At 75.6% G+C, this 48,545-nt stretch carries 35 protein-coding genes, 1 pseudogene and 1 riboswitch (1 of these 37 only partly in view); of the genes and pseudogenes, 14 read left to right on the top strand and 22 right to left on the bottom strand.

Annotated elements, in window-relative coordinates; all coding sequences use genetic code 11:
- The first annotated feature begins 137 nt into the window (after window positions 1-137).
- The 4 genes from ACFWXO_RS10405 to ACFWXO_RS10390 all read left to right on the top strand — a co-directional run bounded on the left by ACFWXO_RS10405 (window position 138) and on the right by ACFWXO_RS10390 (window position 2,421).
- Window positions 138-938, top strand: coding sequence for a hypothetical protein (locus ACFWXO_RS10405; RefSeq protein WP_380523163.1), 801 nt, complete (start codon window positions 138-140; stop codon window positions 936-938).
- Window positions 938-1,369 (top strand): roadblock/LC7 domain-containing protein, encoded by a 432-nt coding sequence (locus ACFWXO_RS10400; protein WP_375891987.1) that lies wholly within the window; start codon window positions 938-940, stop codon window positions 1,367-1,369. Before ACFWXO_RS10405 ends, ACFWXO_RS10400 begins: the two co-directional genes overlap by 1 nt.
- Window positions 1,366-1,749 (top strand): DUF742 domain-containing protein, encoded by a 384-nt coding sequence (locus tag ACFWXO_RS10395; protein WP_207813170.1) that lies wholly within the window; start codon window positions 1,366-1,368, stop codon window positions 1,747-1,749. Before ACFWXO_RS10400 ends, ACFWXO_RS10395 begins: the two co-directional genes overlap by 4 nt.
- A gap of 96 nt (window positions 1,750-1,845) precedes the next feature.
- Entirely contained in the window at window positions 1,846-2,421 is a 576-nt protein-coding gene (locus tag ACFWXO_RS10390) for an ATP/GTP-binding protein (RefSeq protein ID WP_375891989.1), read from the top strand.
- A gap of 83 nt (window positions 2,422-2,504) precedes the next feature.
- Here ACFWXO_RS10390 and ACFWXO_RS10385 read toward each other — a convergent pair whose 3' ends face one another.
- The 8 genes and pseudogenes from ACFWXO_RS10385 to ACFWXO_RS10350 form a co-directional block, all read right to left on the bottom strand.
- Window positions 2,505-2,957 (bottom strand): MarR family winged helix-turn-helix transcriptional regulator, encoded by a 453-nt coding sequence (locus ACFWXO_RS10385; RefSeq protein WP_375891991.1) that lies wholly within the window; start codon window positions 2,955-2,957, stop codon window positions 2,505-2,507.
- Between the two features lie 101 nt (window positions 2,958-3,058).
- Window positions 3,059-5,206 (bottom strand): hypothetical protein, encoded by a 2,148-nt coding sequence (locus ACFWXO_RS10380; protein WP_380523161.1) that lies wholly within the window; start codon window positions 5,204-5,206, stop codon window positions 3,059-3,061.
- Complete coding sequence (locus ACFWXO_RS10375) at window positions 5,203-8,997, bottom strand: DUF5682 family protein (RefSeq protein WP_380523160.1); 3,795 nt, start codon at window positions 8,995-8,997, stop codon at window positions 5,203-5,205. The genes ACFWXO_RS10380 and ACFWXO_RS10375 overlap by 4 nt, the downstream gene beginning before the upstream one ends.
- A 2-nt stretch (window positions 8,998-8,999) precedes the next feature.
- The gene (locus ACFWXO_RS10370) at window positions 9,000-10,181 is read right to left on the bottom strand and encodes an AAA family ATPase (RefSeq protein ID WP_380523159.1); all 1,182 of its coding nucleotides are present in this window, start codon (window positions 10,179-10,181) and stop codon (window positions 9,000-9,002) included.
- Window positions 10,178-15,394, bottom strand: a complete 5,217-nt coding sequence (locus ACFWXO_RS10365) for a hypothetical protein (protein WP_380523158.1) — start codon at window positions 15,392-15,394, stop codon at window positions 10,178-10,180. The genes ACFWXO_RS10370 and ACFWXO_RS10365 overlap by 4 nt, the downstream gene beginning before the upstream one ends.
- On the bottom strand, window positions 15,391-16,248 hold the full coding sequence (locus tag ACFWXO_RS10360) for a DUF4132 domain-containing protein (protein ID WP_375891999.1): 858 nt from the start codon (window positions 16,246-16,248) through the stop codon (window positions 15,391-15,393). Before ACFWXO_RS10360 ends, ACFWXO_RS10365 begins: the two co-directional genes overlap by 4 nt.
- A gap of 259 nt (window positions 16,249-16,507) precedes the next feature.
- A pseudogene (locus ACFWXO_RS10355) lies at window positions 16,508-17,278 on the bottom strand (ABC transporter ATP-binding protein); the annotation flags it as partial.
- A 24-nt stretch (window positions 17,279-17,302) separates the two neighbouring features.
- Window positions 17,303-18,331, bottom strand: a complete 1,029-nt coding sequence (locus tag ACFWXO_RS10350; RefSeq protein ID WP_380523157.1) for an ABC transporter substrate-binding protein — start codon at window positions 18,329-18,331, stop codon at window positions 17,303-17,305.
- 105 nt (window positions 18,332-18,436) lie between these two features.
- Here ACFWXO_RS10350 and fhuB point away from each other — a divergent pair, with 105 nt between their 5' ends.
- From fhuB to ACFWXO_RS10320, 6 genes are all read left to right on the top strand, one after another.
- Window positions 18,437-20,596 carry a Fe(3+)-hydroxamate ABC transporter permease FhuB gene (fhuB, locus tag ACFWXO_RS10345; RefSeq protein ID WP_380523156.1) on the top strand — a complete coding sequence of 720 codons (2,160 nt, stop codon included), beginning with the start codon at window positions 18,437-18,439 and terminating at the stop codon, window positions 20,594-20,596.
- Between the two features lie 17 nt (window positions 20,597-20,613).
- Entirely contained in the window at window positions 20,614-21,732 is a 1,119-nt protein-coding gene (fes, locus tag ACFWXO_RS10340; RefSeq protein ID WP_380523154.1) for an enterochelin esterase, read from the top strand.
- Window positions 21,733-21,807: 75 nt separating this feature from the next.
- Entirely contained in the window at window positions 21,808-22,623 is an 816-nt protein-coding gene (locus tag ACFWXO_RS10335; protein ID WP_380523153.1) for a helix-turn-helix domain-containing protein, read from the top strand.
- Entirely contained in the window at window positions 22,620-22,817 is a 198-nt protein-coding gene (locus ACFWXO_RS10330) for a DUF397 domain-containing protein (protein WP_380395837.1), read from the top strand. Before ACFWXO_RS10335 ends, ACFWXO_RS10330 begins: the two co-directional genes overlap by 4 nt.
- A 41-nt stretch (window positions 22,818-22,858) precedes the next feature.
- Window positions 22,859-22,918, top strand: a riboswitch (guanidine-III (ykkC-III) riboswitch).
- A gap of 12 nt (window positions 22,919-22,930) precedes the next feature.
- On the top strand, window positions 22,931-23,788 hold the full coding sequence (locus ACFWXO_RS10325; RefSeq protein ID WP_380523152.1) for an MBL fold metallo-hydrolase: 858 nt from the start codon (window positions 22,931-22,933) through the stop codon (window positions 23,786-23,788).
- A gap of 192 nt (window positions 23,789-23,980) precedes the next feature.
- The gene (locus ACFWXO_RS10320; RefSeq protein ID WP_380523151.1) at window positions 23,981-24,976 is read left to right on the top strand and encodes a hypothetical protein; all 996 of its coding nucleotides are present in this window, start codon (window positions 23,981-23,983) and stop codon (window positions 24,974-24,976) included.
- Between the two features lie 99 nt (window positions 24,977-25,075).
- On the opposite strand, the gene ACFWXO_RS10315 is transcribed toward ACFWXO_RS10320, so the two are convergent.
- The 6 genes from ACFWXO_RS10315 to ACFWXO_RS10290 form a co-directional block, all read right to left on the bottom strand.
- Window positions 25,076-25,627, bottom strand: coding sequence for a YceI family protein (locus ACFWXO_RS10315; protein ID WP_380523150.1), 552 nt, complete (start codon window positions 25,625-25,627; stop codon window positions 25,076-25,078).
- 124 nt (window positions 25,628-25,751) lie between these two features.
- Entirely contained in the window at window positions 25,752-26,141 is a 390-nt protein-coding gene (locus tag ACFWXO_RS10310) for a Uma2 family endonuclease (protein WP_380523170.1), read from the bottom strand.
- A 12-nt stretch (window positions 26,142-26,153) separates the two neighbouring features.
- On the bottom strand, window positions 26,154-26,738 hold the full coding sequence (locus ACFWXO_RS10305) for a hypothetical protein (RefSeq protein WP_375892013.1): 585 nt from the start codon (window positions 26,736-26,738) through the stop codon (window positions 26,154-26,156).
- A 52-nt stretch (window positions 26,739-26,790) separates the two neighbouring features.
- Complete coding sequence (locus tag ACFWXO_RS10300; protein WP_375892014.1) at window positions 26,791-28,185, bottom strand: DHA2 family efflux MFS transporter permease subunit; 1,395 nt, start codon at window positions 28,183-28,185, stop codon at window positions 26,791-26,793.
- Window positions 28,182-28,367, bottom strand: a complete 186-nt coding sequence (locus ACFWXO_RS10295) for an MbtH family protein (RefSeq protein WP_375892016.1) — start codon at window positions 28,365-28,367, stop codon at window positions 28,182-28,184. The genes ACFWXO_RS10300 and ACFWXO_RS10295 overlap by 4 nt, the downstream gene beginning before the upstream one ends.
- Window positions 28,360-35,784 carry an amino acid adenylation domain-containing protein gene (locus tag ACFWXO_RS10290; protein WP_380523147.1) on the bottom strand — a complete coding sequence of 2,475 codons (7,425 nt, stop codon included), beginning with the start codon at window positions 35,782-35,784 and terminating at the stop codon, window positions 28,360-28,362. The genes ACFWXO_RS10295 and ACFWXO_RS10290 overlap by 8 nt, the downstream gene beginning before the upstream one ends.
- A gap of 117 nt (window positions 35,785-35,901) precedes the next feature.
- Between ACFWXO_RS10290 and ACFWXO_RS10285 the strand changes: the two genes are divergently transcribed.
- Window positions 35,902-37,071 carry an amidohydrolase gene (locus tag ACFWXO_RS10285; RefSeq protein WP_380523146.1) on the top strand — a complete coding sequence of 390 codons (1,170 nt, stop codon included), beginning with the start codon at window positions 35,902-35,904 and terminating at the stop codon, window positions 37,069-37,071.
- 121 nt (window positions 37,072-37,192) lie between these two features.
- Here ACFWXO_RS10285 and ACFWXO_RS10280 read toward each other — a convergent pair whose 3' ends face one another.
- The 7 genes from ACFWXO_RS10280 to ACFWXO_RS10250 all read right to left on the bottom strand — a co-directional run bounded on the left by ACFWXO_RS10280 (window position 37,193) and on the right by ACFWXO_RS10250 (window position 44,198).
- Complete coding sequence (locus ACFWXO_RS10280) at window positions 37,193-37,888, bottom strand: AMP-binding protein (protein ID WP_380523145.1); 696 nt, start codon at window positions 37,886-37,888, stop codon at window positions 37,193-37,195.
- A 56-nt stretch (window positions 37,889-37,944) separates the two neighbouring features.
- Window positions 37,945-38,178, bottom strand: coding sequence for a phosphopantetheine-binding protein (locus ACFWXO_RS10275; protein ID WP_380523144.1), 234 nt, complete (start codon window positions 38,176-38,178; stop codon window positions 37,945-37,947).
- 5 nt (window positions 38,179-38,183) lie between these two features.
- Window positions 38,184-38,834: an isochorismatase family protein gene (locus ACFWXO_RS10270; protein ID WP_380523143.1), complete on the bottom strand. Its 651-nt coding sequence runs from the start codon at window positions 38,832-38,834 to the stop codon at window positions 38,184-38,186.
- 53 nt (window positions 38,835-38,887) lie between these two features.
- Window positions 38,888-40,558, bottom strand: coding sequence for a (2,3-dihydroxybenzoyl)adenylate synthase (locus ACFWXO_RS10265; RefSeq protein WP_380523142.1), 1,671 nt, complete (start codon window positions 40,556-40,558; stop codon window positions 38,888-38,890).
- Window positions 40,555-41,766 carry an isochorismate synthase DhbC gene (gene dhbC / locus ACFWXO_RS10260; protein WP_380523141.1) on the bottom strand — a complete coding sequence of 404 codons (1,212 nt, stop codon included), beginning with the start codon at window positions 41,764-41,766 and terminating at the stop codon, window positions 40,555-40,557. Before dhbC ends, ACFWXO_RS10265 begins: the two co-directional genes overlap by 4 nt.
- Window positions 41,767-41,827: 61 nt before the next feature.
- On the bottom strand, window positions 41,828-42,574 hold the full coding sequence (locus ACFWXO_RS10255; protein WP_380523168.1) for a 2,3-dihydro-2,3-dihydroxybenzoate dehydrogenase: 747 nt from the start codon (window positions 42,572-42,574) through the stop codon (window positions 41,828-41,830).
- 484 nt (window positions 42,575-43,058) lie between these two features.
- A complete protein-coding gene (locus ACFWXO_RS10250) occupies window positions 43,059-44,198 on the bottom strand; it encodes a CapA family protein (RefSeq protein WP_375892031.1) in 1,140 nt (379 codons plus the stop codon).
- A gap of 170 nt (window positions 44,199-44,368) precedes the next feature.
- Between ACFWXO_RS10250 and ACFWXO_RS10245 the strand changes: the two genes are divergently transcribed.
- From ACFWXO_RS10245 to ACFWXO_RS10235, 3 genes are all read left to right on the top strand, one after another.
- Window positions 44,369-45,664 (top strand): M48 family metalloprotease, encoded by a 1,296-nt coding sequence (locus ACFWXO_RS10245; protein WP_380523140.1) that lies wholly within the window; start codon window positions 44,369-44,371, stop codon window positions 45,662-45,664.
- Window positions 45,665-45,707: 43 nt separating this feature from the next.
- Complete coding sequence (locus ACFWXO_RS10240; protein WP_375892035.1) at window positions 45,708-46,130, top strand: MarR family winged helix-turn-helix transcriptional regulator; 423 nt, start codon at window positions 45,708-45,710, stop codon at window positions 46,128-46,130.
- A 217-nt stretch (window positions 46,131-46,347) separates the two neighbouring features.
- On the top strand, window positions 46,348-47,442 hold the full coding sequence (locus ACFWXO_RS10235; protein WP_380523139.1) for a PP2C family protein-serine/threonine phosphatase: 1,095 nt from the start codon (window positions 46,348-46,350) through the stop codon (window positions 47,440-47,442).
- A 72-nt stretch (window positions 47,443-47,514) separates the two neighbouring features.
- Here the strand turns inward: ACFWXO_RS10235 and ACFWXO_RS10230 are convergent, their stop codons facing one another.
- Window positions 47,515-48,545 carry the 3' portion of an ABC transporter substrate-binding protein gene (locus ACFWXO_RS10230; protein WP_380523138.1) on the bottom strand. 394 nt of this gene lie beyond the right edge of the window, so only the last 1,031 of its 1,425 coding nucleotides appear in the window; its start codon lies beyond the right edge, outside the window; it ends in the stop codon at window positions 47,515-47,517.

Below are 48,545 nucleotides of genomic sequence, written 5' to 3'. Positions count from 1 at the left end.
GGCCCGGCGGGCGCGGCGGTGCCCACACGCACCCCCCCCCCCCCACCGGGGGGGGGGCCCCGGGCTGGGGGGGGGCGGGCCCCCCGGGGGCCCCCCCGCCCCCCACGGAGCCGGCAGGCGGCGGGGCCGACGGCGGGGTGATCCTCGGCGAGCTGCTCGCGCGGCAGGAGTTCGGACCGCAGGAGTTCGGCCAACAGGGTTTCGGGCCGCAGGAGTTCGGGCGGCCGGACGGTGAGGACGGCGGGCCCGTCCTCGACAACGCCGGGCTGACGGTCGGTGCCGAGATCCCCGGGCTGCCCGGGGCCGTGGTGGTCCCCCGGCCCGTGCTGCCGCGCCCGTACGACCTGCCCACCGGGCCGTCGGCGGAACTCGCCGCACAGCTCGCCGCACCACTCGACCCGGGCGCCGGCGCGACCCCCGGGCCTGTGGACGGGGCTCAGGCGGACCCGGCCGTCGTCGATCCTGCGGTCGTCGATCCGGCCGTCGTGGACTCGGCGGGCGGTCTCGACGGGGTGCCCGCCGACCGGTCGACGCCCACCCACGAACGCCCGCAGGAGGACAGCGTGGAGCACGGCCCGGACGGCGAACTGCGCACCCCGCGCATCCTGCCGCAGCGGGTCCGCAACGCCAGCCTCGCCGAGCAGCTCCGCGAGGCCAACGCGCCCGGCACCATGATGCCGCCGTCCACCCCGACCACGCCGTCCTCGCCGTACGGGGCCCGCCCCGCCCCGGCCGGCCCCCGGTTCGGCGAGGCCGACGACCCCTCGCCGACGCGGTCCCGCGCCACCATGGCCGCCATCCAGCGCGGCACCCGCAGCGCCCGCGCGACCGGTACCGGACCGGACGCGCCCGCCATCGCCCCCCACCCGGCCGCACCTTCCGCCCCCGAGGGCACCGCGGAAGCCCCCGCCGTTCAGGAAGCCAAGGAACAGCAGTGATGACGCAGCACACCGAGACCCAGCGCGACCTCAACTGGCTGCTGGACCAGCTGGTGGCGCGGGTACCCGAGACCCGGCACGCCATCGTCCTCTCCGAGGACGGACTGCTGGTCGGCACGTCCCAGGGCCTCGACCGGGCCGACGCCGAGCACCTCTCCGCCGTCGCCTCCGGCCTGCAGAGCCTGGCCCGCGGCGCCGGACACCGCTTCAACGGCGGACGGGTCCGGCAGACCGTGGTCGAGATGGACCAGCTGTTCCTGTTCGTCACCACCGCCGGACAGGGCGCCCGGCTCGCCGTCCTCACCAGCGAGCAGGTGGACGCCGGACTGATGGCCTACGAGATCAACATGCTGGTCAAGCAGGTCGGCCAGTACCTCACCGCGGCGCCGCGCAGCGACGCGGGCCGACCCGGCGCGGGTGGCGGTGCGTGACCAGCGCCGACGCCGACGAGGGCTGGTTCTACGACAAGGACGCCGGCCACCTGGTCCGCCCCTACGCGATCACCAACGGGCGCACCGGCCCGGTCCGTGACGGCTTCGCGCTGATCACCCTGGTGGTCACCGCCGACCCGCGCACCGACACCAGCCGGCTGACCCCCGAACCGGCCGCGATCCTCGACCTGTGCCGCGAACGCCCGCTGGCCGTGGCCGAGATCGCGGCCACCATGGACCTGCCGGTGAGCGTGGTCAAGGTGCTGCTGGACGACCTGGCGGAGGCCCGGCTGATCCTCACCCGGGCCCCGGTCCAGCTCGCCGAGGCACCGGACATCTCCCTGATCCAGGCCGTGATCGAAGGCGTCCGCAGACTCTGACCGGCTGCCGCGTCCGTGACATCCGCCGCACCCGTCGCGTCCACCGCATCCATCGCACCCGCAGCATCCCCACAGTTCCTCCCCAGGAGACCCGAATTGACGACCCAGAGCCTGGTGCCGGGCGCGGTCAAGATCCTCGTCGCCGGCGGCTTCGGCGTCGGGAAGACCACCATGGTCGGCTCGGTCAGCGAGATCGAACCGCTGCAGACCGAGGAGCGGATGACCCGCGCCAGCATCGGGGTCGACAGCCTCGAAGGCGTCCAGGGCAAGTCCACCACCACGGTGGCGATGGACTTCGGGCGGATCACCGTCCGCGAGGACCTGGTGCTCTACCTCTTCGGCACGCCCGGGCAGTTCCGCTTCTGGTTCATGTGGGACGACCTCGCCCTCGGCGCCCTCGGCGCGATCATCCTCGCCGACACCCGGCGGCTCGAATCCAGCTTCGCCGCCGTGGACTTCTTCGAGCAGCGCGGAATCCCCTTCGCCATCGGGGTCAACTGCTTCCACGGCCGCCGCGACGCCACCCCGGAGGACGTCCGCCGGGCCCTCGACCTCGGGCCGGAGGTGCCGGTGGTGCTGTGCGACGTCCGGGAGCGGGCGTCCAGCAAGGAGTTGTTGCTCGCCCTGCTCGACCGGGTGCACCGGGACGCGCTGGCCGTCGGGCGGCGCTGAGGCGGCCAGGCGGTGGTGCGGCGACCAGGCGGCGCTGAGGCGGCCGGGCGGCGGTAGCCGCCCGGGTCACGCCTGGGCCGGGATCACGCCTTCGTCGGGCTGAGCTCGGCGAGCGCGTCGACCAGCGGGGCCAGCTCGGGGAGTTCCGCGGCCTGGGCCAGGGTCGCCTCCAGGGTGGCGTCGTGCACCGGGCGGGCGGCCTCCAGCAGGGCGCGGCCCTCGGAGGTCAGCTCGGTGTAGATGCCGCGCCGGTCGTCCGCGCAGAGGTAGCGGCTGAGCAGGCCCCGGTCCTCCAGGCGGCTCACCAGCCGGGTGGTGGCACTGCTGCTCAGCGCCGCCGCACGGGCCAGCTGCTGCATCCGCATGTGCCAGCCGTCCTGCCGGGAGAGCGCCTCCAGCACCGTGTACTCCACCACCGAGAGCTTGTGCTCCGCCTGGAGCGCCTTCTCCAGCGCGGCGTCGATCAGCCCGTGCAGGGCGGCGAGCGTCCGCCAGCCACCGGCCCGGACCTCGGCCGCGTCGTCGCGGATGGCCATGGCTCGCCTTCCCTTCACGTTCACCTGTGCGTCCTGAGCTGTCCCCTCTCGTACAAGTATGCCATTCGGCGCCGATTATCGGTCTCTGCAAATAAATCGGCTCACAGCTCCTTCCCGTCCTCCATCCCATTCTTCGGGCCGTCCTCCGGGCCGTCCTCCGAGTCGTCCTGCTCGCCGCCCCAGGAGGCGGAGCAGAGCGCGGTCGCCAGCGCCTCGGTGTAGTCGGCGGCCGCCAGCCAGGCGGTGGCGAAGGCGTCGTGGTCGTCCGCGACGATCCGGCCGAACACGTCACGCCGCTGGTCCGCGGCAGCCGCCCGCAGGCCGTCCAGCAGCTCGGCGGCGGTCGCCAGCCCCGACGCCCGCAGCAGGGCCCGGTCCGCCGCCGCCGTGGCCGCGCCGGGCGCCGGCGCGGACCGGCCGGTGGTGACGGTCTGCTCCACCCGGCGGCCGAGCACGTGCACCGGCGGGCCGAGCGGCGGCGCGGTGGGGAGCTCGGCCGGGAGCCCGGCGGGCAGATCGGCGGATGGCCCGGTGGACGGGCCGGCGGATGGCCCGGTGGACGGGCCGGCGGGCAGGTCAGCGGTCTGCAGGCGTTCCAGGCCGAGGTTGACCCGGTCCGCCCGGTCGGCGGGCAGGGCAAGGCGGTCGTGGCCGTCGTGGCCGTCGTGGTCGGAGCCGTCCCAGGGCGTGCCGATCGCCAGCACCCGCAGTTCCGGACGGTCCGCGCGCTCCAGCCGTCCGATCAGCCGCAGCCGAAGGCCCGGGGCCGTGGCGAGCAGGGCCAGATTGGCCCGGAAGGCCAGATCGGGGTGCTCGTGCCCCGGGCGCAGCGCGATCACCGTGTCGCCACCGACCGGACGGGCGAGCAGCTGGAGCGCCCCGCCCGGACCGGTCGGGGCCGTGCCCAGCAGGACGACGTCCAGGAACAACAGGTCGCTCCCCGCCGGGCGACTCCCGTACGGCAGCTCCTGCGCCGCCAGTGCCCGGGCCACCTGGGCGGCGGGCGGCTCGGCCCAGAGCCGGGCCACCGGCTCCGCCGTCCAGGCCGCGCCCGCCGCGCGGACCGCCCGCACCGAGGCACCCGCGCCCAGCCGCCCACCCGTGGACCTGGTCGCGCCCTGAACCGCCAGCCCCGCGCGGCTGAACTCACGGTGGCTCAGCGCCGCATCGCCCAGCCGGACCGTCCGGTTGCCCGCCGCGACGGCCAGCGGGGCGGCGGTCGTGACATCGCCGTGCGGGGTCACCTCGGCGATCGTGCTGAGCCGGCCACCCGCGTCCACCGCCCAACTGACCGCCCCCGCGTGGGTCGCGGTCAGCACCGGCTCGGCGAACAGCCCGTACAGCCGCAGGCCGCCCTCCTCGGCGTAGGCCTGGCGGGCGGTGCCGCGCAGGGCGGCGAGCGGGCTCGGGGCGGCGGGCGGGGTCGGGGCGTCGACCGGGGCGACCGGGGCGGTCGGCGTGGTCACGGCAGTCAGGGTGTTCAGGGCGGTGGTGAGGCCGAGCAGCTCGCGCAGCGCCGCCACCAGGTCCGCCAGCCGGTGGTCGGGCGCACCGGAACGCGCCGCCCGGATCCCGGTCACCACGGCGACCGCCGCCGCGGCCGGGCGGTACAGCCCCGCGACCCGCGCCCCGTGGCCGGCCCGCAGCAGCTCCGCCTGGGCGACCGCGCCCGCCCCGCTCACCCCGGCGGCCAGCAGCGCGCAGGCGGCGCGGTGGAGGTGCCGGGCGGCGCCGCGTTCGGCCGGGGTGAGGGCGGCGGGTCCGGGTTCCGGTCCCGGCTCGGGTCCGGGTTCGAGTCGGGGTCCAGGTCGGGATTCGGATCCGGGCTCGGGCGGGGTTGTGGTGGTGGTCGCGGCAGGTGTTCCCGGCGCCTCGGCCGGCGTGGTCCCGAGGCCCGGATCGTCGGCCTCGGCCTCGGCCTCGGCCTCGGCCAGCGGGCAGAGGCTGACGGCGGCGGCCCGGTGGACGCAGGCCGGGGCGAGCAGACAGCCGCACCGGACGTCGGACGGGCCGGCCACCACCCCGCCCGGGGCGTGCAGGACGAGCAGGACCTCCTCGTCCACCTGCACCCGCCACTCGTCGCCCTCCCGGCTGAGCGGCCGCTCGGCGAGCTTCGCCGCCGCGCCGTCCAACCGCTTCTGCAGGCGGGCGCTCAGCGCCGACACCACCTCGGCGACCACCTCCGGCCGGACCCCCGGCCAGCTGCTCCCGGTCTGTGAAGCCCGCTCTGTCTGTGTCGTGGCGTTCATCGCACCTTCTCCCCCACCCAGCGGGCCAGTTCCAGCGGGCTCAGCGCCGCCACCGGCATCCCGGCCGCGACCAGTTGGCCGGCGACCGCCTTCGAATAGCGGGCCGTCCCGGAGTCGTCCAGCGCCGCGCAGCCCAGCAGGTGCACGCCGGAGTCCACCAGGGCCCGGGTCTCGGCGAGCAGCGTGTTGACCGGGCCGCCCTCCTCGAAGTCGCTGACCACCGCGATCAGCGTCCGCGACGGCACCGTCACCAGCTCCCTGGCGTAGCGCAGACCGGTCGCGATGCTGGTGCCGCCACCGACGCTCACCTCCAGCAGCAGGCTCAACGGATCCGCCACCTGCTCCGTCAGGTCGAGGACATCGGTGGAGAAGGCCACGAAGTGGGTGCTCAACGAGGGCACGCCGGCCAGGATCGAGGCGGTGAGCGCCGCCCAGACCGTGGACGCCTCCATCGACCCCGACACGTCCACCACCAGGATCAGCCGCCAGTCGTTGGCCTGCCGCGCCCTGGTCCGGAACACCGGGCGCTCCGGCACGATCACGGTGCCCGAACCGTCCGGCCCGGGGCGGGCCGTGGCCAGGTTCGCCCGGATCGTCCGGTGGAGGTCCAGCCCGCCGCCCGGGCGCCGCGACGGGCGCGGCACGCTGATCCCGGTCAGCGCCGGGCGCAGCCGGGTCGCCAGCTCGCGGCTCAACTCGTCCACCATGCGGCGCACCAGCGGACGCAGCTTGGCCACCCGGGCCTCGGGCAGACCGCCCGCGTGGTCCAGCACCGCGCGCAGCAGGTCCACCGACGGGCGGACGGCGGACGGGTCGATCGCCTCCAGCACGTCCGTACGGCCCTGGGCGACGGCGGCCGCCAGGACCTCCTCCCGGACGCCCGGACCGAACAGGGCCTCCAACTCCTCGGCCCACTCCCGCACTCCGGGGAACGGTGCCTCGCGGCCGCCCCTGCTGCCGCCCCTGCCACCCCGGTCGTCCAGGCCGGGGCCGGAGCCCTCGCCGTGGCCGCTGCCGTACAACTCGTCCAGCGCGGTGGCGAGTCGGGCGCTGCGGCCGGACAGGCCGCCCGTGCCCGGGCGGCCCAGCAGCAGGCGCCAGCGCTCGGCGGGCGTGAGGACGCGCCCGGGAGCGGGCGACGGGGCGGGTGCCGGGCCGGTCGCCGTCGTGGGCCCGGGTTCGGGCTCGGACCCAGACCCGGGCTCGGACCCGGGCTCGGGCTCGGACACCTGGTCGGCGGTCCGGGGAGCGGCCGGCAGCAGGCCTCTCCCGGCGAGCACCCGGCGGGCCGCCAGGTCCGCGCGGACCCAACGGGCCACCAGAGCGGGGTCGGTCTGCTCCGGCAGGGCCGCCAGGCGGGTGCCCAGGCGGTCCTCGACGGAGACCAGCAGCCGGTCACGGGCGGCCGGGCTAAGCGTGTCGAAGCCACCGCGCAGCGCGGGCAGCCGGTCCAGGAAGGCGGCGTCCGAGAGCGAACCGACCCGTTCCAGCACCGGTTCGAGCGCCTCGGGCGCACTGTCGAACAGGCCCTCGGCAGCGGTCAACAACCCGACCAGCAACCGTCCGAGCACCTGCCGCGCCCGCACGTCGGTCGCCCCGTCCACCCAGGACGCGGCCCGCCCGCCGAACACCTGCGCGGACTCCTGCCCGAGCAGCACCCGCACCGCCCCGGCCGCGCCCCGCACCAACGGGCTCCCCCGCTCGGCGAGTTCCCCCAGCGCGTACCCCAGCCGCACCCCGCCCAGCTGGTCCGCCCGCCGGGCCAGCTCCACCAACGCCCGCGCATCCGCGGGATCGTCCGAACCCCCCAACCCCTCCACCTGCCGCACCGCCACGGCGGTCAACAGGTCCATCGCCGCCCGCAGCGGCAGTCCGGGGCCGGTCCGACTGTCAACACCCTTGGAGGACGGAGTCGTTGACTCCGCCGGACCGGCCGCACCCGCAGGTGCTTCCCCGGGGGCCGTGACCGGGAGGTGGCCGGCGGTGAGGCGGTCGAGGAGGGCGAGGGCGGCGAGGAGGTCGGGGAGGGTGGCGGTGGCGGGAAGGGTGGTGGTGAGTCGGGTGAGGAGGGTGGCGGTGAGGGTGGGGAGGGCGCAGGAGGCGGCGGCGGTGAGGCCGTCGATGATCTCGCGCGGGGTGGGGTCGTCGGGGAGGCGGCTGCGGAGGGCGCCCTCGGCGGCTTGGGCGGGGGTGACGCCCCGGGTGCCGGCGACGGTGAGCAGGGCGGTGACGGTGGGGGTCCAGTGCAGGCGCCAGCGGGTGCCGAGGGTTTCGGTGCCGCCGGGGCCGGTGGTGGGGACGGGGTCGGCGTAGGGGACGCCGCAGGCGGCGAGGCGGTGGAGGAGGATCTCGCGGCGGCGGTCGAGGGGGCTGCGCAGCGGGTCGAGGCGCAGTTCGCGCGGGCCCGGGTCGGTGGGGCCGGGGAGGCCCAGGTCGGCGAGCAGGGTTTCGACGGCGGGGCCGAGGCCGCTGCGCGGGGCGGCCGGGGTGGGGCGCCCGGTGCGGGTGCCGACCAGGACCTGTTCGAGGGCGCGCGCGACGGCCCGGCCGCGGCCGAGGGGCTCGCCCTGGGCGAGCACGGACTGGACGGCTTCGACGAGTTCGCCGCGCCCGGGGGCGGCGTGGCCGCGCAGTCGGGCGAGGTCGCCGGCCAGGCGGACGATCTCTCGGGCGTCCGCGGGGCCGGAGGGGTGGTCCTGGGCACGCAGGGCGGCGCAGATCCGGACGGCGGTGGTGGTGAGCGCCTCGTCGAGGCGCTCGGGGTCGCCGCCGGCGTCGAGGACGGTGTGCTGCCACTCGGGGTCGCGGATGCCGGCCGGGTAGCCGGAGCGGGCGTCGAGCAGCGGGTAGGTGTACGGGATGAGGGAGAGCACGTGCCCGGGTTCGTCGGGGCGGGGCGGCTCCTCGGGGGCGGTGGGCCCGTCGAGCAGGGCGGGGGCGTGGAAGGCGCCGACGACCACGGCGGTCCGGCGTCCGCCCGCCGAGGCGGCCCGGATGCGGGCGCGCATCCAGGCTTCGCGGCGCAGGTCGTACGGGTCGACGCCGGGGCCGGTTCCGGCGTCGTGGCGCAGGGCCCAGCCGACCAGGAGGGCGGCGCGCCGGACGGCCTCCGGGCCGGAGCCGGGGGCGGCGGTCTCGACGAGGCGGTCCCAGAGGTCGTCGTCGGTGGCACGGCCGGTGAGGCGGTGGCGCAGCGCGTCGGCCACGCCGGGGGTGTCGGGGCCGGCCACGGGGCGGCGGCCGCGCGGGCCGACGGGGCCGGTGCGGTGGGCGAGCGGGAGGTCGCAGGCGATGGCTTCGACGCCGTTGCGCCGGGCCCAGCGCAGGGCGACGAGCTCCGGGGAGAAGTCGGCGAAGGGGTAGAAGGCGAGCCCGCCGGGGGCCGCGCCCGCGTCGTCCCCGTCCGCATCGTCCCCGCCGGCCGGGGCGGCGGCGAGGGCCACGGGGGCCTCGGTGGCCTCGTCGGCGAGGTGGTCGAGCCAGGGCTGGAACTCGGCGGGCAGTTCGACCAGGACGGCCTCGGGCCGGGCGGCGTCGAGCAGCGCGGGGAGGACCGCACTGAGGGAGGGCGCGTGGTGGCGCACACCGATCAGGTACGGCCCGGGACGGTCGGTGCCGGAGCCGGCCAGCCGGGCCGTCTCGGCCCGGACCGCGGGGTCGGTGCCGGGATCGGTACCGGGGGCCGTGCCGAGGTCAGCACCGGGATCGGTGCCGTGGCCGCATACGGCGCCGGGGCCGGGGCGGACGGCCGGGTCGTCCGGGGTGGTGGTCCTCACCGCGCTGCTCGTCATCGTCAGGCCTCCAGCGCCGGGCGGAGGTCCCACAGGGTGCGCCAGGTGGCGGCGCCCTGTTCGGCCCGGCGGCGGACCGGGCCGTCCCAGTAGCCGAGCAGCCGGGCCGCGTCCGCCGGGTCGTCCTTGCGGACCACGCCGAGGAGTTGGCCGGGGAGCCGGCCGAGGAGGTCGCCGCCGTCCGGCAGGTAGGCGGCGGTGACGCCGAGTGCGGTGGCGACGGAGACGGCTTCGGCGGTGCTCATCACCGTGGAGGGGCGTTCGACCTCCCAGCCCTCGGTGGAGCGGCCGGTGCGCAGGTCGCGGAAGGCGGTGACCAGGGCCTCCAGGACGGCGTCGTCCACGGCGTAGCCGGCGCCGGCCCGGGCGACGGCGACGGTGGACTGGCGGCGGACCAGCTCGACCTCGGCGGCCAGGCTGCCGATCGGGCCGACCGTCTCGAAGTTGAACCGCCGCTTGAGGGCGGCGGACATCTCGCTGACGCCCTTGTCCCGCAGGTTGGCGGTGGCGATCAGGGTGAAGCCGGCCGCGGCGTGCAGCTGGCCGTCCGGGGTGCCGGCCAACTCGGGTACGGCGATGCGCCGTTCGGAGAGCAGGGAGACGAGGGCGTCCTGCACCTCGGGCAGGCAGCGGGTGACCTCCTCGACCCGGGCGACGGCCCCGGTGGTCATCGCGGTGAGCACCGGGGAGGGGACGAGGGCTTCGCGGCTGGGGCCTTTGGCGAGCAGCAGGGCGTAGTTCCAGCCGTACTTGAGCTGGTCCTCGGTGGTGCCGGCGGTGCCCTGGACGGTGAGCGCGCTGGTCCCGCAGACGGCCGCGGCGAGCAGTTCGGAGAGCATCGACTTGGCGGTGCCGGGTTCGCCGACGAGGAGCAGGCCGCGCTCCCCGGCGAGGGTGACGACGCAGCGTTCGACCAGGGCGCGCTCGCCGACGAACTTGGGCTCGACGGCCAGGCTGCGGCGTCCGGCCTTGAGCTTCTCGCCGCCGCTGCCCATGACGAAGGTGACCACGGCGCGCGGGGTGAGGCGCCAGCCGGGCGGGCGCGGGCCGCTGTCGTGGGCGGCGAGGAACTCCAGTTCGGCGGCGTGCTTCTCCTCGGGCGGGACGATCTGCCGTACCGGGGAGTCGGTGGCGGTGGTCCCGGTGGCGGTGGTCCCGGTGGCGGTGGTGTCGGTGGCGCTCATCGGCGGGCCTTCCTGCGCTTGCTGGTCCGGAGCTCTTCGTAGCCGGGGGTGTCGCCGTCGAGGGTGCGCTGCCAGGCGCGGGCGAACAGTTCGGGCACGGGCAGGTGCGGCAGCACCGGCCGGTGGGTGGACAGTTGGTACAGACCCGCCTTCCAGGTCTCCACCGGCAGGGCGGGGGCCTTGGCCTCCTGCCAGCCGCCGGGCAGGAAGAGGCTGCGGCCGGCCCGGGCCCGCTTGGCCTCCAGCACCAGTGCGCCGGCGGCGAGTTCGGCGCGGGCGCGCTTGAGCCGGGCGGGCTTCCAGCCCGTCCAGCGGGCGGCGTTGCGGTCCGTCGGGTCGGGCAGGGCGAGCAGCTGGAGGTAGAGCGCGGCCGCGTCCTCGCCCAGGCCGTGGGTACGGGCCGCCTCGGCGACCAGCTCGGGGGCGCTGAGCTGCGGGTTCTGCAGCCAGGCCGGGCCCTCGTCGGCGGCCGGCACGGCTGGGGCGCCCGCGGCCAGGCGTTCCGGTTCGCCGCCCAGGATCGACCGGACGGCGGCCAGGTCGGAGCCGGACCAGTAGCCGTCGGTCAGCCCGATGAGCAGGTCGATCAGCGGGTCGTCCGGGCCGGTGAGGCCAGCGGGGCGCAGCCAGATCTGCTCGTACTCGGTGCGGTAGGGGCTGAGGACGACGGCCGGACCGCAGCGGACCAGGCCGTCCGGGTCGGCTCCGCCCTCGGCGGGCCGGCCGAAGTGTGCGCGCAGGACGGTCGACACCGAGGTGCCCTGGGTGGTGCTGACCAGGCCGAATCCGAGCAGCAGTTCGGGGTCGGCGAGCCGGGTGCGCAGCGCGGCGGCGGCCGTGGGCAGCAGCGGGCGCAGCGGGCTGTCGGCGGGCAGGTGGTAGCCGAGCCAGCGCAGGGCGTCGATCGCCCCCGGGAGGGTGCCGGGGCCGGGGGCGGCGGTGGCGTCCGCGGGCTCCAGCTGGAGCGCGGCCCGGCTGCCGGTGGTCAGCCGGTAGGCGGTGGTGCGGGTGAGCCAGGGCGTGCGGCCGGGGTTGAGCAGTTCCTCGATCGTGCCGATGGGCACGCCCTGGACGCCGGCCAGGGCGTCCTCGGGGAGGGTGACGAGGCGTCCGAAGTGCCGGATCCAGGCCTCGGCCGCGGCGGCGGTGTCGGGGCCCTCCGTCCACAGCCGCTTCGGGTCGTCGAGGGGCAGCAGGGCGCCCCAGACGTCGGCGATCGCGTGGTGGTCGTGGTTGCGCAGCCAGGCCTGGGCGGCCCTGACCTCGGCGGTCTTGAGGCCGTGTTCGGCGGGCACCTCGACGTTGCCCCAGTTCAGGAGGCCGGGGGGCGGGCAGAGCAGCAGGGTGGCGCGGGCGGTGCCGATGCCGGTGAGCTCGGCGAAGGCGGCGGCGTGCTCGCTCTGCCAGGGGACGCTGCCGCGCAGGGCGGCGACCCGCCGGAACTTCTCGGTCCAGGCGGTGTTCACCCGCTCCTCGGTGCGGCGCTCCTCCAGGGTGGTGAAGTGGGCGACGGGACCGAACTCTCCGCTCGGGTCGTGGTCGACGGCCCGCCAGTGCGCCGTTCCGTCCTCCTGCTGGTGGCGGTAGTCGAGGATCACCACGGTGCGGTCGCCGCGGCGGAACACCTCGCCCTGGCGGTAGGCCTCCGGCCGGCGGCCCTTGGCGCGCTCGTCCGTCTCGCCGAGGACGACCTCGCGCAGGGTGGCGCCGCGGTCGGCGAGCGGGCCCTTGGTGAGCTCGCCGAGCAGCAGGACCAGGGTGGAGCGGTGCGCCGGCGGGGTGAGCGGGTCGGCGATGGCGTGGGCGAGGACGTCCACCCGGCCGAGCAGGTTGCGCCAGCCGTGGTGGGCCTCGCCACCGCGCAGGGTGACGGTGCCCTGGGCGGTCCAGCCCTCGCCCTCCACGGCGGTCGGGACGGCCGCAGCGGCCGCGGCAGCCTCAGCGGTCGGGGCGGTCGGGGCGGTCGAGGCGGTCGGGGCCGTGAACGCGGCGGTGACGGCGCGCAGGTTGTTGAGCACCCAGTACTGCTCGGAGTCGCCCCAGTTGTTGCCCAGGCCCGGGGTGCCGGGCAGGACGGCGCTGACGGCGTCGCGCAGCTGGTGGTCGCGGCCGTGCTCGGGGCGCCACTCGGCGGCCTCGGCCTTGCTGGGCCGCTCGGCCTCCGGCTGCGGGAGGAACCGGGCGATCCGGTCGAGCAGGTCGGCGGCGGTGCGGGCGAACCCGGCGACGCCGGCCAGCAGCAGCGGGTGGGTGATCGCGGGCAGGGCGGCGCCGACCGCCTCGACCGGCAGGCTGTTGCGGGCCTCGCCGCGCTGGGCGAGCGGGCGCCGTACGCCCTGGACGGTGATCCAGCGCTGCTCGTCCGCGGGGACGGGCTCGGCGTCGACCGGCCAGGCGAGGTCCACCAGCCGGGCGGCCTGTTCGGCGGTCAGGGCGCGCAGCACCCGGGAACCGGCCTCGTCACGGGGCCTCAGGGCGTGCCAGTGGTCGTACGGCGGGACCAGGGCGGTACCGGCGGCGGAGAGTTCGCCCGACCGGCAGGAGCGCAGGTCGGCGGTGCGGTCGGAGCGCTCGGCCAGGTCGGGCAGGCCGAGGTCGAGGAACTCGCCGGTGCGGCTGACCACCGGGCCCCGCGCACCGGGCAGGGCGAGCCGGCCGACCGGGAGGATGTGGGTGTCGGTGCGCTCGTTCAGCGGCAGGACGATGCGCTGCCCGTCGGCGGTGAAGGTGGTGACGGCGCGCCCGGGGTCGTGCCGGACCCAGCTGCCGAGCACGGTGCCGTCGGTGCCCAGCGGGGTGCCCTCCAGGCCGGGCTGCAGCGGCAGCAGGCCGGTGCTGCCGGTGACGAGCCGGCCGGCCGCTGCGGTGGCGGCGATCACCGGCGGTTCGGCGGCCCGGCCCAGGGTGCCGGTGGCCGGGTCGAGTTCGCGCAGGACGGGGGTGCCGTCCGGGGCGTGGCGCAGTGTCCAGTACCCGGTGCCGTCGCCGAGGACGGGGTGCTCCTCGGGCAGCCGGGTGTCGCCGGGGTGCAGCGGGCGGGCGCCGGTGGTGCGGCCGCCGCCGGGCAGCGGGAGGGAGGTGTCGTCCGGGTGGCGTTCGCCGTAGTAGTAGCCGGCGATGGTGCGGCCGGTCAGTTCGAAGGTCTGGTCCGGGCGGCCGGACCAGTAGGCCTTCTGCTCGTTGCCCTCGTACCAGACGACGAGGAGCTCGCCGTCGACCAGGCGCAGCCGGGGCCGGTTGCGCACGCCCGGCAGCGGGGGCACCCGCAGGGTGTGCTCCAGCAGGATGGCGTCCGGGCCGACCACGAGGGCCCGGTCGTGGCGGGCGAGGACGAGGTACGGCCAGGCGTCCTCGACGGTCAGGTCGTTCAGGCCGCGGGGGCGGTGTCCGGGGGCGGTGTCCGGGAGGGCGTCGGCGGCGGGCGGGTCGGCGAGCCGGGCGAGCGCCTCCTCCAGGGCGGGCCAGCCGAGTTCGTCCAGGATCCCGGCGGCGAGGGCGCCGGCGAGCAGCCCGGCGACGTCGAGCGCGGCGATCTTCTCGGCGGCGGCCGGGGCGACCGTGCGGATGGCGGTGCGGTGCGGGGTCAGCGAGCGGACCAGGTCGACGGCGCCGGCCAGGCCGCGGACGGCGGTGAGTTCCTCGGCGCGCTCCTCGGCCCACTCCCGGAACAGCTCGTTCAGCAGGGGGAGCGCGGCACAGCGGTGTTCGACGGCCTGCGCCCAGGCGCCGGGGGCGGAGCGGCGCAGCAGCGGCCGGAAGCGTGCGTCGGCGGCGACGGCGGCGAGCGAGCCGCCGATGGTCCTGGCCCCGTCGGTCGCGGCGCTCGGAGCGCCGGTCGGAGCGCCGGTCGGAGCGTCGGCGGCGGCCGGGCCGCTCTGGGTGACCCACTCGCGCAGGTCGAAGCCCAGGCCGGCCGGCGGGTCGGCCACCGGGACGCCCTCGGCCAGCAGGAGCTCCAGCAGGTCGAGCCGGGTGAGGCTGCCGCTGATGCCGGTGAAGAGGTCGACCGGGACGGCGTCGGCGCGCAGCCGCTCGACCATCCGGCCGGCCAGCGCGAGGGTGGCCGGGCAGCCGGGCCGGTTGCGCCAGCCGCGGCCAAGGTGGTTGCACCAGCGCCGGAGCCACTGCGCGGCGGGCTCGGCGCCCTCGGCGCGCGGGCCGGTGAGCAGGTCCTCGGCGCCGGTGGCGGCGAGGACGGCCAGCCAGGCGGAGTCCTGGGCGGCGGCGTCGGTGCCGCCGGCGGCCGGGTCGGGCAGCAGTTCCAGCAGCCGGGTGCGGACCGCGGCGTCGTCGCTGCCGAGCTCGACCAGGGCGCCGTGCCAGGACTTCCAGAACGCGGCGGGCGCCCGGTTGACCGCGGGGGACTCCAGCAGCTCGGCGAGCAGCGCCCGTTCGTGCGCGGCGCGGTCCAGCCCGGCGGCCCGGATCAGCGCGCGGGCGTCCTCGGCGACCCCGGCGTACGGGGCCATGCCGGCCGCGGAGCGCTCGGTGCACAGCTGGCGGAAGCGCAGCCAGGCGGTCTGCGGGTCGAGCCGCCGGGCGAGCTCCTTGACGTACTGGCGCAGGGACTTGACGGTGAGCGCGCCGGCCAGGGCGAACTCCAGGAAGACGGCGCGCAGCCGCTCCTCGTCGACGGCCAGGTTGTGGGTGCGCTCGGCCTCGCGGGCCTTGCCGAACCAGGCGGCGGCGTAGGTCTGGTTGCCGTGGGTGAGGAAGATCCGGCCGACCTCCTCGCAGAAGGTGGGCAGGAAGTGCGGGACGGCGCGGCCGAGCCGGGTGGCGAGTTCGTCGAAGCCGTCCTTGGCGGCGCCGGGCTTGGACCGGGCCTGGCGGGCCAGCCGCTCCAGCTCCTTGACCAGGGCGAGCGCGTGGTGCCCGTTGGCCGGGTCGTGGACGAGTGCCCAGGCCGGGAAGCCGAGCGCCTCCTGGCGGACCTGGCCGACCTCGGCGGGCGCGCCCTCGGGGGCGAGGCCGAGGAAGTCCAGGGCGAGGTCCTCGGCGGGGCCGAGCGCGCCGGGGACCAGCCGGACGATCTGGCGGCCGTCCAGCGCGGGGTGGGTGTAGCCGCGCGCGGTCAGCACGTCGGCGGCACTGTCGGGGCGGCCGGCGTCGGCCAGGGTGCCGGGCGGCAGGACGGCGCCGGCGTCGAGCAGTGCCTCGGGCTCCGCGGCGCGCTGCTGCGGGACGGTGGTGGTCATCGGGCCGGTGGTCATGCGGCGTCCTCCCCTTCGATCGTGCGGCCCGCGTGGAGCGCGGCGGCCATCCTCATGCCCTCGGACCAGGCGACCGGCCCGACCTCGGCGAGCGGCAGGGACCGGCCGTCGGGGCCGGCCCAGCTGAGCGCGCCCGTCTCGCAGGCGTCGTACTCGTAGTAGTCGCCGACCCAGACCCGGGCCTCGACGGTGCGGCCGCCCTCGGTGATCGGCTGGACGGCGGAGCCGCCGCGGACCCGGCAGCCGAGCCGGGTGCAGCGCCCGACCAGCTCGCGCAGTTCGCGGTAGCGGCCGCCGGCGTAGGTGTGGACCTCGGTGCCCGCGGCCGGCTCCTCGGGGCGGTGCCAGACCTCGCGGTAGAGCTGCTGGACGCGCTGGGAGACGCCGAGTTCGACGGCGAACTCGCGCAGGTCGTCGAGGTCCGGGAGGAGCACCGGGTGGGGTATCAGGACCTGGCCGTCGGTCAGGCGCACGGTGTCGCCGTCGAGGTCGACCAGGCCGAGGCCGCGCTCGGCGTCGGCGTCGCGCAGGAAGCCGGCCACGGCGCCGTCCGCGCCGGTGACCACGACGTCCCGCAGGACGGACTGCCAGGCCTCGTCGGGCCAGACGGCGGCGAGCACGGCGGCGGGGACCGGCAGCGAGCGCACCATCCACCGCTCGACGTCCTCCTGGCAGCGCCGCTCGTGCGCGGCGAGCCATTCGGCGAGTTGCTTGAGCTGGGCGACCACCGGGTCGTCACCGAGCTTCGACGGGACGGACTTGAGGGGGCGGCCCGCCGCGTTGCGGCACACCACCCGGCCCTCTCCGTCGAGCGTGACGCGGTACCCTCCCGCGCCCGTTTCCACCCATGCCACAGCCGTACTCCTCCCACCGGGGAACGTCGTTCGGATCGCCCCGCTGACCAGCGATGCGAGGAACGTAGCGAGGGTCACTGACAACGCGACGGGCGGGGGGAGGTGGCCGGGGAGCGGACGAATTGAAACCACTCGAACGGGTGGTCGATCGGGTACGCAGGACCGATCCGCGGCCCTGCGGACGCGGGGGGGGGGGGGGGGGGCCCGCCGGCCGGGGGGCGCCGGGCAAACGGCGCCCACCGGCCCCACAGCCCGTCGGCGCCCGCGGGACGATGACCGGGGCGCCGTCGTCCGGGGCCGCCAGGACGTGGCTGTCGATGTGGTACAGCGCCCGCACCAGCGGCGCGTCCACCACCTCCCGGGGCGGCCCGCAGGCCACCACCGCGCCGTCCCGCAGGGCGACCAGCAGGTCGGCGTAGCGGGCGGCGGCCGCGAGGTCGTGCAGCACCATCACCACCGTGCGCCCGCCGGCCGCGACCGTACGGACCAGTTCCAGCACCTCCACCGCGTGGCCGAGGTCGAGCGCGCTGGTCGGCTCGTCCAGCAGCACCACCGGGGCGTCCTGGGCGAGCACCATGGCGAGCCAGCAGCGCTGCCGCTGGCCGCCGGAGAGCTGGTCGAGGCGGCGGTCGGCGAGGGCGTCGACGCCGGTGGCGCGCAGGGCCTCGGCGGTGAGCCGCTCGTCGTCGGCCGACCACTGGCGGAACAGTCCCTGGTGCGGGTGGCGCCCGTAGCGGACCAGGCCGGCCACGGTGACCGCCTCGGGGGCCTGCGGGCTCTGCGGGAGCAGCGCGACCCGGTGGGCGGCCCGGCGCGGGCTCAACCGCCAGATGTCCTCGCCGCCGACCAGGATCCGCCCGCCGTCCGGCCTGTGCAGCCGGGCCACCGCCCGCAGCAGGGTGGACTTGCCGCAGCCGTTCGGGCCGACCACCGCCACCACCTGCCCGGCGGGCACGGTGAGGTCGATGCCGCCGAGCACCGGGCGGCCGGGGCGGTACCCGGCGGTGACGCCCTGGATCGTCAACTCCATCTCTCAGCCCCCGGTTCCGCGCGCTCAGGAACCGGACAGGGCCTTGCCGAGGTCGCCGATGACGACGTCGGCCGCCAGCGGGCCGCCCCGGGTGGACCAGACCGAACCGTCCACGGTGACGGCGTGGTTGTTCTTCACCGCGTTCAACTGCTGGTAGGCGGGCTTGGACTGGACGTCCTTGAGGGCGGCCTTGCCGTCGTCGGTGAGGGTGGACAGGAACAGCCAGTCGCCGTCGATCTCGGCGAGCTTCTCCAGGCTGAGCGCCGGGCTGTGGGCGTTGCCGTCCTTGTCCTGGACGGCCGGGCGGGTGAGGCCCATGTCGAGGGCGACGCCGCTCGCGAACTGCTTCTTCTCCATCCAGCTGGGGCCGGTGGGGTTCCAGCGGACGATGGAGACGGCGGCGCCCTTGTTCTTGCCGAGGTCGGCACCGGCCTTGGTGGCCTTGGCCTGGTAGTCGTCGATCACCTTGGTGGCCTGGTCGAGCTTGTTGACGGCGTTGCCGATGCCCCGGAAGGCGAGCTTCCAGTCGTCGGTGGGCGCCATGGTGACCAGGGTGGCGGGGGTGATCTCGCGCAGCTGCTTGAGCACCTGCTCGTCCTGCATGTCCCCGGCCAGGATGAGGTCGGGCTTGGCGGCGATCACCTTGTCCATCACCGGCTGGAGCAGGTTGCCGACCACCGGCACGCCCTGGACCTTGTCCTTGAGGTACGCGGGCGGCTCGTTGAGCCCCTGGCCGTTGGTGATGCCGGCCGGCTTGAGACCGAGGGCGAGCACCGCGTCGAGGTCCTCCTGGGTGAGGGTGACGATCCGCTTGGGCTCGGCGGGGACCTCGACGGCCTTGCCGGTGGCGTCCTTGACGGTGCGCTTGCCGCCGTTGGCCGCGTCCGCCGCGCTGCCCGGGGCGGCGGACGCGGAGTTGGAGGGGCCCGCGGACGTGGACGAGGACCCGGAGGAGCCGCACCCGGTGAGCAGGAGGGCGGCCGCCCCGGTGACGGCCAGCGCCTGGGCCGCGCGGCGGCGGACGGGGTGGAGCGGGCTCTGGGCGTACGGCATGGGTGCCTCCGGGGCGCGGGTGGTACGGGAGTTGGGGGCGTCCGGGCAGCCCGGCACGACGGCGGTGCCGGCGGGACGCTCCGGCCATTAGGTTAGCCTTACCTTATGACATCGTCGCAAGTGGGCGCCCCCGAAGCGCCCGCCGTCACCGCGCCCGGCGCCCCTCCCCCACCGGCCCGCCCCCTCCGGGACAGCGCCTGGCCGGTCGCCGCCGGGGCGGTCGCGGTGCTGCTCGCGCTCACGGCGCTCTCGCTCTCGGTCGGCGCCGGCGAGGTCGGGCCGGGACGGGTCCTGGACTACCTGCTCGACCGCGACGGCGCCCGCGCCGACAGCCGACTCGCCCTCGTCGTCGGCGAGTTGCGGCTGCCCCGCACCCTGACGGCGCTACTGGTCGGCGCCGCCCTCGGCGTCGCCGGCGCCCAGCTCCAGTCGGTCACCCGCAACCCGCTGGCCGAGACCGGCCTGCTCGGCGTCAACGCGGGCGCCTCGCTCGGCGTCGTCCTCGGCATCGCCGTGCTCGGCGTGCAGACCTCCTACGGGTACCTCGCCTTCGCCTTCGGCGGCGCCGTCCTCGCCAGCACCCTGGTCCTGCTGATCGCCGGCAGCCGGGGCGGCGGCTCCCCCATGCGGCTGGTCCTCGGCGGCTCCGCCGTCGGCGCGACCTTCGGCGGCATCACCGGCGTGCTCATCGTCAACTCACCGGAAGCGTACGACCGTTACCGGGTCTGGGTGCTCGGCTCGCTGGCCGGGGTGGAAGGCTGGACGACCCTGGGCCAACTCGCCCCCGTCCTCGGCGCCGGCTTCCTGCTCGCCCTGCTCACCACCCGGCCGCTCACCGCCCTCGCCCTCGGCGACGACCTCGCCCGCGGCCTCGGCCACCGCCCCGGCGCCACCCGCGCCGCCGTCGCCGCCGCCGTCACCCTGCTCACCGCCTCGGCCGTCGCCCTGGCCGGGCCGATCTCCTTCCTCGGCCTGCTCGCCGGCTTCCTGGCCCGCGCCCTCGCCGGGCCCCGGATCGGCCGACTCACCCTGTTCGCCGGGCTGTTCGGCGCCGCCGTGCTCACCGGCGCGGACGTGCTCGCCCGGGTGGTCGCCCGGCCCTTCGAGGCGCCGGTCTCGGTGATCGTCGCCCTGGTCGGCGCCCCCGCGCTGATCGCCATCGTCCGCTCCCGCCGCTCCGCCGCCCTGGCGATCGGCGACCCCGCCGCCGAGGCCCCGCCCGTCCAGCGCGCCGAACCGCGCCCGGCGCGGCCGGACCCGGCCCTGCGGTACGGCGCCTGGTCCCTGCTGGTGCCGCGACGGCCGCTGCTCGCCGGACTCGGCCTCGCCGCCGCCCTGCTCGCCGTCGTGGTCGTCTCCGCGCACGCCGGACAGAGCGAACTCGGCCTCGGCAAGACCTTCCAGGCCGTGTTCGGCTACGGCGAGCGGCTGGACGTCCTGCTGGTGCAGAAGTTCCGCCTCGGCCGGATCGTCGCCGGACTCGCCGCCGGAGCCGCCCTCGGACTCGCCGGCTGCCTCACCCAGACCCTGGCCCGCAACCGGCTCGCCACCCCCGAACTCCTCGGCGTCAACGACGGCGCCACCGCCGCCGTACTGATCTCCGCCACCGCCTCCGGCACCTTCGGCGCCTGGTGGGCCGGACCGCTCGGCGCGCTGGCCGCCGTCCTGGTCGTCACCCTCGTCTCCGGCGGGCTCGGCGCCCGCGGCTACCGGGTGCTGGTCGTCGGACTCGCCATGTCGGCGCTCGCCTCGGCCGTCATCCAGGTCGCCCTCGCCCGGCGCTCGCTCAACTCCGCCGGCTCGCTGTACGTCTGGACCTCCGGCAGCCTCAACGGCCGGGACTACGCCATCGCCACGCCCGCGCTCGTCGGACTCGCCGTCCTGGTGCCGACCGCCCTGGTGGTGGCCCGGCGGCTGGCGGTGCTGCGCTTCGACGACAGCGTGGCCGCCTCGCTGGGCGTCGACCCCGGGAGGGTCCGGCTCGCCTGCCTGCTGCTCGCCGTCGCCCTCGCCGGGCTCGCCGTCGGGATCTGCGGGCCGGTCGGCTTCGTCGCCCTCGCCGCACCCGTACTCGCCGCCCGGCTCGCCGGACCGACCCGGGTGCCGGTGCTCGGCTCCGCGCTCACCGGCGCCCTGCTCGTCGTGCTCGCCGACACCCTCGGACGGGTGCTGATCGGCGGGGTGGAGATCCCCGTCGGCATCGTCACCACCGTGCTCGGCGGCCCCTTCCTGCTCTGGGTGCTGCTCGGGCGCCGTACCAACTGATCCTGGAGAGACAGACGTTGAACGCCTTCCCGCTGATCGCACCCGACCCGGACGACGCCGCGTACCGGCTGGTCACCTTCATCTCCACCGAACAGGACTGCGACGGCGTGCTCGCCCTCGTCCACACCGTCACCGACAAGGACCGGCACGCCGGCGACCTGACCCCCCACCTGATGGAACGCCGGGGCGGCCGCTGGGAGATCACCTACCGGCTGCGCGCCGACCACCGCGCCTCCTACCAGCTGCACCCCTTCCAGGGCGCTCCCCCCGGCACCACCCGCGCCGACTGGCTGCACGTCCTCGACCACGCCCGCCCCGACCCCCGCGACAGCGAACCCCGCCTGCCCGCCCGCGACGGCCGCCACCCCGCCTCCGTGCTCAGCCTGCCGCAGGCCCCCGCCCAGCCGTACGTCCGGCGGCGCGAGGACGTACCGCGCGGGCGCACCCTCCCCCGTACGGTGGCCGGGCGACGGGTCGACGTCCACCTCCCCGCCGGGTACGGACCCGGCCTCGGCCCGTACCCGGTCGCGGTGCTGCTCGACGGCGAGATGTGGGGCGAGGTGCTCTCCGTCGGCGACACCCTCGACAACCTGACCGCCGACGGCGCGATCCCGCCCACCGTCGCCCTGCTGGTGCACACCATGGGCCCCGGCCGCCCCGACGACCTGAGCTGCAACCCGGCCTTCGTCGACCTCCTCGCCGACCGCCTCCTGCCCTGGGCCGCAGCGGAGTTCGACGCCACCGACGACCCGCGCCGGACCGCCATCGCCGGCCAGAGCGCCGGCGGCCTCACCGCCGCCTACGCCGCCTTCCGGCGCCCGGACCGCTTCGGCAACGCCCTCTCCCAGTCCGGCTCCTTCTGGTGGCCCGACGAGACCGAGTTCGACGCCGGCAGCGAGTGGCTCACCCGCCGCTTCGCCGCCGAACCCCACCGGGACGCCCGGTTCTGGATCGAGGTCGGCCTCCAGGAGTGGATGCTGCTCACCCAGAACCGCCACCTGCGCGACGTGCTCACGGCACGCGGCTACGACCTCCACTACCAGGAGTTCAACGGCGGCCACGACTACGCCTGCTGGCGCGGCGGCCTCGCGGACGGGCTGGCGCACCTGCTGGGGTCACCCGCAAGGACGGTTTAGGTCAATTCGCATACCCCCCGACGCCTGTGCGGACCTAGCGTCGGAACCCACACCAAGTGACCTGGGGGGTCAGCGATGAACGCGTCCTCGTCCGCCACGCCGCCGCCGATGTCATGGCAGTACTGCGGTGACCAGCTCAAGCTCTGGCGCGCCCGCGCCGGAGTCAGCCGCGAGGCCCTGGCGACCGAGGCCGGCTACAGCTACGAGAGCCTGCGATCGATGGAGGCCGGGCGGCGCAAACCGTCGCTGCACCTGCTGCAGGCGGCGGACGAGATGTGCGGCGCGAAGGGGATCCTGCTGGCAGGGGCGGACTACTTGAAGCCCGAGAAGTATCCGCGATTCGCTGAGGACTACATTCGCAACGAAGGGGAGGCGGTGGTCATCAACTGGTACGAGAACCAGCTCTTCCCTGGCTTGCTACAGACCGCCGCAACAGCCAAGTCCGTCATCGACGGACGCTGGCCCCCGCTGGACGACGAGACCGTTGCGGTACGGGTGGCCGCTCGCCTTGAGCGTCAGGAGTTGCTGAAGGTCCAGAGCAAGGCGTTCAACTTCGTGATCGAGGAGAACGTCCTCCACCGCCGACTCAGCACGGAGGAAGCCCACGTCGAGCAGTTGCTGCACCTCCTCGTCATCGGCAGGCAGCGCAACGTGGCCATCCAGATCGTTCCCTCGGTCGGTTTCCACCCTGGCCTGGAAGGACCGTTCGTTCTCCTGGACTTGCCGGAACACGAGCGGCTCGCCTACGAGGAGGGCCAAGCAGCCGGGATGCTCCACGCGGACACCGACAAGGTGCAGTTCCTGAGTCAACGCCATGAAAGGATCCTTCGGCAGGCTCTCACTCCGGAGAAGTCGGCCGAGTTCATCAACGCGTTGGTGGAGGACCAGTGAGTAGCGAGTTGACTTGGCGTAAGTCCAGCCACAGCGGGAGCGAGGGCGGCTCGTGCATCGAGATCGCTCACGCCGAGGGCACAATCCACGTCCGCGACTCCAAGGACAAGTCCGGCCCTCAACTCGCCTTCGCCCCTGGGGCCTGGGCCGACTTCATCGAGTTCACCCGAAACGTTCCTCGCCACGTCGGCTGAGGCCGCTGGCCGGGCCTCGTGCTAGCGTCACGGGCGGCAGCGCGACGGCGCCCGCCCCGGACGAGATGTGCGCCGTACCCGGCCCGCCAAGACGACGCACCCAGGGAGTCGTCATGACCGCCGCCGACGCACCGATCGCCCGTCCGCTGGACGTGCCGTGGATCCACGGCTCGCCGTCCGCGAAGCACGACGCGGACCCGGAGATCCAGGTCCACCCGTACGACGAGAACACCGTCATCCTGCGGCAGAACAAGGCGGTGCACTACGAGGCGCCGTTCCTGTTCCTGCTCTTCGGGGCGGACCGGGCGGTCCTCATCGACACCGGGGCGACCGCCGAGCCCGCGTACTTCCCGCTCCGGGCGACCGTCGACGGCCTGATCGCGCAGTGGCTCGCCCGCAACCCCCGCGACCACTACCCGCTGCTGGTCCTGCACACCCACCCGCACGGCGACCACGTCGCGGGGGACGGGCAGTTCGCCGACCGGCCGGACACCGCCCTGGTCGGCGCCGACCGGCCCACCGCCTGGGCGTACTTCGGCTTCGACCACGACCCGGAGGCCACCGCCCGCGTCGACCTCGGCGGCGGACGGGTCCTGGAATGCCTGGCCACCCCCGGCCACCACCCGGCCGCCGTCACCTACTACGACCCGTGGACGGGCTTCCTGCTCACCGGCGACACCGTCTACCCCGGCCGGCTCTACATCGACGACTGGCCCGCCTTCGGCCGCAGCATCGAGCGCCTGATCGCGTTCACCCGGGAGCGGCCCGTCACGTACGTCCTCGGCTGCCACATCGAGATGACCCGCGAACCCGGCGTCGACTACCCGATCCGCACCACCCACCAGCCCGACGAACCCCCGCTCCAGCTCACCGTCGACCACCTGCACCGCATCCGCGCCGCCCTCGCCGAACTCGGTGACCGGCCGCGGCGGCACGCGCTGGACGACCTGATCCTCTGCCCCAACGACTGAGGGGCCGGGCGGTCACGCCGGCCCGGGTGGGCCGGCGCGGGTGCTGACGGCTGGCCCGTATCGGTGGTCTTGCACGCCTGACGACCGCTCGGCATAGTTGCGTCACATCCCGCCGAGCACATCCCGCGGAGCCGTTCACTCCCGAACTTGACATGAACAGGACGTATACCCCTCAGGAAGGAGTGTCCTCTCATGGCACGATCCGAGCGGGTCTCCCGCAGCCTGCGCCGCCTCCGGGGTGGTGGCCACGCCACGGTCGGCATCACCGCGGTCCTCCTCACCGCGATGCCCGTGACCTCGGCCCCGGCCGCCCCGCATCCCCCGCGCCCGATCTACGTCTTCGCCCACAACCTGAACTCCGCCGACCAGGTCGACAACGCCCTCGCCGCCGGCTACAACGGCGTCGAGGTCGATGCCGCGTTCAACGTCTCCGGCGCGTGCGGCGGCACCAGGCAGTGGGTCTCCTGCGACCCCGGCAACCCGGCGTCGGAGAGCGTCGACCCGGTCAACATCAAGCGGAAACGCACCGGCGCGGTATTCGACGCACTCGCCAACGCCCGGCGCAGCGGCAAGAACCTCGCGGCCGTGTGGGTCGACATCAAGTCGTCCACCGACGGCGACCAGCCCGCCCAGATCAGCACCCTGCGAGGCCTGGTCCGCGACAAACTGCTGGCCGCCGGGATCAGGGTGATGTACGAGGTGCCCTACTCGTCGAGCAGTGACGCCGCCTGGAACGCGCTCAAGCAGAACCTGGACCCCCTGGAGTCGACGGCCGTGACCGGCACCTACGCGCAGGTGCGCGACACCTTCTCCAGGGAGGGCGGCGGAATCCCCGCCAGGCACCGGTTCGCCACCGACGGTTCGGCGGTCTTCGCCACGTTGACCGGGACCTGCATGAAGACCAACGGCGACAAGGTCACGGGGCTCAGGGACAGCGTCGCCAACCGTGAGGCGGGGAACATCGCCGGCGTCTTCGCCTGGACCATGGGCTCCTCACCCGACGGTGCCGACTGCGCGGCACGGATGCTCGGCGAGATCGGGGTCAACGGCGTGATCGCCGGATCCCGGCTCTCGGACTACCGCAAGGAGACCGACACCGACGTCGCGGTGAACAACATCACGGACTGGGTCAAGAGGCACCCCGCCCAGGCGCGGATGGCCACCGTCCACGACACCCTCTTCGGCTGAGCCGAAGCCGCGGCGGCTCCGGCTCGGAACTGAGTCGGCGCTCCCTCCCGGACGGTGTTCGGGAGGGAGCGCCGGCTCGCCTCGCCTCTCTCCGCCTCGCTAGCTCTGCTTGATCGCGGAGATGTCGAACTCCAGCACCACCTTGTCGCCGACCAGCACGCCGCCGCCCTCCAGCGCCGCGTTCCAGGTCACGCCGAACTCCTTGCGGCTGATCGTCACCGAACCCTCCAGGCCCACCCGCAAGTTGCCGTACGGGTCCACCGCGTTGCCGGTGTACTCGAAGTCGATGGCCACCGGGCGGGTGGTGTCCTTGATGGTGAGGTCACCGGTGACCCGGTAGTCGGTGTCGGACTTGGCCTCGACCGAGGTCGAACGGAAGGTGATGTCCGGGAAGTTGGGGGCGTCCAGGAAGTCGTTGGTGCGCAGGTGCTGGTCGCGCTGCTCGACTCCGGAGTCGATGCTCTCGGCCTTGATCACCACCTGGCCGGTCGACCGCGTCGGATCGGCGCCGTCCAGGTGCGCGGTGCCCTCGAACTGCCCGAACGCGCCCCGCACCTTGGTCACCATGGCGTGCCGGGCGACGAAGCCGATCCGGGAGTGCGCGAGGTCGAGGACGTAGTCCCCGGTGAGCTCGGGAAGCGAAACGGTCATCAGGTACCTCCAAGGGGTGGCCCGGGGTCCGGGCGTCAGCTTGCAAGGTGTCAGCCCAATGCAGTATCACCCCGCCCGCCGCGCGGCACCACCGTGCCAAGTTCCCGCCAACGGGTGAAGCCTCTCAGTCCCGGTACGGGACCAGCCGCGCCAGGTCCAGCTCGAAGCCGAACGGCTCGGGGATCCGGATCGTCTCGCCGAACTCCCGCTCGGTACGGGTGTGGTAGCGGTCTCGGTTCGGCTCCGAGAACAGGGTCACTGACTTCTGACGCGGGTCGATGATCAGATAGAGCGGGAAGCCCATCCGCGGGTAGTCCCGAACCTTCCCCGTCCAGTCGTTCTCGGGGTTGGACGGGGAGACGACCTCGACCGCGATCAGCGCGAGCTCGGCCGGAATGGTGTGGCCTGCCAGGTCGATGACGCCCTCCGGCAGGTAGGTCAGGTCGGGATTGCGGACAGCACCGACTTCCGGCCACCGTACGGCGGCGGACCGAGCGGACGGGCGAGCCTCCAGCCGGACCCGGGGTCAGGCGTTGGCCTGGGCGTAATGGAGGCTGCCGCCCTGCGGGAGGAGGTAGCCGACGGTGCGGTGGGCCGGTGGGCGGCCGGCGAGGGTGGCGGCGTCGGTGCTGCCGGAGACCTCCCAGCCGACCAGGGCGAGGGGGAAGGACACGGTGCGGTGGGCCTCGGTGGCGACGGCGGCGAGCCAGTCGTCGAGGGCGGCCGACCGGTAGGACATCAGACCGGCCCGGGCCGGCACCCCGGCCGCGTCCAGGGCGCCGGTCGGGACGTAGAAGTCGAGCCAGTCGCTGCCGTCCTCCTCCCGGACGACCATGCACCCGCACACCACCAACTGCCCCTCCGGCAGCCGGACCCGGCCCTGGAGATGGCCGGTCCCGGCCAGCGAGGCGAGGGTGCACGGGGCCTCCGGCTGCTCCTCGGGTTCGGCGTCCCGGCCGGTGACGCAGCCCTCGACGCCCGCTGCGGTCCAGACGGCGGCGAGGGCGGCCGCCAGCCGGTCGTCGTCACCGGTGGGGCCGACCTCGATGGCCAGTTCGTAGAACCCGCCGAGCCAGTTGCCGGGCTCGCGGAAGGAGGCAGCGTTCGTCATCCCCCGATGATGCACCAGGACTGACCTGCGGCGCAGCCGCGTTCCGGGCCCCTCAGCCCTCCGGGGGCGGGGGTGGGCCCTGGGCCGGGAGGCGGCGGGCGAGGAGGGCTCCGGCGGCGACCAGTGCGGCGGTGACGGCGAGGGCGAGCCGGTAGGGGGCGGGGTCGGCGCCGTCGCCGAGGGCGCCGATCAGGGCGGCGGTGGCGGCGATGCCGATGGCGCCGCCGAGGGTGCGCAGAATGGTGAAGAGGGCCATCGCCCGGCCCATGGCGGGCGGCGGGACGTCGGCGAAGCCGGCGATCTGGACGGTGAGCACGGCGGTGCCCAGCACCAGTCCGACGGCGAACATCAACGCCCGTACGGCCCAGGGGTTCTCGGCGAGGCCGAGGGCGGCGAGGATCGCCGCGGCCAGCAGCAGGGCGGGCAGGGCGAGGCGGCGCGGGCCGAGCCTGGGCAGCAGCCGGTCGACCACCTGGGAGGCGGCCATCAGGCCGATCGCCTCGGGGAAGACGCTGAGCCCGGCGTCCAGGGCGGTGGCGCCGCGGGCGGCCTGGTAGAGCAGCGGCAGCACGAACAGGGCGCCCATCAGACCGGCCGAGGTGAGCAGCGCCAGCCAGCTCGCCGCGCCGTAGGAGCGGTCGGCGAGCAGCCGCAGGTCCACCAGCGGTTCGGGCGAGCGGAGCTGGTTGCGTACCGCGAGCCCGAGCAGGGCGGCTCCGGCGAGGCCGCCGAGCCAGACCGCCGGTGCCGTCCAGCCGTGGGCCGGGCCGAAGCCGAGGGCGTAGGTGAGCAGGCCGAGGCCCGGGGTGGCGAGCAGGAAGCCGCGGGTGTCGAAGCGGCCGGCCGGGGGTTCCGGTTCGGTCCGCAGGGCGGCCAGGCCGAGTGCCACGGCGGCGATGCCGACCGGCAGGTTGACCAGGAACAGCCAGTGCCAGGAGAGGTGTTCGGTGAGGAAGCCGCCGAGGGGCGGTCCGAGGGCGGGCATCAGGGCGGTCGGCACGATCAGGATCCGGCCCAGGCGCGGGCGCTCCTCCGGCGTGAAGGCGCGGAACAGCAGGGTCATGCCGACCGGGGTGAGCAGGCCGCCCGCCACGCCCTGGACGGCGCGGGCGGCGGCCAGGGCGCCGAGGCCGGGGGCGGCGGCGCAGAGTGCGGAGGCGAGGGTGAAGACGGCGAGCGCGCCGAGGAAGACCCGCTTCACGCCGTACCGGTCACCGAGCCAGCCCGCCACCGGCAGGCCGAGGGCGAGGCCGATCAGGAAGGCGGTCTCGACGGAGTTGGCCGCCGGGACGGGCCGGCCGAAGTCCTCGGCGATCCGGTACAGCGCGGGGTTGACGATGGTCGAGTCGAGGCCGTTCATGCACATCGCGGCGGTGTACACGACGACCACGGCGGCGCGCCCCGCGAGCAGGGGGCGCGCCGGGGACGCGACGGCGGGAGGGGTCACAGGTCGGTCCAGTGCGCGGTGATCCAGGCGAGGGCGTCGGGGCGGGCGCAGGGGCCGTGGGCGACGCCCCAGCCGGGCGGGACGGCGGCGAAGGCGGGCCACAGGGAGTGCTGGCCCTGGCCGTTGACGAGGGCCAGGAACTCGCCGTCGGCGTCGAAGGGGTTGGCGGGGGCGTCACTCATGGTCGGGGTTCTCCAGGTGGTCGGCGATCACGCTCGCGATGTGCGCGATCGGGGCGGGCAGGGTCATGTCCTTGTGCGAGCAGGCCACATCGGTGTTGTCGATCCGGCCGGTCACGTAGGGGGCCCAGAGTTCGGGCACCAGGGTCTCGTCGATGGTGTCGACGGTGGCGCGGAAGAACCGGACGTCGCCGTGGAAGGGGCGGTGGTCGTAGCCGCGCACCAGGTGGTTGGTGTTGAGGTAGATCTCGTTGAGCGCCGTCACGGTGGACCGGTCCAGCCCGGCCAGCGGGCTGCCCTCGCGGCCCAGCAGCTCGATGACGGAGTCGAGTTCGAGCGGCTGCCCGGCGAGGTCGTCGGGCCCGAAGCCGCCCATGGTGAGCAGCGCCTCCAGGGCTTCGGCCTGGTCCGGGACGGGCAGTTCGCGGAAGCCCTCGGCCGGGTAGGCGTCCAGGATCGCGAGCAGTTCGACCCGCTGGCCGAGCTCCTGGAGCCGGACGGCGACGGCGTGGGCGATGATCCCGCCGGTGGACCAGCCGAGCAGCCGGTACGGCCCCTCGGGCTGGACCTCGCGCAGCCGGTCGGCGTAGTGCGCGGCCAGCTCCTCCATCGTCGCGGGCAGCGGTTCGCCGACGGTGGCGGCGCCGACGCCCTGGGCCTGGAGGCCGTAGAGGGGGACGTCGGCCGGGAGGTGGCGGATCAGGCCGGTGTAGCACCAGCTGAGGCCGCCGGCCGGGTGGATCGCGAACAGCGGGGCCCGGCGGCCGGGGGCGGTGGGGCGCAGCGGGAGCAGCACGTCCAGGGCGTCGGCGCCGGGGGCGCCCTCGGACAGGGCGGCGTCGAGCGCGGCCACGCTGGAGGCCTGGAACAGCGCGCCGATGCCGACCTCCAGGCCGAGCACCTCGCGGATCCGGCCGGCCAGCCGGACCACCAGCAGGGAGTGGCCGCCGAGCGCGAAGAAGTCGTCCTCGACCCCGACCGCCTCCAGGCCCAGGACCTCGGCGAAGAGCTGGCAGAGCTGCTGCTCGCGCGGGCTGCGGGGCGGGCGGCCGGCTCCGGCGGCGGGGGCCTCGGGGGCGGGCAGGGCCCGGCGGTCGAGCTTGCCGTTGGCGGTCAGCGGCAGCCGGTCGACCGGGACCACGGCGGAGGGGACCATGTGGGCGGGCAGTTCGGCGGCGGCGTGGGCGCGCAGGTCCTCGGGCGAGGCGGCGGGGGTGGTGGGGGTGGCGGGGGCGGTGGGGGCGGTGGGGGCGGTGGGGGCGGTGGGGGCAGTGGGGGCGGTGGGGGCGGTGGGGGAAGTGCCCACGACGTAGCCGACCAGGCGCTTGTCGCCGGGGGTGTCCTCGCGGACCACCACGGCGGCGTCGGCGACACCCGGGTGGGCGGCCAACACGGCTTCGATCTCGCCGAGTTCGATCCGGAAGCCGCGCAGCTTGACCTGCTGGTCGGCGCGGCCGAAGTACTCCAGCACGCCGTCCGCGCGGCGCCGGGCGAGGTCGCCGGAGCGGTACATCCGGGTGCCCTGCTCGCCGAAGAGCCCGGCGTACGGGTCGGCGACGAAGCGGGTGGCGGTGAGTTCGGGCCGGCCGAGGTAGCCGCGGGCCAGGCCGGCCCCGGCGACGTACATCTCGCCGGTGACGCCGGGCGGGACGGGCTGGAGGTGCTGGTCGAGGACGTAGACCCGCAGGTCGGGGATGTTGACGCCGATGGTGCTGCTGCTGGTGGCGGCGGCGCTCGCCCGGTCGAGGGCGATGTACGAGACGTGCACGGTGGTCTCGGTGATGCCGTACATGTTGACCAGGGTCGGGGCGTCCTGCGGGTGCCGGGAGTACCAGTCGTCGAGGCGGCCGAGTTCGAGCGCCTCGCCGCCGAACACCACGTAGCGCAGGGCGAGTTCGCTGCCGGGACGGTCGCGGTCGGCGGCGCTGAGCTGGTAGAAGGCGGACGGGGTCTGGTTGAGCACGGTGACGCGCTCGCGGGCGAGCAGGTCGAGGAAGGCCGCCGGGTCGCGGCTGACCAGGTGCGGGACGACGACCAGCCGGCCGCCGTACAGCAGCGCGCCCCACAGTTCCCAGACCGAGAAGTCGAAGGCGTAGGAGTGGAAGAGCGTCCAGACGTCCTGGGCGTCGAAGCCGAACCAGTGGTCGGTGGAGCTGAACAGCCGGGCGACGTTGCGGTGGGTGACGGGCACGCCCTTGGGCCGACCGGTGGAGCCGGAGGTGTAGATGACGTACGCGGTGTCCTCGGCGCGCAGCGGACGGGTGCGTTCGTGCTGGGCGAGCGGGGTGGCCGGGTACCGCGCCGACTCCGGCCCGTCGACCAGGAGTCGGGGGACGTCGTGGACGGGCAGCCGGGGGGCGGTGGCCCGGTCGGTGAGCAGGGCGGCGGGGGTGGCGTCGGCCAGCATGTAGGCGAGGCGGTCGGCCGGGTAGTCGGGGTCGAGCGGGAGGTAGGCGGCGCCGGACTTGGCGACCGCGAGCAGGGCGACGACCAGGTCGACCGAGCGGGGCAGGGCGAGCGCGACGATGGTGCCGGGGCCGATGCCGTGGGCGGCCAGCAGGCGGGCCAGGCGGTCGGCGTGGGCGGAGAGTTCGGTGTAGTCGAGTCGGTCGTCGCCGCAACTGACCGCTACGGCGCGCGGGTTGGCGGCGGCCGCGGCCTCGAAGAGCTCGGGCAGGGTGGCGGTCGGGTCGGTGGCCGCCGGCACGGGCGCCGTCGGCACGGCTGCGGCGGACGGGGTGAGGTTCCACTCGACCAGGGCGCGCCGGCGCTCCTCCGCGCTGATCAGCGGCAGCCGGCCGATCGGGGTGTCCGGGGCGGTGGCGGCGGCGGTGAGCAGCCGGGTGAGGCGGTCCGCGAGGGCGGTCGCGGTGGCGGGGTCGAAGAGGTCGGTGCGGTACTCCAGGAAGCCGCCGATGCCGCCGCCGGGCCGCTCCCCCGCGTTGAGGGTGAGGTCGAACTTGGCGGTGCCGCTGGGGATCGCGGCGATCTCGGCGGTCAGGCCGCCGCCGAGCGCGAGGGGTTCGTCGGCGCGGCTCTGCCAGGCGAGCATCACCTGGAACAGCGGGTGGCGGGCGAGCGAGCGGGCCGGGTTGAGCTCCTCGACCAGGCGGTCGAAGGGCAGGTCGGCGTGCTCGTGCGCGGCCAGCACGGTGCCGCGCACGCGCCGGAGCAGCTCCCGGAAGGACGGGTCGCCGGCGGTGTCGGTGCGCAGCACGGCGGAGTTGACGAAGTAGCCGACCAGGGCGGCGGTCCGCTCGTCCTCGCGCCCGGCGAGCGGGGTGCCGACGGGGATGTCGGTGCCGCAGCCGTGCCGGGTGAGCAGCGCGGCGAGGCCGGCCTGGACGGCCATGAACACGGTGCCGCCGGTGGCGCGGGCGAGCGCGGCGAGGGCGGTGTGCGCCTCGGCGCCGAGGGCGAAGGGGACGGTGGCGCCGTCGTGTCCGGCCAGCGGCGGGCGGGGGCGGTCGGTGGGCAGGTCGAGTTGGTCGGGCAGGCCGGCCAGGGCGGTGCGCCAGTGCTCGGTCTGCCGTACGGCGAGCGGGGTGGGTGCGTCCACGGTGCCGAGCAGCTGTCGCTGCCAGGCCACGTGGTCGGCGAACTGGACGTCCAGTGGGGCGAGTTCGGGCGCGCGCCCGGCCTGCCGGGCGGTGTAGGCGGCGGCGAGGTCGTGCAGCAGCGGGGTGGTGGAGGCGCCGTCGCCGGCGATGTGGTGGAGCAGCAGGAGCAGGGTGTGCCGCTCGCGCCCGTGGCCGAACAGCGTGGCGCGCAGCGGGGGTTCGGCGGTGAGGTCGAAGGCGTACCGGACGGCCTCGGACAGCTCGCCCTCGACGTCCGGGAGTTCGACCGGCGCGGGCGGCAGGATCCGCTGGTACGGCGTGCCGTCCGGCTCCTCGCCGTAGACGGTGCGCAGGACTTCGTGCCGGGCGGTGAGGTCGCCGAGGGCGAGGGTGAGGGCGGCGCGGTCGAGCGGGCCGGTGAGGGTGAGGGCGAGCGGGATGTTGTAGGTGGGGCTGGGGCCTTCGAGCCGGTGCAGGAACCAGAGGCCGCGCTGGGCGGGCGAGAGCGGCATCCGCTCGGTGCGGGGCGCGGGCACCAGGGCCGGGCGGGGTTCGGCGGGCCCGGCCTCGGGGCGCCCGTCCTGCGCTGCGGGCCGGAGCAGGGCGGCGAGGGCGGCCGGGGTCGGGTGGCGGAAGACGTTGGCGAAGGCGACCGGTGCGGCGAAGGTCTCGCGCAGCCGGGCGGCCAGCCGACCGGCGAGCAGGGAGTGGCCGCCGAGGTCGAAGAAGGACTCCTCCCGGCCGGGTGCGGCGGGCAGGCCGAGGACGTCGGCGAACAGCCCGCAGACCAGTTCCTCCTGCGGGGTGGCGGCGGCCGCGCCGGGGGTGGTGGCGGCGGGCTCCGGGAGGGCGCGGTGGTCCAGCTTGTCGTGGGCGGTGCGCGGCAGTTCGTCCAGCAGCAGGACGGCGGCCGGGACCATGTGGGCGGGCAGGCGGGCGGCGAGCGCGGCGCGCAGGGCCTCGGGGTCGGGGACGGCACCGGTGGGGTGGTCGCCGACGGCGGGGAGTTCACCGGTGGCGGGGACGACGTAGCCGAGCAGTCGCTTGCCCTGCGGTCCGGGCCGGGCGATCACCACGGCCTGCGCCACGCCCGGCAGTTGGGCGAGGACGGCGGCGATCTCGCCGGGTTCGACCCGGAAGCCGCGGATCTTCACCTGGTCGTCGGCGCGCCCGAGGAACTCCAGGGTGCCGTCGGGGCGGCGGCGGGCGAGGTCGCCGGTGCGGTACATCCGGTCGCCGGGCGGGCCGAAGGGGTCGGCGAGGAAGCGTTCGGCGGTGAGGTCGGGGCGGCCGAGGTAGCCGCGGGCCAGGCAGGCACCGGCCACGTACAGTTCGCCGGTCACGCCGTCGGGCGCGGGGCGCAGCGAGCCGTCCAGGACGTAGGCGCGGGAGCCGCGCACCACCCTGCCGGTCGGGGCGCCGTCCGGGCCCGGGGTCCAGGCGTAGGCGTCGACGGTGGTCTCGGTGGGGCCGTAGAGGTCGATCGGGTGCAGGCCGGGGACGGCGGCGAGCCGCTGCCAGAGGGCGGGCGGGGTGGCCTCGCCGCCGACCGCGAGCACCGAGGGGCGGTGCCGGTCCTCGTCCAGCACGCCTTCGGCGAGGAGGACTTCGAGGTAGGAGGGGGTGAGGTCGAGGTAGTCGATGCGCTCGCGGTGGAGGTGGGCGGCGAGGGCGGCCGGGTCGCGGTAGGTGGCGTCGTCGAGCAGGTGGAGCTCGTGGCCGTGGACCATCCACAGCACCGGGTCCCAGGAGGCGTCGAAGGCGAAGGAGGCGCTGTGGGCGATGCGCAGGCGCTCGCGGCCGGTGCGGCGGACGGCGGGGGCGATGTGGTCCTCGCCGTGGCCGGCGTGCAGGTTGGCGAACGAGGCATGGGTGACGACCACGCCCTTGGGGCGGCCGGTGGAGCCGGAGGTGTGCAGCACGTAGGCGGCGTCGTGGAGGCGCGGGGCCGGCAGGGGCGCCTCGGGGCTCCCGGGGGCCTCAGGGGCCGCGGTGGCACCGGGGGCCTCGGCGTCGGACAGCCGTACGGTGGGCAGGCCGGGCGGCAGGTCGAGGTCGGCGAGCGCCTCGGGGGTGCCGACGGCGCAGACCGGGCGGGCGTCGGCCAGCACGGCGGCGAGCCGCTGCCGGGGGTGGGCCAGGTCGAGGCTGACGCAGGCGCCGCCGGCCTTGAGCACGGCGAGCATCGCGACCAGGGTGTCCGCGCTGCGCGGCAGGGCAAGGGCGACGGGCGCGCCGCCGTGGACGCCGAGGCCGCGCAGCCGGTGGGCGAGGCGGTCGGACCGGCTCTCCAACTCGCCGAAGGTGAGGGCGGTTTCGCCGCAGCGGACGGCGACGGCGGCCGGGGTGCGGGCGGCCTGGGCGGAGAACAGCTCGGGCACGGTCCGCTCGACCGGGGGTTCGGTGCGGCCCTCGGTGGCGCGGCGCAGGGCGTCGGCGTCCAGCAGGTCGATCCGGGCGATCGGCGTCGTCGGGTCGGTGAGCAGCAGCTCGGTGAGGGCGTCGAGGTAGCGCAGCAGGCCGTCGCGGTGGGCGGCCAGCGAGTCGGCGCCGTGGCGGGCCGGGTCGGCGTCGAGGAGCAGGCGCAGGCCGCCGTCGGGGCCGGGCGAGACGTTCACGGCGAGGTCGTCGACCGGTCCGGCGGCGAGGTTGCGGACCACGCCGGGCAGGCCGGCCAGGTCGAGGTCGGCCTCGAAGGCCTTGATGTTGACCATCGGGCCGAACAGGGCGCGGCGTCCGCCGGTGCGGCCGAGGTCGCGGCGCAGGTCCTCCAGCGGGTAGCGCTGGTGGCGGCGGGCGGTGCGCAAGGCGCGGACCACCTGGCGCAGCAGGTCCTCGGCGGTGTCGGCGGGGCGGACGGCCAGGCGCAGCGGCAGCACGTTGGCGGCGGCGACGGGCGTGCGCAGGGCGGCGGGGCCGCGGCGGTTGGCGAGCGGGAGGCCGAGCAGGACGTCCTGGGCGCCGGTCAGGCGGTGCAGGTAGCCGGCTGTGGCGGCGAGGAGGAGCTCCGCCCAGGTGGCGCGGGCCGCGGTGGCGGCACGCTCCAGGCGCTCGCGGGTTCCGGCGGGGAGGGTGGCGCTCAGCCGCAGCGGGGTCGACTCGGCCCCGGGCCGCCCGGAGCGCTCGGCCCCGGAGTGCTCGGCCCCGGAGTGCTCGGCCCCGGGATGCACGGCGGGGGTGCCCGGCAGGACGGCCGGGGCGTCGGCGCCGGCAAGGTGGGCGGACCAGTGGGCGCGGTCGGTGCGGTAGTCCTCGCCCGCGCGGTAGGCGGCCTCCTCGGCGGCGGCCTCGGCGAGGCGGGCGAAGGGGCTGGGGCCGGGGTCGGCGCCGGTGGTGCGGGCGGTGTAGTGGGCGGCGACGCGGTCGCCGAGGAGGGTCAACGCGTAGGCGTCGACGGCGAGGTGGTGGATCCGGCGGTACCAGATCCGCTGGTCGTCGGCGAGCCGGATGAGCGCCTGGGTGAACAGCGGGCCGGTGGTGAGGTCGGCCGGGCGGGCGAGGTCGGCGCGCATCCAGGCCTCGGCCTCGGCGGACGGCTCCTCGGCGGCCCGCAGGTCGAGGCGGTGCAGCGGCCAGCGGTGACCGGGGGTCAGGCGCTGGTGCGGGGTGCCGTCCGGGCCGGTGACGACGACCGCGCCGAGGGCCTCGGCCTCGTCCACGGTCTGCCGCAGGGCCGCCTCGAAGGCCTCCTCGTCGAGCGGTCCGGTGATCTCGACGGCGTCGCCGGTGTTGTAGACCGGGCTGGCGGGGTCGAGCGACTGGGCGTACCAGACGGCGGCCTGGGCGGCGAGCAGCGGGACGTCGGCGGACCGGGCCCCGGTGGGCTGCTGATCGACGGGCTGCGTTTCGACGGCGGGCATGGTGCGGAGAGCTCCTCGGGGGGTCCGGAACGCCTTACTTAGGTTAGCCTAATCTAACTTCATACGATCTGGTCAACGGCCTCGTGCGGCCGCGCCCCTGACATCCCGGAGACGCCCATGACCCAGCCTCGGAATCAGCCCGAGAACCAGGCGCCGAGCGCGGCCAAGCAGGCCGTCCGCGAACGCGTCCACGCGCACACGGCCGACCTGCTGGCGCTCAGCCACCGCATCCACGCCCACCCCGAGACCGCCTTCGAGGAGCACCGGGCGGCCGCCTGGTGCGCCCAACTGCTGCGCTCCCACGGCTACTCGGTCACCGCACCCGCCCACGGCCTGGCCACCGCGTTCACCGCGAGCCTCGGCAGCGGGCCGGTCACCGTCGCGCTGGTCTGCGAGTACGACGCCCTCCCCGGCCTCGGGCACGCCTGCGGGCACAACCTGATCGCCGCCGCCGGCGTCGGCGCGGCGCTCGGGCTCGCCCCGTACGCGGACGAACTCGGGCTCACCGTACGGGTGATCGGCGCACCGGCCGAGGAGCGCGGGGCCGGCAAGGCCCTGCTGCTGGAGGCCGGAGCCTTCGACGGGGTGGACGCGGCGATGATGGTGCACCCCTGCCCGGTCGAGGTCGCCGACTTCCGCTCCTTCGCTCTGGGCACCCTGTCCGTCCGCTACACCGGGCGCGCCGCCCACCCCAGCCTCAACCCGCACGAGGGCCGCAACGCCGCCGACGCGCTCACCGTCGCGCAGGTCGCGCTCGGGCTGCTGCGGCAGCAACTCCCGCCCCAGTGGCGGGTGCACGGCATCACCACCGCGGCCGGGACGGCCCCGAACCTGATCCCCGACAGCGCGAGCGCCGAGTACGAGATCCGCGCCTCGGCGGCCGAGGACCTCGCCCACCTGCGGGCGCGGGTCGAGGACTGCTTCCGGGCCGGGGCGCTGGCCACCGGCTGCGAGGTGGAGCTGACCAGGCCCGAGCCGGACTACCTGGACATGCGCTCCGACCCGGCCCTGCTCACCCACTGGCGCGCCAACGCGGCGGCGCTGGGCCGGCCGGAACCGGTCGAGCGCGCGCCGTTCGCCTGCACGGACATGGGGAACGTCTCGCACGTGGTGCCCTCCATCCATCCGGTCCTGGACATCACCGGGGGCTCCTGCGCACCGCACGAGGCGGCCTTCGCCGAGGCCGCGCTCGGGGCGGAGGCCGAACGGGCCCTGCTGGACGGCGCGGTGGCGATGGCGTGGACCGCGATGGACCTGGCGGCGGGGCGGCCGACAGCCGACAGCTGACGGCTGGCGGCTGACGGCTGACGGCTGACGGCTGACGGCTGACAGATGACAGATGACAACTTTCAGCGAACAGATTTCATCTTTCATCATCTGTTCGCTGAAAGTTGTTCGCTGTCATCCGTCAGCCGCCGCCCGCCAGCACCACCGCCGCGCCCGTCCGCAGCGGCCAGAGGAAGCCCCAGTGCGGCAGCCGCAGTTGCAGCACCCGGTCGCCCGGCCCGAGCGGGTGGGCGGTCTGGAGCTCGCGCACCCGCCGGTCCGCCTCGGCGTGGGTCAGCCGGACGGCGGCCGGGCGCCCGCCCGGGCCGTACCCGACGCTGAGCAGGTGCTGCGGGGTGAGCGCGCGCGGCGGGTCGGTGTCCAGCTCGCCGGTGGTGTCGAGGCCGCCCGGTGCACCCGGTGTCCCCTCCCCCAGCACGCAGACCAGCTCGTTCTCGGCGCGCAGCCAGTCCCGCCGCCCGGGCGGGTCCGCCGGGTCCAACGACAGCCACGCCGCCCCGGACTTGGCCACCGCGAGCACCGCCGTCAGCTGCTCCTCCGGACGGCCGGCGGGCGTCAGCCCGACCACCGTACCCGGCCGGGCGCCGCGCCGGGCCAGGGCCCGGGCCAGCCGGTTGGCCGAGGTGTTCAGCTCCCGGTACGTCACCACCCCGCCGTCCGAGAGCACCAGCGCCGGCGCCTGCGGCGTCCGGGCCGCCTGGGCCTCGACCGGGCCGACCACGGTGGTGGCCGGGTACTCGACCGCCGGACCGGACCGCACCGGTTCCGGCAGGACCAGCCCCTCCGCCGCGAGCAGCCCGGCCGGGCCCTCCTCCACGGAAGGGCCCCCCGCGCCGGCCGGGCCCGCGCCCGCCTCCCGTACGACCGCCTCCATCAGGCCACGCCCAGCAGTTCGGCCCAGGCCTCGACGGACGGCCGCTCCGCCAGCCGTACGAACTCCACCTCGGCGCCCTCGGCCCGCCAGCGCTCGGCCAGGGTCATCAGCCGGATCGAGTCCAGCCCCCAGTCGGCCAGGTTCTCGTCCAGCGGGATGTCCGCCGGGTCCTCCCCGAGCAGGTCGGCGACCTCGCCCCGGATCCGTTCCACCGTGAAACCGGTCGCGTCCACGCCCGTCACTTCCCGTCCGTCCCGTCCAGCGCCGCGCGTACGACGTCCGCGGTGGTGACCGCCCCGCACCGCCCGGCGATCCACTCCAGTGCGGCGCGGTGCTCGTCCGGTCCGAAGTCGGCGACCGCGTCGGCCACCACGAAGGCCCGGACGTCCCGCATCCAGGCGTCGCAGGCGGTGGCCTGCACGCCGATGTGGGCGTAGACCCCGGTGATCACCAGCTGGTCGCGGCCCTGCTCGCGCAGCAGCTGCTCCAACTCGGTGCGCACGAAGGCGCTGTACTTCCACTTGGTGAGGACGGTGTCGCCCTCGGCCGGGGCGACGGCGTCGGCGACCGCGGTGGCGCGCGGGTCGTCGGGGATGCCGGGGCCCCAGAAGTCCTGCTGGAGTCCGCGTTCGGCCGGGCTCTGCCCGCCGCGCTGCGCCGAGTAGAGGACCGGCACCCCGCTCGCGCGGGCCGCGGCGGTCAACGCGGCGACGTTGGCCAGGAGTTCGGGCAGGGGCGCGGCGTCGCCCGGGAAGGCGTCCAGGAAGTGGTTCTGCAGGTCGTGCACCAGCAGCACGGCGCGGGCCGGGTCCACCGTCCAGGAGACCCGGTTGGCGGGCAGCTCCCCGGCGGTGGGCAGCGGGTAGGAGGGAATGCGGGGCAGGCCCACGATGGTCGAACTCCTCGGATTCACGGGGGTGATGGGGGGTAGACGGGGGGCTGTCACGATGCGGGGAGGGAGGCCGCGATGGCGGCCCGCAGGTCCTTCTTGCTGACCTTGCCGATCCCGGTGGCGGGGAAGGCGTCGACGAACTCCACCCGGTCCGGCACCTTGTACTCGGCCAGTCCGCGCCCGCGCACGAAGCGCTTCAACTCCACGCCCTTCGGCGGCTGTTCGCGGTGTTCGGCACGGAGCACGACGTACGCGCAGGTGCGTTCGCCGAGGTACGGGTCGGGCATCGACACCACCGCCGCGTCGTGCACGGCCGGGTGGGCGAGCAGGTGGTTCTCGATCTCCTCGGCGACGACCTTCTCGCCGCCCCGGTTGATCTGGTCCTTGGCCCGGCCCTCGACCACCAGGTGGCCGCTGGGGAGCCGACGGACCAGGTCCCCGGTGCGGTAGTAGCCGTCCGCGGTGAAGGAGGCCGCGTTGTGCCCGGGGGCGTTCCAGTAGCCGCGGATGGTGTACGGGCCCCGGGTGAGCAGGTGCCCGGTGGTGCCGTCGGGCAGGTCGCGGTCCTGGTCGTCGACCACCCGGACCTCGTCGTCGGCGGAGATCGGCCGGCCCTGGGTGGTGGCGATCAGCTCCTCCGGGTCGTCCAGCCGGGTGTAGTTGACCAGGCCCTCGGCCATCCCGAACACCTGCTGGAGCGTGCAGCCCAGCACCGGGCCGACCCGCCGGGCCGCCTCCTCGCTGAACTTGGCGCCGCCGACCAGCAGCACCTCCAGGCTCTCGTGGCCGCGGGCGCCGCGCTCCACGGCGTCCAGCCACAGCAGCGCGAGCGGCGGGACGAGCCCGGTGACGGTGACGCCCTCGCGCGCCATCAGCGGGAAGGCCGTCTCGGGGCTGGGCTGCGGGCAGAGCACCACCCGGCCGCCGGCGTACAGCGTGCCGAGCGAACCGGGCGAGCTGAGCGGGAAGTTGTGGGCGGCGGGCAGCACGCACAGGTAGACGCTGCGCCCGTCCAGCGCGCACAGCTCGACCGAGCCGCGCAGCGAGTAGATGTAGTCGTCGTGGGTGCGCGGGATCAGCTTCGGCACCCCGGTGCTGCCGCCCGAGAGCTGGAGGAACGCGACGTCCCCGGGCTCGGGTTCGCGCGCGGGGCCGGGGCCGTCGCAGGGCACGTCCGCCAGCCGCAGGTGCTCGCCCGGGTCCTCGCCGGCCACCAGCACCAGCCGCAGGTCCGGGTTCTCCTCCCGTACCCGGGTGGCGAGTTCGCGGTGGTCGAAGCCGCCCTCGACGCCCGGGACGACGTACGCCACGGCGCCCGTGAACGCGCAGAAGTGCGAGATCTCCGCGTAGCGGTGCGCGGGCAGCGCGAAGACCGGCAGCGCACCGATCCGGAACAGGGCGAAGACCACCTCGAAGAACTCGGCGGCGTTGGGCAGTTGGACCACCACCCGGTCCCCGGCCCGGAGCCCGCGGGCGAGCAGCCCGGCGGCCATCCGGTCGGCCCGGCGGTCGAGTTCGGCGTACGTCCAGCGCCGCTCGCCCGCCGCCACCGAGTGGCCGCCGGGGTCGACCACGGCGATCCGGTCGCCGTGCGCGGCGGCGCGCTCGCGCAGCATCCGCCCGAAGGTCTCGCCGCGCCAGTGGCCGGCCGCCCGGTAGCGCTCGGCGAAGTCGGCCGGGTACGGGGTGAATCCGTCCAGCACCTCGTCCAGGGGCGTCACAGCGCCACCCCCGCGGCCTCCAGGAAGGTGCGGAACTTGGCGCTGGTCTCGGCGAGTTCGGCCTCCGGCCGGGACTGCTCGACCACCCCGGCGCCCGCGTACACCCGCAGCGTGCGGTCCTGCGCCTGCGCGCAGCGGATGGTCACCACCCACTCGCCGTCGCCGCTCTCGTCGCCCCAGCCGACCATGCCGGTGTACAGGCCCCGCTCGAAGGGCTCGATCTCGCCGATCACCCGGCGGGCGACGTCCGTCGGCGTGCCGCAGACCGCCGGGGTCGGGTGCAGCGCGCAGGCCAGCTCCAGGGCGGAGACGGCCGGGTCGGCCAGCTCACCGCTGATCGTGGTGGCCAGGTGCCACATCGCCGCCGTCCGCACCAGGGTGGGCCGCTCCGGCACGTCCAGGTTCCGGCAGTAGGGCGCCAGCGCCGCGCGGATCGCGTCCACCACCACGGCGTGCTCGTGCAGGTCCTTGGGCGACTCCAGCAGCGCGGCGGCGCGCCGGACGTCCTCGCCGAGGTCCTCGCTGCGCGGCACCGAGCCGGCCAGCGGGTTGGCCAGCACGGCCGTGCCCCGGCGGGAGAGCAGGAGTTCGGGGCTGGCGCCGATCAGGGTGCTGCCGGCGCCGGCCGGGACGGCGAAGGTGTAGCCGCCGGGGTCGCGCCGGGCCAGGCGCTGCAGCACGGCCGGCAGGTCGAGCGGCCGGTCGCTGGTCAGCTCCAGCGTGCGGGCCAGCACCACCTTGCTCAACTCCCCGCCGCGCAGCCGCTCGACGGCCGCCGCGACGCCCGCACCGTACGCCTCCGGCTCCGGGACCGGGCGGATCCGCCAACCGGCCTGCGCGGCCCGCGGCGCGGGCAGCGCGATCAGCGGGTCGTCGCGCAGCGCCCCGGCGGACCGGACCCGGGCGGGGACGGCGAGTTCGTCCCGGCCGCCGTGGTCGAAGGCCACCGCACCGACCACCAGGGGCCGTTCGACCCCGTCGCGGCGTGCCCCGGCCAGCGTCTCGGCGACCCGGACGGGCAGCGGGCGGGCGTCCTGCGGCACCCGGGCGTGCACGCCCGCGGCGAGCAGGGTGCGGGTCGGTGAGGCGAGGAACGCCTCGTCGTCGGCGGCCCGGTACTGGCCGAGCAGGCCGCTGGCCGCGCCGATGGCGGTTCGGTCGGGGCCGCCGTCGGTGGGGGTCGGCGGGGCGTGGTGCACCGTGGTCACGGTGGTCTCTCCAGTCTGGGACGGGTCTACGGTCTGCGGTCGGCGGATGCCCGGGGGTGCCTCAGGCGCGCAGGGTCGCGCCGCCGTCGACGTACAGGTCGTGCATGGTGATGTGCCGGGCCCGGTCGGAGGCCAGGAAGAGCACGGCCTCCGCGACGTCGGCGGGCTCGGCGATCCGCCCGAGCGGGATGCCGACCCGCCAGGCCGCCAAGTCGCCCTCGATCACGCGCTGTTCGGCCGCCTCGGCGTCCTCGCCCCACAGCCCGCGCTGCATCCGGGTGTCGGTCGACCCGGGCGAGACGACGTTGCAGCGCACCCCGGAGCGGGCCAGCTCCAGGCCGAGGCAGCGGGTGAACATGGTGGCCGCCGCCTTGGACGCCGCGTAGGCGGCCATCCCGGCCCGCGGCACCCCGGCGGCGTTGGAGCCCACCGTGACGACGGCGCCCCGCCCCCGCTCGGCCATCCGGCGGCCGACCGCCCGGCCGGTGTGGAACACCCCGGTGCTGTTGACGGCGAAGGTCTCCGCCCAGTCGGCGTCGGACAGTTCGACGACCGGGCCGGGGCGCAGCACTCCGGCGACGTTCACCAGTACGCCGATCGGGCCGAGTTGACGTTCCATCAATTCCACTGCGCTGTCGACCGCTCGGGCGTCGGAGACGTCCAGGGCGTACGGGTGCAGCGCCTCGGATTCCGCCGCGACCCCGGCGAGCGGGCCGGCCTCCCGGTCCACCGCCGCGACGACGGCTCCCTCGGCGACCAGCGCCCGGGCCACGGCCGCGCCGATGCCCTGTCCGGCCCCGGTGACCATCGCGACGACACCGGCGAATTCGGACCGTTCCACAGGACTTCCCCTCCGACCAGCAATGTTAGGCAAGCCTAACCTAACACATTTGTTCGCCTACGCCGATAGCCCGTTCGACAGATTCCGACACCTGGGCCGTCGTCAATCCGCCAGGCCGTCCTGCTGCGTCCCGATCCGCCCGGGCACGCGAAGAGGCCGCCCGCCCCGACGACGGGACGAGCGGCCTCAGGGGCTCCAGGGCCCGCCTTCGGACTCCCGTCTGCGGGAGTCCGAACACGGGCCCTAAGGGGTTCGCGTCGATGCCGCCCTCGACCGGGCGTCGCAACGATGCTCTACGGGTGGTCAGTTCCAGTTGACCGATCGCCCCGTTGATGTACGGACCGCCGTCTCGGTGGACGGCCGTCGCCGGTGGACGACCGTCGTCAGTGGGCAGCCGTCGCCGGTGGACGACCGTCGTCAGTGGGCGGCCGTCGCCGGTGGACGGCCGTCGTCAGTGGGCGGCCGGGGGCGGGGTGAGTCCGGCGCAGCCGCGCAGGCCGTCGCGGCGCTTGAGGGCGGCCTCGGCGGCGGCGCCGGTGACCGGCTGCGGGATGCCCTTGTCGTCGATGGTGGCCGGGGCGAAGGCCTCGCCCTTGACCTTGCCGTCGGCGGCGAGGGTGAGGGTGGTGACGCCGGTCTCGTTGGAGAAGGCGTAGTTGGAGGTGCCGTACCAGAGGAAGTTGCCGAAGCCGTACCCGATGTAGGTGTTGCCGAGCATGCCCGAGCCGACCATGGTGTGGGCGTGGGTGCCGACCACCGCGGAGGCGCCGACGGCGGCGAGCTTCTTGGCCACGGCGGTCTGGGCGGCGGTCGGGCAGGCCTTGCCCTCCTCGCCCCAGTGCAGGTAGACGAGGACGACCGGGGCCTGCTGCTTGGCCGCCTGCACGGCCGCGACCAGCGCGGGGACGTCCAGGGCGGAGGCGATGCCGGGCTTGTTGGCGCCGGCCCGCCACTTCTGGTTGGTGATGTCCTCGACCTGGCTGGCGGCGACCACCGCGACCTTCACCCCGCGCACGGTGGTCACGTACGGGGCGTACGCCTCCTTGGCGTTGTGCCCGACGCCGATCACCGGGACGGGTGAGGAGTCCTTGGCGGCCAGGGTGTCGGTGAGGCCGTCGGCGCCGAAGTCGACGGCGTGGTTGTTGGCCATCGAGACGACGTCCACGCCGGAGTCCTTGAGCACGGACAGCGCCTTGGGCGTGGTGCGGAAGGTGTAGGTCTTCGGTTCGGGTGCGCCGCGCCCGGTGATCGCGGTCTCCAGGTTGAGCACGGAGAGGTCGGCGTCGGCGAGGGTGCGGGAGATCGGGCCGAGGGCCTGCTCGGGCGGCTGGACGGACAGCCGGGGCTCGGTCCGGCCCTCGAAGTGGACGTCTCCGGCGAAGGCGACGGTGATGGTGCCGTCCGGGCGGGGCGCGCCGCCCTTGGTGGGGGCGGCTGCGGGGGCCGTACCGGTGGTCGCGGCGGCGGAGGCCGGGGGCGCCGCGGCGGGCGGGGCGGTCGACGCCGAACCGGGTGCCGGGTCGTCCGGCCCGCAGGCGGTGGCGACGGTCAGGCCGACGAGCACGGCGACGGCAGCCGCGGCACGGCGCATGAGTGGTTCCCCCCGAGGTCGATGCAAGCGGTCAGCCTACGCCACCGAATCGGCACCGCTTGTGCCCGCATCCACAACATTCCGGACACAGGAGGACACCAGCGGGCCGACAAGCGACGACCCCGCGCGAACGCGCGCGACGCGTGGGCGCCCGCCGCCTGCGGTAGGACATGCTGGACCCGCCCACCCTCACCCCCGCCGGAGCCACCCCGCCGATGACGACGCCCGAGCCCACCCCAGCGCCAGCCCCAACCCCCGGCGCGACCCCCGCACCCGACTTCACCCCCGCCGAGCGCGCCCGCGGCCGCGCGCTGCGCCGCGCCCAGCTGCCGTGGGCACTCGGCGGCCGCCTGGCGGGCCTGGCGCTGACCCTGGTGCTGGGCCTGACCCCGGCCGGTGCCGCGCTGGTGACCGCCACCGGCCGCTGGTTCGGCGGTTCCCGGACGGCCGGGGTGCTGGCGGGCGCGGCTGCCCTGGTGGTGCTGGGCCAGGCGCTGCAACTGCCGTTCGGGGCGGGGGCGCGGGCCGTCCGGGCCCGGTTCGGCCTGGTGACCCAGAGCTGGGCGGGCTGGGCGCTGGACGCCGTGCGCTCGCTCGGGCTGACCCTGCTGCTGGTCCTGCCGCTGGTGCTCGGGCTGTTCGCGCTGACCGGGTGGTCCCCGCGGCACTGGTGGCTCCCGGCGGCGGGGGCGGCGGCGCTGCTGACGGCCGCGCTGTCCTTCCTCCACCCGCTGCTGATCGAGCCGGTGTTCAACCGCTTCACCCCGATGCCGCCGGGCGAGCTGCGGACGGCACTGCTGGCGCTGGCCGAGCGGGACGGCGTGCGGGTGCGGGACGTCCTGGTGGCGGACGCCTCCCGGCGGACCACCGCACTGAACGCGTACGTCTCCGGGTTCGGCGCGACCCGTCGGATCGTCGCGTACGACACCCTGCTGACGGCGGCCGAGCCGCGCGAGGTGGAGCTGGTGGTGGCGCACGAACTGGGGCACGTCAAGCACCGGGACGTGCCGGTCGGTACGGCGCTCGGGGCGCTGGGTGCCGCAGTGGCGGTGGTACTGCTGGGCCTGCTGGCGAACTGGCGGCCGCTGCTGGCGGCGGCCGGGGCCGCGGACGCGGCGGATCCCCGGGCGCTGCCCCTGCTGGCCGCGTCGGCGGCGCTGATCGGCGCGCTGTCGGGGCCGGTGCAGTGTGCGGTGAGCCGCCGGATCGAGGCCAGGGCGGACCGGCACGCCCTCGAACTGACCGGGGACGCCGAGCAGTTCGTGGCGATGCAGCGCAGACTGGCGGTGGTGAACGTCTCGGATGTCGACCCGCCGAGGCTGCTTGAGCTACTGTTCGCCACTCACCCGAGTGCGACCCGCCGGATCGCGGCGGCCCGCGCCTGGCAGGCAGGGCGGGTAGGGCAGGACCCGCCGGACCCCGCGAACGGCGGCCCGGCGGCGGAGAGACGCGCGACCCCGGGGTAAATCCGTTGTATAGTGCAACAAATCCCGAGGAGGTAGGAACGCCGTGCCCGGCCGCGAGTCGTCCATCGACACCATCCAGCGCGAGCTGACCGCCTTCGCCCGCCGTGCCCGGCACAAGGCCTCCCAGCTGCACCCCGACCTCTCCCTGGTCACGTACAGCATCCTCGACCTGATCACCGAGCGCGGCGGCTGCCGGGCCGCCGACGTGGCCGCGTACTTCATGCTCGACAAGTCCACCGTCAGCCGCCAGGTCACCGCGCTGGAGAAGCTCGGCCTGCTGCGCCGCGAGACCGACCCGGACGACCAGCGCGGCCAGATCCTGCGCGCCACCGAGGGCGGCCTCACCCTGCTGCGGGACGCCAACGAGCAGCGCCGGACGGCCTTCACCGCCCGCTTCACCGAATGGTCCGACGAGGACGTCGCCCGCTTCGCCGCGTACCTGGCCCGCTACGGCCAGGAGGACTGACCGGGCCCGCACCCGCGCCCCGGCCCCCTCGCCGGCCCCCCTCTCCGGCCTCTCGCCGGCCCCTCCTCACCCCAGCGCCTCCGCCCCCGGCCCCGCCCGCCCCGGGGTGCGCCCCACCGCCCCCACGGTGTACAGAGGAGAGGTGCCCCTCCGGCAGCGTCCCGATGACCCCCGTCCCCGCGCCCGCCGCCGCTCCTGGCGACCCGACCGCCGAGTGATGACGGCACTGCCGCTCGCACTGATCGTCGTGATCACCGTCGTCGACATCCTCTCCCCGCCGTCGATCCACCTCGGCCCGCTGCTGATCGTCGCCCCGGCCCTCACCGCCTCCTTCGCCGGCCCGCGGGCCACCGCCGGGGTCGCCCTGCTGGCCCTCGCCGCGCTCACCGCCATCGGCGCCGTCCGGGACGGCCTGACCAGCGCCAACATCGAGACCCAGCTGAGCGCCCAGGTGGTCGTCTCGGCGCTGATCGTCGGCCTGCGGGTGCTGCGCGACCGGCACGAACGCGAGCTCGCCCGGGTGCGCTCGGTCTCCGAGGCCGCCCAGCGGGTCCTGCTGCGCCCGCTGCCGGAGCGGATCGGACCACTGCACCTGGCCTCCTTCTACCTGGCCGCCGAGGCCGAGGCCCAGGTCGGCGGCGACCTGTACGCGGCCGCCCGGACCACCGACGGCACCCGGCTGCTGGTCGGCGACGTCCGCGGCAAGGGGCTGTCCTCGCTCGGCGACGCGGCCCTGCTGCTCGGCGCCTTCCGCGCCGCCGCCCACCTGCACGCCGACCTGCCGGGCCTGGCCGAGTACCTGGACGGCAGCGTCTGCTGGGACCTCGCCCAGCTCGCCGAGGCCCGGCGGGCCGAACGCTCCCGGCACCAGCGCCCGGCCGAGGAGGCGCCGGACGAGGGCGGCGAGTCCTTCATCACCGCCGTGCTGATCGACATCCCCGACGACGGCTCGCACGTCCACCTCATCGACTGCGGCCACCCGCCCCCGCTGCTGCTGCGCCCGGACGGCGTCACCACGCTCACCACCCGCAACCCGGCACCGCCGCTCGGCCTCGGCGAACTCGCCCCGGTCTCGTACCAGGTGCAGACCTTCCCGTTCCACCCGGGCGACCGGCTGCTGATCTACACCGACGGGGTGATCGAGGCCCGGGACGCCCAGCGCCGCTTCTACCCGCTGACCGAACGGGTCACCGCCTGGCAGGCCGAGCGCCCCGGCGTCCTGCTGAGCCGCCTGCGCCGCGACCTGCTGGCACACGTCGGCCGCCGGCTGGACGACGACGCGGCGATGGTGATGGTGGAGCGGCTCCCTTAGGACGCGTCCGCCCCTCGCCGGGACCCGTCTTCGGCCACGGGCCCCGCCGTCGGCCACGGGACCCGCCGTCGGTCACGGCCGGTACGGCAGCTGCGGCACGTCGAAGCAGTCCGTGGCCATGGCCGGCACCTGGGTGACCCAGCCGCCCCGCCCGCCCCCGGCGGAGTCCTGCCAGCGGGCGACGTTCAGACAGGCCCGGGTGGGCCCGCTCGGCGGCGGCTGCGGCACGAAGGACGCGGGCAGGATCAGCCCGTGCGCGTCGTAGGGCTCGGCGCGGTTCAGGAAGGCCTCGACGCAGACCCGGGTCGGTGCGGCGCCGCAGGAGTCCAGGGCGTCGGCGAGCCACTGGGCGCCCGCCCAGCCCTCCAGCTCCCACGCGGACAGCCGGTCGGCCCGGTCCGGGTAGGAGCGGGCCATCGCGGCGCGGAAGTCGTGCACGGCCGGGTGCTGCTCGTCCTCGTAGTTCTGGCTGGAGGACGTCGCCCAGAGCGCGTTGCGGCAGTTCGGCGAGGCGGCGTAGTGGGTGGGGTCGGTCGGCGTCCAGTTCTGCACCGTGGTCACCTTCGCCGCGACCGACACCCCGGCCTCGTCCAGCGCCCGGCAGAGCGCCGCGTTCCCGCGCGAGTCCATCGCGTCGAACAGCAGCTGCGAGCCGTCGGCGCGCACGGCCGCGGCCACCGCCTGGAAGTTCGGCAGCGCGAAGTCCACCGTCTGGAGCAGCACCCGGTAGCCCTCCGCCTCCAGCCCCGCCTTGAGCTGTCCGGCGTAGCGGGCCGAGTCGGCCTGGTTGTAGGCGACCACGGCGGCGCTGTCGGCGCCCAGGCGCTGCTTGAAGAAACGGAACACCTCGGTGCTCTGGTACAGGGTGCCGTTCCAGCCGACCGCCCGGCCGTCGCGCGGGGCGGCGCTGCCGTAGATCCCGTACAGGTGCGGCCAGCGGTCGTACGCCGTGCCGATCGGCTGGCCGCCGACGTCCGGCACCGCCTTGCCGCTCACGTACGGCGCGCCCGCGTAGTCCAGGACGCTGCCGCTGACGAGGGCGAAGACGTGCGCCTGGTCGACCAGCCGGTGCACGCAGTCCTGGTTGCCGATGCCGCTGCCGC

Origin of the sequence: Kitasatospora sp. NPDC059088 (assembly GCF_042738155.1) — a bacterium.
Lineage (GTDB): Bacteria > Actinomycetota > Actinomycetes > Streptomycetales > Streptomycetaceae > Kitasatospora.
Note: the sequence above shows the minus strand (reverse complement) of the source record. Positions and strands in the feature narration are given on the sequence as shown.

Coding starts and splice junctions, on each gene's coding strand:
- ACFWXO_RS10400 (WP_375891987.1), top strand. CDS start 938: ATGACGCAGCACACCGAGACCCAGCGCGACCTCAACTGGCTGCTGGAC.
- ACFWXO_RS10385 (WP_375891991.1), bottom strand. CDS start 2,957: ATGGCCATCCGCGACGACGCGGCCGAGGTCCGGGCCGGTGGCTGGCGG.
- ACFWXO_RS10380 (WP_380523161.1), bottom strand. CDS start 5,206: ATGAACGCCACGACACAGACAGAGCGGGCTTCACAGACCGGGAGCAGC.
- ACFWXO_RS10375 (WP_380523160.1), bottom strand. CDS start 8,997: ATGACGAGCAGCGCGGTGAGGACCACCACCCCGGACGACCCGGCCGTC.
- ACFWXO_RS10370 (WP_380523159.1), bottom strand. CDS start 10,181: ATGAGCGCCACCGACACCACCGCCACCGGGACCACCGCCACCGGGACC.
- ACFWXO_RS10365 (WP_380523158.1), bottom strand. CDS start 15,394: ATGACCACCGGCCCGATGACCACCACCGTCCCGCAGCAGCGCGCCGCG.
- ACFWXO_RS10350 (WP_380523157.1), bottom strand. CDS start 18,331: ATGCCGTACGCCCAGAGCCCGCTCCACCCCGTCCGCCGCCGCGCGGCC.
- fhuB (WP_380523156.1), top strand. CDS start 18,437: ATGACATCGTCGCAAGTGGGCGCCCCCGAAGCGCCCGCCGTCACCGCG.
- ACFWXO_RS10335 (WP_380523153.1), top strand. CDS start 21,808: ATGAACGCGTCCTCGTCCGCCACGCCGCCGCCGATGTCATGGCAGTAC.
- ACFWXO_RS10325 (WP_380523152.1), top strand. CDS start 22,931: ATGACCGCCGCCGACGCACCGATCGCCCGTCCGCTGGACGTGCCGTGG.
- ACFWXO_RS10320 (WP_380523151.1), top strand. CDS start 23,981: ATGGCACGATCCGAGCGGGTCTCCCGCAGCCTGCGCCGCCTCCGGGGT.
- ACFWXO_RS10315 (WP_380523150.1), bottom strand. CDS start 25,627: ATGACCGTTTCGCTTCCCGAGCTCACCGGGGACTACGTCCTCGACCTC.
- ACFWXO_RS10305 (WP_375892013.1), bottom strand. CDS start 26,738: ATGACGAACGCTGCCTCCTTCCGCGAGCCCGGCAACTGGCTCGGCGGG.
- ACFWXO_RS10295 (WP_375892016.1), bottom strand. CDS start 28,367: ATGAGTGACGCCCCCGCCAACCCCTTCGACGCCGACGGCGAGTTCCTG.
- ACFWXO_RS10290 (WP_380523147.1), bottom strand. CDS start 35,784: ATGCCCGCCGTCGAAACGCAGCCCGTCGATCAGCAGCCCACCGGGGCC.
- ACFWXO_RS10285 (WP_380523146.1), top strand. CDS start 35,902: ATGACCCAGCCTCGGAATCAGCCCGAGAACCAGGCGCCGAGCGCGGCC.
- ACFWXO_RS10255 (WP_380523168.1), bottom strand. CDS start 42,574: ATGGTCACCGGGGCCGGACAGGGCATCGGCGCGGCCGTGGCCCGGGCG.
- ACFWXO_RS10250 (WP_375892031.1), bottom strand. CDS start 44,198: ATGCGCCGTGCCGCGGCTGCCGTCGCCGTGCTCGTCGGCCTGACCGTC.
- ACFWXO_RS10245 (WP_380523140.1), top strand. CDS start 44,369: ATGCTGGACCCGCCCACCCTCACCCCCGCCGGAGCCACCCCGCCGATG.
- ACFWXO_RS10235 (WP_380523139.1), top strand. CDS start 46,348: ATGACGGCACTGCCGCTCGCACTGATCGTCGTGATCACCGTCGTCGAC.